Genomic DNA, 56,611 nt, shown 5'->3' on the forward strand with positions numbered 1-56,611 from the left:
ACATGGAAGAGCCGCAAGGTTTGGAGTGGACGGGTACTAACCGCCGAGAACTTAACACAACACTACGGCCAGCGAAAGCCGGATAGAACGAGACATTCACGCACGCTATGCGATTCTGAGACAACACACCGTGTGCTCAGGACCAGGCAGGTTCTTCGAGACCGTGTGGTTTCAAGGGTTTGTTTGGTGGTGAGAGCGGAAGTGACACACCCGGTCCCATTCCGAACCCGGTCGTTACGGCTTCCAGCGCCGATGGTACTGCACCCGAGGGGGTGTGGGAGAGCAGGACACCGCCAAACATTATTCATAACGAAAAGGCCCGACACAGTGTGTCGGGCCTTTTCTGTGTCTTCGTTTTGTCGAAAGCCTCCACCTTAGCGGTGGGGGCCATTTGTGTTTTCAGGCCTTTGCGCGACCAGGAGCGATATCGGGAAATTGAGGGCTGGCAGAGTGCGCGGCCGATGATCGCCCTGAGTGAGGTTGAGTGGCGTTTCCGGTTCCGTCGGTGGAACTGTCGCGAAGCCGAGGGACTGTCGTTCCGCTCATGAAGAAGGGGACTCCGCGTTGTCACGCGAAGTCCCCTGGGGTCGTACTTGTTCTGTCGCTTGCGAAATCGAGCCCGGTCTAGACGTACGGGCCTTCGAGGTGCTCTCCGGCGTGCTGGCGGTACCAGAGGCCGCGGTAGCAGCGCCAGGGTTGCGGTCGGAGCTGGGTGGGCGCGAAGATCTGCTCCAGGAGGCGGCGGGCCTCGAGGAAGAAGTCCAGGCGCTCATCGGGTGCGGCCACGTGCTGGGAGTCGTCGACGGGGGTCTCTGCGGGGAGGATCGTCAGCGACGGCCACATGGTGGTCTGCTCGGCGAGCGGGAGGAGCCAGGCGCGCATCTCGTCGAGCGGTTCGCTGCCGACGGTGTAGGTGAACGAGGTGCGGTGGCCGGCTTCGCGTGCGGCCGAGAGGATCTCGGAGAGGCGCTCGGACTGGCGGCTCGCGACCGGCATGACCGGGTCGGCGGCAGCGGCGTCCTCGGGCACGATCGGTTCGGCCGCGACTTCGGCGCTGTCGTCCTTGTACGTCTCGGTCGTGAGGAACAGCAGGATCGGGCCGACCTTCTCGGCGAGTTCATCGAACGCGGCCTTGGTGCGCAGGGCCGGGGTCAGGACGCCGAGGGTCGTGGACTCGGGGAGTCCTTCGGCGGTCATGGCCTCGCGGACCGCGAGGAGGTGCTCGACCACGAGCTGCTCGTCGCGGGCGCCGCCGGCGGAGAGGGTGACCTCGTTGAAGAGGTGCCGTTCGCCGTCGTCGGCCAGGTCGGAGGCCAGGGCCTCGAGCAGATCGCGGTAGCACTTCACCAGGTCGGCGGAGTCGACGTCGGCCTGGAGCAGCAGTGTCGCGGCGGTGCCTTCGGCGCGAAGGTAACCGCGGACCTCTTCTCCCGGTTCGGCTTCGATGATCTCGGCGACCGGGGTGCCGTCGACGCACAGCTCGCTCAGGCCGTGCTGCGGCGAGGAGGGGTCGACGTGGGCGCGGAGGCTGAACGGCGAGGTCGCGCGGTCGGCCGGGAGGACGAGCATGAACTCCTCGTCCTCCGAGTTGAGTCGGAGGCGCATGCCCTCGGTGTTGTTGCCGCGCAGACCGTAGAGGTTGAGCGCGATGAGCAGGAGCTCGCTCCACTCGAGGTCGTGTCGGACGGCGAGGCGCCGCCACCGGTGCACCGTCGAGGAGATCGGGCCGGCTGAGTCAGCTGGTTGTGTCGGCTCTTCCATGACCAGTTCCGATTCTTCCTCTCGTCCCCACCGCGGAAACTCCACCGTACAAGAGACTTGGGCGTACAGGTGGACGCGGTCCACCTCTATGCTAGGTCCGTCGGCGGACAAAAGCACCCGTCGTGAGCACCGGCACGCGGTCCGATGTCGTGGAACCGTGTCTCGCGTCCGGACCTGGTACCCCAACGCCGATACCCCAAGCACTGATCTGGAGTCGCGAATGCGTGATGCCGCCGATGCGACGGGGGCGGTGCCCCCGCGGGCGCAGGGGCAGGTCCTCAAGGCGGTGGCCAGGACCTGGCCGGGCTTCATCTCCGGTGCCGTCGAGGGCCGCGCACACGACCTCATCGAGCAGGACCGGTACGACGCGGCCGCGGAAGTCCTCGAGCGGGGCGTCGAACGGTTCGGTGAGCGCTCGGTCTCGGCCCTGCTGCTGGCCTGGTGCCTGCACATGGCCGGCCGGCAGGCCGACGCCCTGACGTGGGCGGGGCGGGCGGTCGAGGAGGAGCCCGAGAACGCCGACGCGATGTGGCTGCGGGCGAACATCCTGTTCGAGCTGGAGCGGCCGGAGGAGGCGACCGCGTCGCTGTGGGCCGCGATCGAGACGACTTCCGACAACGGCCGGTACTACATGCAGCTCGCGTGGGTCCAGTACCAGGACGCGGAGTTCGCCTCGACCAGGGACCTCGTCGAGAAGGGGCTGGAGCGGGCGCCCGATGACGCGTGGGTGCAGCACATCGCCGGCCGGATCTACGACTACCACCTGCGGCACCGGCGCGCCCAGCGCCACTACGAACGGGCGGTCGAACTCGAGCCCGCGAATGCGGCGGCGCGGCTCGACCTGGCGGAGGTCCTCCAGACGCGCGGGCGGCTCAGCTCAGGGGTGCGGACGGCGTGGGAGACCGCGGGGCGGGATTCGCTCGGCGAGGCCGATGCCGTTGAGGCGCAGCGGACCTATGACATGACGCTGCGGCGGTGGCCGTGGCGGTGGTACGAGTGGGCGCTGCGCGCCGCGGTGGCGCTCACCGTGGTCGACTGGATCCTGCCGGCGTCACCGGTCGCCGCATGGGTGCTCCTCGGGGCGACCGGTGCCCTGTACGCCGCCGGGTGGGTCCGTTCGCTGCTGGTCCTGCCGGGGGCGTGCCGCCGCGACCTGATCGCGAAGGGCCGGCGTGGCGATTTCGCGGGCGCGCTGGTGCGGACCCTGGTCGTGTTCAGCGTCATCGCGCTGGTGCTGTTCGGGGAGCTGAACGCATTGCAGCACTTGGGGGTGCTGGCGCTCCTCGCCATCGGATACGTCGAGTGGTTCCGGCGCGCGTACCGCATCTCGCAGGCGAGCGGGGACACTCGTCACTAGCCGCGCGGCAAGGTAGGCTTCGGGCGGTGCCGGACCTGCGGTTCGGCGCGATCCCGTCCCCCGCCCGGCGCGCTGCCGGCGGTTGCGCAAAGGAGTCACCGTGGTCGACCAGGGTGTGGTCTGTTCCGTCGATCCGCACGTCAGCCGGATCGGCGCCGACGTGCTCGCGAACGGCGGCAACGCCGTCGACGCCGCGATCGCCGCCGGTGCGGCGCTGACGATCGTGGCCCCGCACCTGTGCGGACTCGGCGGCGACCTGTTCGCCCTGGTCCACGTCCCAGGCGAGGACACTCCGGCGTATCTGAACGCTTCGGGCCGGGCCGGATCGGGCGCCGATCCCGAGGCGCTGCGCGCCGAGGGGCACCGGGCGATGCCATTCCGGAACGACATCCGCTCGGCGACCGTGCCCGGCTGCGTCGACGGCTGGTTCGCGCTGCACGAGCGGTTCGGGACCCGGCCGATGGCGGAGCTGCTCGCGCCCGCGATCGAGCTGGCGTCGCAGGGCTGGCCCGCGACCGCGATGCTCGCGAAGGCCGGGACGCTCCTCGACGGCGTCGAGGGCGCCGAAGACCTGGTCGGGCTCGAAGCCGGGGCGACGGTGAAGCGCGAGCGGACCGCCGCAGCGCTGCGGGCCGCCGCCGAGGGCGGCCGCGACGGGTTGTACCTGGGCGACTTCGGGCAAGGGCTCGTCGAGCTCGGACAGGGACTGTTCACCGAGGCCGATCTGGCTGCGGTGCAGGCGCAGTGGGAGGAGCCGCTCAGCGTCGAGGCGTTCGGGCACCGGATCTGGTCCGCGGCGCCGAACTCGCAGGGGTACCTGCTGCTGCTCGCACTGGCGATCGCCGACCGGCTGGACCTGCCCTCGGACCCGGGCGACCCGTTGTGGGCGCACTACCTGGTCGAGGCGTCGCGGCAGGCCGGGTACGACCGGCCGGAGCGGCTGTTCGACGGCGCCGACGTCGCGGACCTGCTGGCCGCGGCCGGGGAGCGCGCGGCCCGGATCCGACCGGACGCGAAGTCGGAGGTGCCGGTGCGGCAGGCCGCGGGCGGCACGACGTACATGGCGGTGCTCGACGGGAACGGCATGGGGGTCTCGTACATCCAGTCGAACGCGGCCGGGTTCGGGACGTGGGTCTTCGAGCCGCGCACGGGGATCGGCCTGCAGAACCGCGGGGTCGGTTTCAGTCTCGAGCCGGGGCATCCGGCCGAGTACGGGCCGGGCAGGCGGCCGCCGCATACGCTGCTGCCGGCGCTGGTGACGCGGGCCGACGGGTCGCTGCGGCTGGTGGCCGGGTCGATGGGCGGGGATTCGCAGCCGCAGATCGTGTCGCAGCTGATCGCGCGGGTGCTGCACGGCGGCGAGTCGGTCGGGGCTGCGGTGGGCGCGCCGCGGTGGCGGCTGTTCCCGGGCGAGACCGGGTTCGGGACCTGGGACGGCGCGTACGCGACCGATGTCGAGCTGGAGGACGGCAGCCCTGAACGCTGGGGCGCGGGGCTGCGGGAGCGCGGGTTCGCGGTCGAGCCGGCCGCGGCGGGGAGCGGCTTCGGGCACGCGCATTTGATCGAGGTCGACGGGGACGGGCACGCGGAGGGCGCGGCCGATCCGCGCGCGGAGACGGGCGCGGTCGCGGTGGCGCCGAACGCGGCGTGACGTGCGCCGCCCGAAGGGCGGGGTGGGCGGGGTAGTAGGAGTGCCATCCCGAGCCCCCACCCGCCCCGGGGAAGATAGGTGCGATCCTCCCGGGCGGGTGTGACAGGAACCCGGGCCCGCGGCCGCGGTGTCCCTCGATGGTGTGAGCCGGTGTGCGGGCGCGGTACGGAGTTGTCGTACCCCGGTTGTAGCGTCGGGGGCGATCGTCATTGGTTCTGGAGAGGACGGGTGCAGTGCCTGAATCGTTGCGGCTGGCTGACGCCCGGCGGATCGCCATCGCCGCGCAGTTGCGGCCGAAGGCCACGCGTTTCAAGACCGTCCTGGAGCGGCTCGGGTGCATCCAGCTCGACACGATCTCGGCCGTGCGGCGCGCGCACGAGCTGACGCTGCTCGCCCGCGGCCTCGACGTCGACGAGGCGGTGCGGAGCCTCGAGCGGCGCAGGACGCCCGTCGCGTTCGAGTACTGGGCGCATGCCATGTCCCTGCTGCCGGTGTCCGCGTGGCCCTACATGGCCCGGCGGCGCAAGGCGTGGCGCGAGCGGTACCACACCCCCGACCTCGCGGCCGCCGAAGCGGACGTCATCGCGCTCCTGCGCGAGCGCGGCGCCATCACCGTGTCCGACTTCCCGAACGGTGCCATGCACCGCGGCAACGGGTCGGTCACCAACATGGGCGACAGCTGGAACTTCCGGACCGACCACAAGCGGGCCGTCGAGCACCTCCTCTGGTACGGCGACGTCGCGTGCACCGATCGGATCGGCGGCTTCAAGCGCGTCTACCAGCTCGCCGAGCGCGCCATACCGTCCGAGCACTTGTGGGACGCCGACGACGAGGAGTGCCTGCGCTACATGGTGTCCACGGCGCTGCGGAACCTCGGCGTGGGCACCACCAAGGACGTCGCCGACTACTTCCGGCTCAAGATCGTCGACACCGAGCGGGTGCTGCGCGAGCTCGGGGTCGAGCAGGTCGCCGTGGAGGGCTGGAAGGCCCGCGCCTGGATCGACCCGCAGGTGAGGCGGACCCGGCTCACCGGTGCCGAGCGGCCGGTCGCGGTGTCGATGTTCGACCAGCTCGTGTGGTTGCGCGAGCGCATGGAGCGCTTGTGGGGCCATGGCTGGAAGATCGAGATCTACGTGCCGGAGCCGCAGCGCACGTTCGGCTACTACTGTCTGCCGGTGTTCGTCGGCAGCGACCTGCCCGGGCGGGTCGCGCTGCGCCGCAGCAACGGTGATCTCGTGGTGGAGGCCGCGCAGTGGGACGACGCCCGGGCCGACCGGGAGTATCTGCACGCGGCTGTTGAGCGGGCCGCGTCGTGGGTCGGCGCCGAGGTGCGGTGGAAGGCCGAGGTCCGCGGGTTCGACACCGCGGTGGCCGAGGTCTGATCGGACGCGAAGGGAGCGTCACCGAGGGGGGCGCTTCGGCTGCCGTTTGCGCCGTCGCTCATGAACTCGGTATGCGGCTCGGACCATGCCCGCCAGCTGCCGGGCGTTGCAGTGCCGACCCCGTGCGGAGGTGGCCGGGCCGGTCGGTTGCGGGTGATGTCGCCGGACGGGCCGGGGCCCGGCCGTTTCGACGACGGCCGGTCCCCGGTTCAGTGCGGTACTAGCTGGTGACGAGGGTCAGGCCCCATGCGGAGAGGGCCGGGCCGATCGGCTGGAAGTAGGTGACACCGCCGGTCCGGCAGTTGCCGGAGCCGCCCGAGGTCATGCCCTGGGCGCTGTTGCCGGTGATGAACGAGCCGCCGGAGTCGCCGGGCTCGGCGCAGACGTTCGTGCGGGTCATGCCGTAGACGGCGCCTTCGGCGTAGCGGACGGTCTGGTTGAAGGCCTGGACGGTCCCGCAGTGCCAGCCGGTGGTCGAACCGGAGCGGCAGATGGAGGAGCCGACGGCGGCCTGGTTGGCGTTGGCGACGTCGCGGGCGCCGGAGTACATGTTCACGTCGTCGTACAGGGGCTCGCTGGAGCCCACGGCGACCCAGGCGCGGTCGGAACCGGGGAAGACCGAGTTGCGGAAGGTGCCGGGGGCGGCTTCGCCGCTGGTCACCTGGTCGCCGGCGGAGCCGCAGTGGCCCGCGGTCACGAAGCCGGGGGTCGAGCCCTGGCGGACCGAGAAGCCGACGGAGCAGCGCCACGAGTTCTCGACGATGTAGGCGTCGCCGCCGCGCACGAAGAACAGTTCGGGCGCTTCGGCGGTGGCCGCGGTGACCATGTCGGGGTCGAGGCCCGCCGCGTCGATCGCTTCGGCTGCAACGGATTCGTCGGCCGCTTCGATCACGAGGGTGTTCTTCTCGAGGTCGACGTAGTGGCCGTAGAGGCCGTCGATCGCGAGGGCGTCGAGGGCCGAGCCGGCCGCTTCGAGTTCGCCGAGGCCGTGGTCGACGAGGACGGGGGTGGCCCCTTCGGCGCGCAGCTCGGTGAACTCGGTCCGGTCGGTGGTGGCGACGAGGATCTCGTCGGCGGACTCGTCGACCCACAGGCCGCCGTAGGAGGCGTCGAGGGAGTCCGGGACCTCTTCGAGGAGGTCGGCGGCGACCGCTTCGACCGCGAGGCGGTCGTACGCCTCGGATTCGGTGAGCCCGAAGGTGTCGGAGAGCTCGGCGATGAGGCCGGGGGAGACGTTGCCGAGGAGGTCGGCGCGGGCGTCGGCGGCCTTGGCGTCGAGGATCTCGGCGGAGGCGGGTGCCGCGCCGGCGGCGAGGGAGAGAGCGGTGGCTATGGCGCCGGCAGCCGTGACTGCAAGCACGCGTTGGCGTTTCATGTGATGTATGCCTTTCGGGTGGGGCATCGACGGCCGGCGGGGTTCGCGGCCGTCATGGCAGGCCGGGTGCGACCGCTGGTTGCGGTCCTCACCCGAGGTGATGGGTGAGCCATGCCATACAAGGAGGTTAGAGGTAAATGCCGCAAAGTTAAAGATGGAAGTAATTCAGTGAATATCGTTCTAAGTGGTATGAGGTTTCAGGAATGCTACCCAACCTCTGAATTCACAGATTCAACCCAAAAGGGGCGGCGTCCGGATCGGACGCCGCCCTGCTTTCGTTGTGCCCCTTACTTGAACGCCTCCGCGTTCTCGGTCGCCCACTGCGCGAACGTCCGCGCGGGGCGGCCGGTGATGCGCTCGACCGTGTCGGCGACGGTCCTGCCCTCCGGGGGCGTGTTGCCGAGCGCCTCGATCAGGAACGCGATGAGGCCCTCGTGCATGCCCTCGCTCGTCCACTTCTCACGGGCCTCTTCGACGGTGAGCTCGACGAACTCGATCTCGCGGCCGACGGCCTCGCCGATGAGGCGGACCTTGTCGTGCATGGTCAGGACCTCGGGGCCGGTGATGACGAGGGTCTGCTCGTCCTGGCCGCCGTCGAGGAGCACGCGGGCGGCCACGGCGCCGATGTCGGCGGGGTGGACCATCGCGCTGAGGCGGTCGCCGAAGGGCTCGCGGATGCGGCTCTCGGCCTTGATCGGCGCGGACCACCACATGAGCGCGTTCGACATGAACTCGACCGGGTGGAGGTAGGTCGTCTCGATCGGGCTGGCGGAGAGGGCCTGCTCGAGGGGGCCCGTGGCGATGCCGCCGAGGACGGTGGCGCGGCGGACGCCGGCCTCCGCGGCGAGGGCGACGATAGCGGCCGGGTCGGGGATCGCGCCGTACTGCTCGCCGGCGAAGTTGATGAAGTGGACGGCGTCGACGTCCTTGAACGCTTCGGTGAGCGTCTCCGGCGCGGCCAGGTCGCCGACCGCGATTTTGACGCCCTCGGGAAGGTCGGCCTCGGGGTTGCGGGTCAGGGCGCGGACCTCGGCGGTCGGGTCGAAGGCGGTGATCTGCTCGACGACGTTGCGGCCGACGGTTCCGGTGGCGCCGGTGATCAGGATGCGCATGGGTACTCCTTGAAATTTTACGGAACGGAATCAGTTGTTCCGATCTTAGCAGAGCGGAATGATCCATTCCAATAGGCGGGCGAGATTTTCTGAGAATGCAGAGACCCCGCTGCTCAGGGGAGGTGCCGACGGGTCTCCAGCTCCGGATTCCGGCCCGCCGGGCTGGCACGGTCGCGGAGAGGCGGCGGACTGGGCAGGGCCTCCGGGGCGAGTCGGCGCGGATTGGCCTGGCCGGATCCGGCCCCCGGGGTCGGGCGTGTCGGTTCACAGGCGCCCCCGGTTTCAAAGGTGCCCGGTGGGGGCGACATTCCATTGGGACGCGGCGGCGGATTGGCGGCGAGCCGGTGGGCGGTGCGCGTCGACGCGCGCGTGCTCGGCCTGAACGTGAACGTCCATCCCCAGTCCCCACCCACCCACCCACTCGGGGAGAAGACAGGTGCGAGGTTCGCGCGCGGGTCCGACAGTCCCCGGTGTCAACCCCGGGCCGGCGGCCGAGGTTCAGCCATTCGAGTGGACTCGAGAAGTTCGAGTGCGCCGGAGGCGGTGCACGGTCAGGACTCGCGGGGGTCGCCTGCGGTGACCAGGCCGGTCTCGTAGGCGCAGATGACGGCCTGGGCGCGGTCGCGGAGGTTGAGCTTCGCGAAGACCTTGCCCACGTGCGTCTTCACGGTCTGCTCCGAGACGAACAGGGCCGCCGCGATCTCGGGATTCGACAGGCCGCGCGCGATGAGGCGCAGGACCTCCTCCTCGCGCGGCGTGAGCGCGTCCAGACGCGACGAGCGGCGCAGGGCCGGCCGGGACTTGAAGCACTCCTCGATGAGCCGCCGCGTCACCGACGGCGCGAGGAGCGCGTCCCCCGCCGCGACCACCCGGACCGCCGCGATCAGGTCGCCGGGCGGGGCGTCCTTGAGAAGGAACCCGCTGGCGCCCATGCGGAGCGCCTCGTAGACGTAGTCGTCGATGTCGAACGTCGTGAGCATCAGCACCCGCGGCCGCCGCTCCGCCGGCGCGGACAGGATCCGCTTCGACGCCTCAAGTCCGTCCATAGTGGGCATGCGAACGTCCATGAGCACCACGTCCGGACGCAGCCGGGTCGTCTCGGTGACCGCGGCGACCCCGTCCGGGGCGTCGCCGACGACGTCGATGTCCTCCTGCGCGTTCAGGAGCGCCGCGAACCCGGCACGGACCATGGCCTGGTCGTCGGCGATGAGCACCTTGATCGTCACGCGGACTCCTCTGCGGTCGAACGGATCGGCAGCACCGCGCGGACGCGGAAACCGCCCTCGGGCGTCGGCCCGGTCTCGAGGTCCCCGCCGTCGAGGGCGACGCGCTCCCGCATGCCGACCAGACCCAGTCCCGAACCGTCACGGCTCGACGCGGCCGGGCCGCCGGGCGGCGGCCCGTTCACCACCGTAACCACCACCGACCCCTCCTCGGCGGCGACCGACGCGTCCACATGCGCGCCCGGCGCATGCCGGACCACATTGCTCAACGCCTCCTGGACCACCCGGAACACCGTGAGCGCCACCGTCTCCGGCAGCTCCGCGGGCAGGTCGCCGACCACCAGGTCCACGGGCGTCCCGGCCCGGACCACCGACTCGGCCAACCCCTGCAGCGCCTCGGGCCCCGGCTGCGGCTCGCGCGCACCCGCCTCGTCCTCGCTCCGCAGCACCCCGAGCAGCCGCCGCATCTCCGCCAGCGACTCGCGCGCCTGGTCGCTGATCGACCGGAACTCCGCCCGCGCGTCCTCGCCCAACCCCGCGAGCCGGTACTCCGCCGTCGAGGACTGGACCGCGATCACCGACATGTGGTGCGCGACGATGTCGTGCAGCTCCCGCGCGATCCTGGTCCGCTCCTCCAGGAGCCGGCGGCGCTGGCGCTCGTCCTCGGCGACCCGCTCCTCCTCGGCGACGCGGGCGCGGCCCTGCCGCCAGATGCGGACCGTCAACCCGACGAGGAGCGCGAACGCCCCGAGCAGCGTCCCGAGCAGCAGGTTCTCGGTGCCGGGGTTGTCGTTCGCGAAAGCGTTGTACGAGATCGGGATCCGCCCGGAGTTCACACCCCACACCACCCAGCTCCCGATCGCCGCGTAGCCGAGCCAGGCGAGGGCGCCGAGCCAGATCGGGCGGTCGCGGCCGAGCGCGAAGAACACCACGAGCAGCGCGAACAGGCTCGGGACGGTCAGCGGCCAAGGCTCCCAGCCGTCCACGTCACCGAACGAGACGGTGGCCGCGAGCACCCCCATGACCACCAGCCACGCCGCGAACGGCCGGAACCGCGCCAGCAGCACCGCCCCGCCCGTGGCCGCGGCGAACAGGAACGGCGAACCCACCTCGTAGTTCGTGCGCAGGATCTGGTTCTGAATCCCATAGAGCGCCAGCGCGAACGGCACCGACCCTGGGCCGACGAGCGCGAGCACCGACCGGAACCGCCAGCGCCACGTGCCGGAGCCGACCGGTCCGACCGGGATCAGGTAGCTGATCACCCGGCGGACGGCTGGCGCTCTCGGTGCGGTCTCGGCGGTCACGGGACTACCGTATGCCGCTCGGGACCTGCGCGTCCTCACTCCCGGGTACGGCATCGAAGGGGCCGTCTCACCCCTGGGTATGAGGCCGGATTCCACGCCTCGGCTTGAGGGAAGTGGACTTCCCGGAACCTACCGTTCGCCGCATGTTTCGAGACTTCTTCCGAAGCCGCGCAGCCGAAGTGACCGCCATGTCGGGGGTCGCCGCCTCCCAGGCCGGCTTCGCGGTGATGCATCTGACCCAGTCCGACGTGGTCGACCCGGTCGCGATCCCGGTGTCGAGCTACGCCGTCACCTGGCCCGGGGTCGTCCTGTTCCCGGCGTCCGTCCTGGCGCTCGCGGCGGCGTGCGCGGTCCTGGCCGGGCGCGGCGTGGGGCTGGCCCGCGAGGGCTTCATCCGGTTCCTGCTCGGCGCCACCGCGGTCATGCTGTTCTGTGCCGCGGTGTTCCGCACCGGGACGCCCGAGTCGGGCCTCACCTGGTGGGCGCAGATCCACCGCTACACGGCCGGCGCGGCATTCGTGCTGCTCACCGTGGTCGCCGCGCTGTGCGCGGTGCGGATGCGGCAGGCCGGCGCGCCCGCGTGGGTGCGGCACGGCACCTGGTGGGCGACCGCACTGTCGGCGCTGACGTTCCTGACCACGACCGTGAACACGTTCCTGCCGGGCTTCCTCGACGGCGGCGACTGGCGCGGCATCCCGCAACGGGTCCTCCTGGTGGTCCTGTCGATGCTGCTGTGGTTCCTGGTGGCGAACTCGATCCGCGCCGCGGTCCGGGCGCCCGCGGCCCCGCCCGCCCCGGCCATGGATCCCGCTCCGGTTCCCGAGCCGGTGCGCGCGTTCGCGGCGGTCCGGTCGTGAACGGCGCCGAGCGGCCCCGAACCGGCCGGCTCCGGGCCCGCCTCGCGCGGGCCCGGATGGCCCTGGGCGGCTGCCGCGAGCTGCGCCGGGCCCGGGAAGCGTTCTCGTTCTTCAGCGCCCCTGAGGATTCGCGGCCCGGCCCGTACTTCGGCAGCTGGCTATAGTCGCGGGTATGGACGCATCCTCGCCCCGACCGCCACTCTCGATCGCGCTCGCCCAACCGGACCTGCGCCCAGGGGACGTCGAGGCCAACGCCGCCGCGCACGCGGAGGCGATCCGCGCCGCCGGGGCCCGGCTCGTGGTCTTCCCCGAACTGTCGCTGTCGTCGTACGCGATGAGCGCGCCGACGGTGTCCCTCGACGACCCCGCGCTGGCGGTGGTCGTGGACGCGTGCGCCGAGACCGGGTCGGTGGCGCTCGCGGGCGCGCCGCTCGTGGAGGACGGGCGCGAGCGCATCTCGATGGTGCGGTTCGACGGGGAGGGCTTCGCGCCGGTGTACCGCAAGATGTTCCCGGGCGAGTCCGAGCAGGGCCGCTTCGCGGCGGGGGACTGCGTGGTCGTGCTGGAGCTCGACGGGTGGCGGCTGGGATTGGCGATCTGCCGGGACAGCAAGCTGGACGCGCACATCGAGGCGACCGCCGCGCTCGGCATCGACGCGTACGTCGGCGGGAACCTGCACGACGCGGAAGGCGCGGCGCGCCGCGACGCGCGGATGCCGAAGCTCGCTGCCGAGTACGGGATCTGGGTCGCGATGAGCTGCTTCGCCGGTCCGGGCAGCGACTACCCGGACGCTTCGGGCGGCTCGGCGGTGTGGGCGCCGGACGGCTCCCTCGCGGCCCAGGCCGACGACCGGCCGGGCCGGATCGTGCGAGCGACGCTGAGCTGACCGTTCATCCGGAACGGCTGCGCGTTTGCGGGCCGCAGGCGGCTCCGACCCCCGACTCCCCGATGCGGCGCGTCGCGGCATGTCGGTCGGCCCGGCGATGTGCCATATGTCGACCTGCGACCGGAACGTGTCGTCGATCCGACACGGCGCCCCGGTCCGGCTCGCGATACTCGGTGGGTGCCGCGTCCCCAAGGGAGTCACCCATGTCCTCCGTCGATGAGTTCAGCGCCGCCGTAGGCAACGCCGCTTCGACCGCCGAATCCGTGATCGCCGCGATCAACGCCGCCAAAGCCAACGGCGACGAGCTCGTCGGCGCGATCGAGAACGCCGGCGCCGAAGGCTCGGCCGCCCGGGCGCGGGCGATCGGAGCACGACTCGAATCCGAAGCCGCCGCGATCGCCCTGCAACTCAAAGACGTCCTGGACGAGATCCGCGAACAGGCCCACGGACTGCGCGAGGCGTTAACCGGCGCCCTGCGCGGATCCGGCGTCCACCGGCCGGTCTCGGGCGCCGCGAACCTGCCGCCGCCGCGATTCGACGCCCGCCGCGTCCACGGCTCGATGCCCGGCTTCGAGCGCAGACGCGGGCACCAGCCGCGCACGCACGCGGTCCTCCATTCCGGTGACGGCACCCGCCTGGAGTTCACCAGCGGAGACGACGAGTCCACGCCCCGCATCCGCGAGCACATGTGGCAGCACACCGGGCCGGTGAGGCCGCCGAACGGGTTCTGGTCCGAGTCGCACGCCGAACTGAAGGCGGCGCTCGCCATGAGCGACAAGGACATCAAGCGTGCAGACCTCGTCATCAACAACCCCGGCGGGCCGTGCGAAGGCCGTCTGGGCTGCGACGGACTCCTGGCAAAGTACCTCCAGCCCGGCTCCTCGCTCACGGTCCACTGGCGAAACGCGAACGGATCGATGAGCTCGAAAACGTATACCGGAACGCTACGATGACGCCGAGGAGGCAGATGTGAGCGTGCGCGCGTACTACAAACCGGGGCATTCCGACACCCCGGTGATCGCCTCGACCGCCGAGGAGCTCGATCGCGTCATCGACGATCTGCTGAAGCAGCCGTACGAGTTCAGCATGGCCAACCTCTACATCGCCGAACGCGAGAGCGAGAACCCGGTCGTCGAACTCTCCATCGGCGTCGACCCCGACCGCGGCGTCGGCGGCCTCCAGTACCTCCACGGGAGCGACGGCCGATGGTTCTCCAAGGGCCGGTTGAGCACCTATGACGAGGTCGTCTACTGCTACTACGGGAACGGCTGCACCTACCCGCGCGACTCGGAGCTGCCCCTCGACGCGATCCGCGCCGCCGCCGCCCAATTCCTGCACACCGGGGGCGCCCGACCCGACTCGGTCACCTGGCAGCCGGCCTGAACCGGGCGCCGAAGACGACGCGTCGGAGGCCGGCCGACCCCCCGGATCGGCCGGCCCGCGGTCAGTGCACCCAAGGCAGGTCCCGACACCCGCGGCTCGCGCCCGGCTTCGCGACCGCCGAGGTCACTGCTCGCCGCAGAGGGCGTGCTCGATGAGATCGTTCGTGCGGAGGTTCTGGCCCACGGCCGACTCGAACGAGTCCCGCAGCTGCGCCGAACTGAACACCGTCACACTGTGCTCGCCGTCCGCGGTCGTGGCGGCGCGCGTCATCGCGCCGATGACGTCGCCGCCGGCGACCCACAGCCCCTCGCCGCAGTCGTCGAAGCCGAGCCGGAAGACGCCCAGACCGTAGGAGACGCCGCCCGGCCAGATCAGCTCGTAGCCCTCGCCGGTCACGGGGACTGTCTGCTGCATCCCGCTCATCTCCGCGGGTTCGAGGAGACCGCCGCCGATGAGCGCCCGCATGAAGCGGTCGACGTCAGCGGTGGTGGAGACCAGGCCGCCGGAGGCGTCGTGGTCGATGTACTCGGTGACGTTCACCAGGTCGCCGCCCGGTTTGAACCGGTGGTAGAGCTCGGCGTGCGGCTCGGGCATCTGCGAGGCGAAGCCGGCCCAGAACGTGTCGTCCAGGTCCAGCGGGCGGACGATCCGGTCGTGCACGGCCTTGGCCCAGTGGTGTCCGGTGGCCTCCTCGATGATCATGCCGAGCAGGATGTAGCCGGGGTTCGAGTACGACCAGCCCTCGCCGGGCTCGTCGAACACCGGACCGGTCGCGAGCGCGGCCTCGACGGTCTCCATCGGGTCGGCGATGTCGAAGCGGGTCTGCTGGAAGTACTCCTCGGTGCCCAGCTCGGGCGGGTCGGCGTAGTCGGGCAGGCCGCTGGTGTGCTGGAGCAGGTGGCGGATCGTGATCTCGCCGCCGTCGATGCCTTCGGCTTGAACGACGCCGGGGAGCCAGTCCTCGGCGGTGTCGTCGAGGGAGAGCACGCCTTCCCCGGCGAGCTGGAGGACGACCGTCGCGACGAAGGTCTTGGTGACGCTGCCGATCCGCATCAGGCCCTCGTCGTCCACGGGCGCTCCGGTGTCGATGTCCGCCACGCCGCTGGTGACGGCTCGCGTGCCGCCGTCGTCGCCGGTGACGCGGGCCTGCACGCCGGTCACGCCGAACGCCACGATGGCGTCGGCGTCGGCTTGGAGCCGATCCCGGGCCGGACCCTCCTCGGCCGTGCTCGGCCACGCGAGGACCATCGAGGCCGCGGCGGCGGCCGCCGCTGTGACGGCGGCTCCCGTGACGGTGAGTCGTCTGCGCTGCATAGTGTTTCCTCTTCGCGGTGGTTTCCTCGACGGCGGTTCGATCGCCGTCCTGTACCGCCATGTTCGACGCGCGGGACCGTCCACCGCTTCGGCCGACGAACGGAACACCGGAGCCGCGACCTCGGTCGAACGACCGACCGATGGGCGAAGCGTCTGGTCGATCCGTTCGAATCGGGGCCTTCCTCGGTACTTCGGGTGGCGCGCGATGAGCCGGTGTGCTTCCGCCTCGAAGACCGAACGGGCCGCGTTCGAAGGCCGGGCGGATGCGTGAGCGGACCGCATCGGATGTTGCCGTCGCATTGCCGTTTCCGCTTACGCCTGCGCAACGCGTCCCGCGATGTACTGGCACTGCCGGGCAGAACCCCTCCCGGCGTGCGTGAAAGGACGGACCGTTATGGACGCATTCAAGTCAGCGGCGATGTGGGCGGCAGTCGTCGTCACCGCATCGTGCGGCGTGGTGCTGCTCGGCGGCGGCAAGGTGACGTCAGGAACGCTGCTCGTTGCTACGGCGTTCTTCCTCGCGCTCCCGGTCAGGCAACACCGGATCCCCCGATGGGTGAGCGTCGGACTGGTCTGTGTCGTACTCGCGCTGGTGGTCTGGAACATCTCCACCACCGAACTTCCGCCTCCTTCGAACGCAATGGTGGCGGGCTGCGCCGACGAGGTCGCTTTTACGTACACCCCAAGCGGTTTCAAGTTCCTGGACCAAGTGACCTACATCTTCAGCCAGTTCCTTGCTCAAGCGGCGCCGTCCTGAGCGCACCTTGGGATGGGGGCCGCCTTGTACGTGAAGCTCCGGTGAACCCCTCGCGGCACGAGTCCGGGTTAGGCTGTCCGCACTCCTTCCCTCACCACCGGAGAGCCCTGCCCGCCATGCCTCGCTCGATGCCCCCTGCCGTGCCTCCTTCGAGGTCTCCTCGCTCAGCGCCCTGGCGCTTCACGCTCCGCGAGGCGGGCGCGTTCGTGTTCTGGCTGTACATGTCCTGCGCTGCGCAGTTGCCGGTACTCGGACTGGCCGGGTGGGTCCAGAGCGAAGGGCCCTATTTGGGCGAGTTGATCCCGTCCAGCGTGTGCAAAGGCGAGCGGATCCTGTTCCGGCTCAAGGAGACCGGGTAGTGCGGCTCGCTGGGCGGGAGTGGCGGGTCGTGGTTGATGAGGTTCGGTTCGGGGCCGAGCGGTTGCGGGTGATTCGGCCGCAGCGGCCGGTCGGGCACATGTCGCTGCACGAGGGGCGGCTCGGGGCGCACATGTCGGTGGACAGGCGAGGTGCCGCCGACCTGGCGAGTGCGTGGTGGCTGGCGGCGCGGTCGCCGCGGAGTCTCGTCTACCTGCCGCTGCGGTCGAGTGCATCGATGTGCGGGGCCGAGTACGGGGGGCTGCGGTTGGATCTGGTGATGCTCCACCACAGTCTGGGCTTCCGGGCATCGCAGTGGAAGTCGGTGCGGGGGCGGTTGCGGTCGGGGCGAATGCACAAGGTGACGATGCCCGACAGGCCGTTCCGGGAGGTCGACGACGACGAGCACTGGACCCGGTGGCACCGGGAGTTCCGCGACCACCTCGCATGGACGATCGCCGCCGACACCCTGCTGCTGACCGGGAGCCGGCTCGCGTTCGAGATGGAAGGCGATCAGGTGCGCGCCCTAGCGGAGGACTGCCCGGCGCATCTCGCCGATCGGCCCGACACGCACTGCTGCGCGGAGATCGAGATCGGTCGCTTCAGCAGACCCAGAACGCGGTGGCAGCTTCACGTCGAAGCATGCAACCGCCACTGGTGACCATCGCCGTCATCCACAGAGCCCAGCCTGCAAAACGGCCATACCGCCCCGAGTTATCCATAGGCGCAGAACTTTCTGTGGCGGCGCTGCAACCCGACGTGTTGTAGTTGGTAGCAAAAACAGCCCTCATCAACCGAGCTTCATTTGGGTTCTCGCAGGAGGGCGGCACAGTGGGATCGATCGAGCCGCCACACAAGGCCGCGAGCGAGTGCACTCGCTCGCGGCGCCTGCGAGAACCATCGGGGCGAGCGTCGAGCGGAGGCCGCCGGCGTTCGCCCCGAACACCCCTCACCGGGTGCCGGGCCCGCGACCTTCTGCGCGGGCCCGGCTCACGGTCGCCAGTACGCCATCGCGTGGAAGCGGTCTTTCGGGATGCCGAGTTCCTTGCGGGCCAAGGCCGTCAGGGCCCGGGTGGTGCGGGCGTCGCAGGTTATCCACAGGTATGTGGACGGGCTGACCAGCGCGGGGAGGTCTGCGCGGACCGCGGTTTCGAGCGCGGTGCCGTCGCCGCGCGGGACGAGGTGGAGGTCGTGGCCGTCGCGGGTGCGGAAGGGGAGGGTGTCGTCGTTGGCGGTCTCGAACCAGATCGTGGCGGGGGTGTCGGGGAAGGCGTCCAGGAGGGAGTTGATCGCCGGGAGCGAGGCGGCGTCGCCGACGAGGAGGAGGCGATCCGGGGCCGGGTCGGGGCGGGTGAAGGCGGTGCCGTAGACCGTGGCGGCAATGGTGTCGCCGGGCCGGGCCTGCTCGGACCAGTTGCTGGCGGTGCCGTTGTGGAGGGCGAACTCGATGTCGAAGGTCCCGGCGGCGGGGTCGGGGTCGACGAGGGTGTAGCCGCGCTGGTGGGGTTTGCCGTCGTGCTCGAACCACAGGCGGACCCACATGGTCGGGTGCACGCCGACTTCTGCGAGGAGCCCGCCGTCGGTGAACGAGACGCGGCGGTAGTGCGGCGCGACCTGCTCGGCCCCTGTGACCGTGAGCTTGAAGTCCTTGGCGCGCAGCAGTTTCAGTACTGCGCCTTCCCAGCCGTGGCCCATTCGCGGTCCTCTCGTCGTGCCAAGATCAACGTCTTGAGTGTTAGGTTAGACTAACCTAATTATGAGCTTCACTTGCTATCGGGATGCCTGGGGGATCCCGCATCTGCGGGCGCCCGACGCCTTGTCGCTGTCGTTCGCCCAGGGCTGGAACGCCGCCACCGATCGGGCCTGGCAGCTCGAGAACCTGCGGCGCAGGGCCACCGGCACCGCCGCCGCGCTGCACGGTGACGAGTGGCTGCCCTGGGACCGGCTGATCCGGCAGGTCCGCGTCACCGACACCGCCGTGTCGGTCTTCGAGGCGCTCGACCTCGAGACTCGGGAGTGGGTCGCGGCTTTTGTCGACGGCGTCAACGCCGGGTCGCCGATCGCGGTCTGGGAGCCCTGGACCCCCTTGGCGGTCTGGCATGCCGAGCACCTGACGTTCGGGTCGGGATTCCCCGCGAAGCTCTGGCGCCGACTGGTCCGGGAGACGCTGGGAGAGGACGCGGTCGCCCGGTTCGCCATGGACGGGCCCGAGCCGGTCGGGTCGAACGGGTGGCTCGTCTCCGGCGAGATGACCGCGTCCGGGGCCGCGATCGTGGCCGGGGATCCGCACCGGTTCATCCAGCTTCCCGGCTCCTACCAGCAGATCCGGCTCGCGTGCGACGAGTTCGACGTCGTGGGCCTGGCCATTCCCGGCGTCCCCGGCATCGCCCACTTCGGACACGCCGGTGGTGTCGCGTGGGGCATCACGAACGCCATGGCCGACACGCAGGACCTCTTCCGGGAGCAGCTCCGCCGGAAGCCCGACGGCACGGTCGAGGCGTTCGGGCCGGGCGGGTGGGAACCGGTCGCGACCCGGACGGAGACCATCGCCGTCGCCGGAGGCGCCGAGGAGACCGTCGAGATCCTCGAGACCGCGCGAGGGCCCGTGATCGCGGACGGACCCGACGGGGCCCTGAGTCTGCGCGGGCCGGTGAACGCCGAGCCGGACCTCGGATTCGCCGCGCTCCCGAAGCTGCTGCGGGCCAAGACCGTCGCCGACATCGATGCCGCCCTTGACGACTGGGTGCTCCCCGTCAACGTGGTGATGGCCGCCGACACGGCCGGCGGGCTCCTGCACCGCGTCGCCGGGCGGGTGCCCGAGCGCGACGGCGAGAACCTGAAGTACCCCGTCTTCGCCTGGGACGAGCGATACGCCTGGCGCGGCTGGAAATCCATGCCGCGCAAGGCGGTCGACCGGGTCGCGACCATGGCCAACGACCGCGGGATCGCCTCCGGGCTCGGCGTCGAGTTCTGCCCGCCGGACCGGGCCGACCGGATCCGCGCCCTGCTCGAAGAGCGGTCCGACTGGGCCGCAGCCGATATGGCCCGCATCCACACCGACACGTGGCTGCCGACGGCCGGCGTGCTCCTCGATCTGCTCCCCGGCCTCGACCTGGGCCCCGAGGCCGCGGCCCTCCGAGAGCGGCTGCTCGCATGGGACCGGCACATGGACGCCTCCAGCACCGAGGCCGCCGCGTTCGCCGCCGTCAGGCGCGCGTTCATCCGCGGCCTCGCCGAACTGCCGGTGTTCGGCCCGCTCACAGAACCGTCCGGCCATCCCGCGTTCTTCACTCCCTGGCTGGCCCTCCTGCCGCGCATCGGGTACGCACTCCGGCACGTCCTCGACGGCACTCCCCTTGAGGGCACTCCCCATCGCGACACCGCCCTTGACGGCACACCCCGTGACGGCGCCTCACTCGACCGCACGCCGATTGACGGCGACTCCCTGCGCGCCCCCGCTGACAGCGACTCCCTCGACGGCACTTCTCTGAACGGCACCATTCCCGATCGCCGCCTGGTCGATGCGGCCGACCGCGATGCCCTGCTGGCAGCGGCCCTCGAGCAGGCGGCCCGGCAGGAGCCGGTCGCCTGGGGCGAGGTGCACCGGTTGGCCGCGTGGCACGACCCCTCGCCCGGCGACGAGCCGGTCGGGCCGCTCGCGGGCATGTGCGGCGACGGCGAATGCGTGCTCTCCACCTCCGGCGCGCCCGGCGCGAGCGAGGACTTCCTGCGCGGGCCCGCGGCCAGATGGGTGTGGGACCTCGCCGACCGGGAGCAGAGCCGCTGGATCGTCCCCTTCGGAGCGGCCGGGGAGCCGGGCCCGCACCAGTGCGACCAGTTCCCGCTGTGGCAGCGCGGCGAACTCGTCAAAGTAGTCACGGATTGGCAAGAGCTGCAAGAGGAGTACCGCATGATCGACCGCCCCGCCGTCTTCGAGCAGAAGGTCGACGGCTTCGGACACGTCGCGATCGTCCCGGTGAGGCCCGCCGAGGACCTCGACCTCATCTACGGCTGGGTCACCGAGGACCGCGCCAAGTTCTGGGGGATGACCGGGCATTCGAAGGAGTACGTGCTCGAGATCTACGAGTACCTCGACTCGCTCGAGACCCACCACGCGTTCCTGGTCCTGCGCGACCGGGAGCCGATCGCGCTCTTCCAGACCTACGAGCCGGACGCCGACCCGGTCGGGGAGTGCTACGAGGTCGAGCCCGGCGACATCGGCGCCCACCTGCTCGTGGCCTCCGCGAACGGCAAGGCCCAGACCGGGTTCACCGGCGCCCTGATGGGCGTGCTCGCGCTGTACCTGTTCGACGACCCGGCCCACCGCAGGGTCGTCGTCGAACCTGACGTCGGGAACGCGCAGGCCGCGGCCCGCCTGCAGCGCAGCGGGTTCACGCTCGGACCCGAGATCGAGCTCAGGGAGAAGCGGGCGCGCCTGGCGTTCCTGCGCCGCGAGGACGCGCCCTGCGGGAAGTGAGGTGGGGACCTTCAACGCCGGCACCAAGACCCGCAGGACACCGCCGCAGGCCCCGGACGCCGAGAGCCGCACCGCAGTCCGCGTCGACCTCGGTCGCGGCTCCGGGCCCTGGGCCCGCCGACGCCGGGCCGAGAGCGGGCTGCCGGGCGCGGTCGATCAGGTCGGGTCAATCCGCGGTCGTCGAGACGGCGACGTCCGGTCGTGACGGCGCCTCGCCGAGTCCGGGGCGCGGATCGCGTTCCGCTTTGAACGGCCCTTCCAATGCGGCCCATTGGAGGAGCATCACGGTCTTGGCGTCGGCGATCTCGCCGGTGCGGATCATCTTGAGCGCCTCGGTGAACGGCAGTTCGACCACGGCGATGTCCTCGCCTTCCGCGGCGACGCCGGCGCGGGCGGCGAGTGCCTTCGACCCGTCGTACGGCGCCGCGAAGCAGTGCACGCGCTCGGTGACCGAGCCGGGGCTCATGTACGCGGCGAACACCAGGTGCGGTTCGCCGATGTCGAGCCCGGTCTCCTCGGCGGCCTCGCGCCGGATCGCCGCTTCCGGGGCGTCGCCGTCGAGGAGGCCGGCGGGGACCTCGAGGAGCATGCCGTCGGGGTGCTCGTTCACGTACGCGGGCAGGCGGAACTGCCTGGTGAGGACGACCGTGCCGCGCTCGGCGTCGTAGAGCAGCACGGCCGCGCCGTCGCCGCGGTCGTAGGTCTCGCGCTGCTCGCGGGTCCAGGTCCCGTCGGCGTGCCGGTAGTCGAACGTCGTCTTGCGCAGGACGTACCAGTCGCTGGAGAGCAGTTCGACGTCGACGATGCGCACGTCCGGGTTGCCGGTCAGGTCGCGGCCCTGCCGGTCGAGCCCGGTGCGGCCGCGCCGGTCCGGGGTGTCGAGCCCTGCGGTCATCCCTGCCTCCAGTTTCGATAATGTGCGAGTTTGTTCGAATGTGATGGTATCGCGTGGCGTGTTCCCGGAGTGCCCGCGAGCGTTTACTGGTGGCGCGCGCCATGCTAGGCTCCGACACATACCGACCAGACGGTTTGGAGATCGCATGCAGAGGTTCGAGGGCAGCGTCGCCCTGATCACCGGCGCCAGCAGGGGCATCGGCTTCGCCATCGCCCGGCGCCTCGTCAGCGAAGGGGCGAACGTGGTCGTCACCGGCCGCGACAAGAAGGCGCTCGACGAGGCCGTCACCGAGCTCGGCGAGGACCGCGCCTCCGGCGTCGCGGGGAAGGCCGACGACCGCGAGCACCAGGCGGCCGCCGTCGCGCACGCCGTCGAGCGGTTCGGCGGGCTCGACCACCTCGTCAACAACGCCGGCATCAACCCCGCGTACGGCCCCCTCGCCGGCATCGACCTCGACGCGGCCCGCAAGATCCTCGAGGTCAACGTGATCGCCGCGCTCGCGTGGACCCGCGAGGCCCTCGCCGCCGGCCGGCTCAAGTCGGTCGTCAACATGGCCTCGATCGCCGGGACCGCCGCCAGCCCCGGCATCGGGTTCTACGGGATCTCCAAGGCCGCCTTGATCAACCAGACCGAGCAGCTCGCCGAGGAACTCGCGCCCGCGGTGCGGGTCAACGCGCTGGCCCCGGCGGTCGTCAAGTCCCGCTTCTCGAAGGCGCTCTACGAGGGCCGCGAGACCGAGGCCGCGGCCGCGTACCCGCTTGCGCGCCTGGGGGAGCCCGACGACGTGGCCGGGCCGGCCGCGTTCCTGCTCTCCGACGACGCCGCCTGGGTCACCGGTCAGACGATCCTCGTGGACGGCGGCGCCGGCGCCCGCCGCACCTGGTGAAGGATGGGAGCCATGAAGACCAAGAACGTCGCCGACGAGGTGCTCCGCGCCGCCCTCGAACTGTTCGCCGAGCAGGGGTACGCCAACACCAGCGTCCAGCAGATCGTGCAGGCCGCCGGCGTCACCAAGGGCGCGATGTACCACTACTTCACCTCGAAGGACGACCTGCTCTTCGCGATCTACGAGCGGATGCTGTCGCTGCAGAAGCGCCGCCTCGACGAGATCATGGCCGCCGGCGGCGACACCGAGTCGGTGCTGCGGGCGGTCTGCGAGGACGTGGTCGTCACCTCGATCGACTTCCTGCCCGAAGGCACCGTGTTCTTCCGCAGCCAGCACATGCTCACCCCGGAGCGGCAGGCGGAGGTCAAGCGCCGCAGGCGCGAGTACCACGACAAGTTCGCCGAGCTGATCGTCCGCGGGCAGGAGGAGAAGCTGTTCCGCGATGACGTGCCCGTGTCCGTCCTCATCGCCCACTTCTTCTCCGACATCCACTACCTGCCGCACTGGTACTCGCACGAAGGTCCCGAGAACGAGGCCGAGCTGGCCGCGCAGATCACCGAGCTGTTCCTGCGGAGCCTGAGGAGGAACGGTGGCTGACACCATGCGCGCGTGGCGCGTCACGGCATACGGCGAGCCGGCGGAGGTGATGTCGCTCGACGAGGTGCCCGTGCCCGAGCCGGGACCCGGCGAGGTGCTCATCCGCAACCGGGCCGTGGCGGTGAACTTCCCGGACGTGCTGCTCGCCCGCGGGACCTACCAGGAGCGGCCGCCGCTGCCGTTCACGCCCGGCATCGAACTGTGCGGCGAGGTCGTCGCGCTCGGCGCCGGCGTCGACCGGATCCCATTGGGGCGGCGGGTGGTCGCGACCGCGATCGGCGTCATGGCCGAGTACGCGGCCGTCCCGGCCGCATCCGTCCACGATGCACCCGACGCATTGGACGACGCGGCCGCCTCGGCGTTCCTCATCGCATACCAGACCGCCTGGTTCGGGCTCCACCAGCGGGCCGCGCTCCAGGACGGCGAGACGCTCCTCGTCCACGCCGCCGCGGGCGGGGTCGGCACGGCCGCATGCCAGCTCGGCGCGGCCGCCGGCGCGACCGTGGTCGGCGTCGTCGGCAGCGAGGCGAAGGTCCCGGTGGCCGAGGCCGCCGGCGCCGCGCGCGTGCTGCTGCGCGGCGACGAGTGGATCGGCGCGGTCAAAGCCGCCGGAGGAGCGGACGTCGTCTTCGACCCGGTGGGCGGCGACGCGTTCGAAGGCGCCGCGAAGGTGATCAACTTCGAGGGCCGCATCATCGTGGTCGGCTTCGCCTCGGGCGAGATCCAGCGGGTGCGCGCCGACCTCGCCCTGGTCAAGAACTACAGCGTCCTCGGCCTCCACTGGGCCCTGTACCAGCGCAAGCGGCCCGACCTCGTGGCCGAGGCGCACGCCGCGCTGACCCGGCTCGCGGACGCGGGCGCCGTACGCCCGGTCGTCGCGGAGACCGTGCCCTTCGCGGATGCGTCGCAGGCGGTCCAGCGACTCGCCGGCGGCGGCACCGTCGGGAGGCTGGTCGTGGCGGTGGGGGAGTGACCGGCCTGGCCGGGCGCGTCGCCATCGTGACCGGCGGCGCGCGCGGCATCGGCGAGGCGTACGTGCGCGCCCTGCACGCCGAAGGCGCGCACGTGGTCGTCGCCGACGTCCTTGCGGAGCAGGGGAAGGCGCTGGCCGACGAACTGAACGCCGCCGCTTCCGGTGCTGTGCCGCCTCACCGCCCCGGCGCTGCGGGCGGCGGTGCGATCGGGGCGCCGACCGGTCGCGGCCCGGCCGGCGGGCGTGCCCGCTTCTGCGAGCTCGACGTCACCGACGAGGCCGCCTGGGATCGGGTGGTCGCCGAGACGCTGGAGGCGTTCGGCGCAGTCGACGTGCTGGTCAACAATGCGGGGATCGCGAACGCCGCGCCGATCGAGCACTTCACGCTCGCGAAGTGGAACGCGGTCGTGGCCGTGAACCTCACCGGGACCTTCCTCGGCTGCCGTGCCGTCGTCCCGGCGATGAAGGCCGCCGGGCGCGGATCGATCGTGAACGTGTCCTCAGTGGAAGGACTGCGCGGCAGCGAGCGCCTCCACGGCTACACCGCGACGAAGTTCGGCGTCCGAGGGCTCACGAAGTCCCTCGCCGTCGAGCTCGGACCCGACGGCATCCGGGTCAACTCGATCCACCCCGGCTTCATCGCGACCGACATGACCACCCGCATCGACCCGTCCCGGCTCCAGATCCCGCTCGGCCGCCCCGGCGCGCCCGCGGACCTCGCCGGAGCCGTCGTCTTCCTCGCCGGGGACGCCTCGGCCTACCTCACCGGGACCGAGATCGTGGTCGACGGCGGGATGACCGTCGGCATACCCCACTCCTGAGCAGCCGCAACACAGGCAACATATCGAAATGGATTCACTGTCCTCAGCACATACCGTCCGGTCGGTATCTGCGGTATGGTGGCTCTACTCCGACACGAAGAGGTGCGAGTACGACGATGAACACCCCTCCCCCTCCCCGACTCTCGGTCAGCGGCCTGGAAGTCGCCTTCGGCGGCCTCACCGCCCTGAACGGCGTCTCCTTCGACGTCGCCGACGGCGAGACCGTCGCCCTCATCGGCCCCAACGGCGCCGGCAAGACCACCGTCTTCAACGCCGTCTGCGGACTCGTCAAGCCCCGCAGCGGCACCGTCCGCATCGCCGGCCGGCCCGCCCCCGCCCGGGCCACCGGCCTCCTCAAAGCCGGCGTCGCCCGGACCCTCCAAGGGCTCGGGCTCTTCGCGCACATGACCGTCCTCGAGAACGTGCTCGTCCCGCTCACCGCCCTCCGCCACCCCGACCCGGCGGCCAAGGCCCGCAGCACCCTCGACGCGCTCGACCTCGCGGACCTCGCCGGCCGGCCCGCCGGGACCCTGCCCTACCCCGAGCGCAAACGCGTCGCCCTCGCCCGCGCCCTCGCCACCGACCCGAGACTGCTCCTCCTCGACGAACCCGCCGGCGGCCTCGGCGCCGCCGACATCGACGCGCTCGCCGAGACGGTGCGCCGCATCGCCGACGCCGGCTGCGCCGTCCTCCTCGTGGAGCACCACGTCGACTTCGTCATGGACGTCGCCGACCGGATCGTGGTGCTCGACTTCGGCGAGGTCATCGCCGCCGGCACCCCCGACGCGGTGCGGCGCGACCCGGCCGTCGAAGCCGCCTACCTCGGACTCGAGGCGGTCGGCGCGGAGGCGGCGACCGCGCCCGCACCGCAGGACGCGGAAGGCGGCACCGCATGAGCGCCTTCGCCTTCCAGGACCTGACCGTCGGCTACGGCGACGGCGCCCCCGTGATCGACGGGCTCGGTCTCGACGTGGCCGAAGGCGCGGTCGTCGCGCTCCTCGGCGCGAACGGCGCCGGGAAGACCACGCTGCTGCGGGCCCTCGCCGGACTCGAACGCGTCCGCGGCGGCCGCATCCTCCTCGGCGGCCGCGACCTCACCGGCATGTCCGCCGAAGACCGCGTCCGGTGCGGGCTGTCGCTCGTGCCCGAAGGACGCAGCGTCGTCGTCGAACTCACCGTCGACGAGAACCTGCGCCTGGGCGGCCTGTGGCGGCACAAGCCGAAGGCCCGCAAGGCCGCCGTCGAAGCGATGTACGACCTGTTCCCGGCCCTCGACCGGCGCCGCCGCGCGGCCGGCCACACCCTCTCGGGCGGGGAGCGCCAGATGCTCGCGCTGGCCCGGGCGCTCCTCGCCCGCCCCGAGGTGCTGCTCCTGGACGAGCCCTCGCTCGGCTTGGCGCCCAAGGCGACCGCCCAGCTCCTCGGCGTGCTCCGGGAGACCGCCGCGCGCACCGGCCTCACGGTGCTCCTCGCCGAGCAGAACGTCACCGGCGCCCTGTCGGTGGCCCAGCGCGGCGTCGTGCTCTCCCTCGGCGCGGTCGTCGCCGACCGCCCCGCGGCAGAACTCGCCGCCGACCCCGCCCTCCGCCACGCCTACCTGGGGTTCTGATGGATCGACACCAAGACTTCCGCCCGCCCGTCCGCAACCGGCGCGGTACGGGGGCGCGCCTGCGCTTCCGCATCGCCTGCACGCCTGACCCGCTGCGGACCGGCGCGGCGGTGCCCGCCGCACGCGCTCACGGGCCGGAGCCGCTGTCGCGTCCGCTCGCCGCGTGCGATCCGGTTGCGCCGCCGCCGGTTTCACCCTCGCATGCTGCGACTGTCGGCGCTCGACGCGGTTCGAGAGCGCCGATGCGCCGCCGCGCGGCACTGAGCGGACTGAAGGCGACGTCGTGGCCGCTCGTCGCGGGCGTTTCAGTTCAGCCCCAGATGCCGCCGCCGCCGCGCCCCGCACCCGCCCGCGCCCGGCGCAGCCCGGCAGCGCTCATGCGCGGCTTCCATACAGCCGCAACGGTGCTCGGCCGAGGCTCGGAGGGGTGCTGATGGACCGGTTCGTGTTCCTCTTCGCCGCCGGGCTCGCCCGCGGGGCCGTGCTCGCGCTGTTCGCGCTGTCGCTCGTGATCGTCTGGCGCACCGCCAGAGTCGTGAACTTCGCGCAGGCCGCGATGGCCGCCGCCGCCGTCTACGCGGCGTTCGCGGTCACCGCCGCGACCGGCTCCTACTGGGCCGGGCTGCTCACCGGGCTCGCCGCCGGGGCGCTGCTCGGTGCGGCCGCCGAGCGCGGGCTCATGCGGCGCCTGCCGGCGCACGCGCCGCTGCCGGGGATCATCGTCGCGATCGGGCTCGTCATGGTCCTCCAGGCCGGGCTCGCGATCGCGTTCGGCCCCGAGCACCGGCCGATGCGCCCGCCGTTCTCGGAGCGGCCCTTCATCATCGGCGGCGTCCCGGTGCTCTCCCCGAACGACCTGTTCACGCTCGCGGCCGCCGCCGCGGTCATGGCCGCGCTCGCGCTGCTGTTCAACCGGACCTCGCTCGGCCTCCAGCTCCGGGCCGCCGCGTTCGCCCCCGAGACCGCCCGGCTCCTCGGGGTCCGCGTGCCGCGCATGGTCACCCTCGGCTGGGCCCTGTCCGTCGCCGCCGCGTCCCTCGCCGCGCTGCTCCTGGTGCCCACCGAACTCGGGCTCAACCCGCACGCGGTCGACCTCCTGTTCGTGAACGCGTTCGCCGTCGCCGTCATCGGCGGCCTCGACTCGCCCGCCGGGGCGCTCCTCGCCGGGATCGGCGTCGGCCTCCTGGTCAGCCTCGTCACCGGGTACGTGTCGGCGTCGGCGGCCCCGCTCGCGGTGCTCGCGCTCATGACCCTCGTCCTGCTGGTCCGCCCCGGCGGCCTGCTCGCCCCGAAGGAGGCCAGGACCGCATGAGCACCCCCTTGCGCGCCTTGATCATCACCGTCCTCGCGATCGGCGGGACGTTCGGGCTCGACCCGTTCCGCAACTACCAGCTCGCCACCGCCGCCGCGTGCTTCGCGGCCGTCGCCGGGCTCACCGTCCTGGTCGGACTGACCGGGCAGCTCTCGCTCGGCCACGCCGTCCTCATGGCCGCCGGCGGGTACGGCTTCGCGTACGCCGCCTCGGCGGTCGAGGGGCCGTGGCCGCTCGCGCTGGCCGCGGGGCTCGCCGCCGCGGCGGCCGTCTCGGGGCTGCTGGGTCTGCTGCTCGGTGCGGCCGCGGCCCGGCTGCGCGGCCCGTACCTCGCGGGGCTCACCCTCGCGCTCGTCATCGCCCTGCCGGCGGCGGTGAACACGCTGCCGCTCGGCGGCGACCAGGGCGCCCGCGCCCCGTTTTTCCCGGTGCCCGAGGCGCTGTCGGCGCTCATCGCGGTCGAGCAGTGGCACGCGTGGCTCGCGATCGCCGTCGCCGCGGTCGCGGTGACCCCGCTCGTGATGCTCCGCGCCGGGCGGGCCGGGCTGCGGATGCGCGCGGTCCTGGACGACGAGACCGCCTCCCGTCTGTCCGGTGTAGACCCTGGCGTGGTGAAGGCCGGCGCGTTCGCCGCCAGCGCCGTCCCGGCCGGGCTCGGCGGTGCGGTCCTGGCCATCGCGACCCAGCAGGTGACGCCCGGCGGGTACGGTCTGGCGTTCTCGCTGCTCCTCGTGGTCGCGGCCGTCGCCGGCGGGCTCGGCAGCATCGGCGGCGCGGCGATCGGGTCCGTCCTGGTGACCGTGCTGCCGTGGTTCATCGATGAGCTCGTGGCCGCTGCGCCCGCCGAGTTCGGGCAGCGCCTCGACGGGAATCTGGCCGTGCTGCTGTTCGGCGCCGGCCTCATCGCCTTGACCACCGCCTGGCCGGGCGGCGCCGCGCGACTGCTCGACCGGCTCCGCGCCGCCCGGCCCCTCCGCTTCGCTACCCCTTCAACGACCACAGAGAGGTGATCGGAATGCGAACTCCCAGACCGTTCAAGAGCGGGACCTTCAAGAACGCGCCCTTCAAGAGCGCGGCCGCGATGGCCGCGGCGGCGGCCCTCGGCCTCGCCGCGTGCAGCACCCCCGGTGGCGGCGGCGAGTCCGTCCCGGGCGTCACCGACGACACCGTCACGATCGGCACGCACCAGCCGCTGACCGGCCCGGCCGCGGCCGGGTACTCGACGATCTCGGCCGCGACGGCCGCGTACTTCGAGTACGTGAACGCCAACGGCGGCATCAACGGCCGCGAGATCGAGTACGTCGTCAAGGACGACGCGTACGACCCGGCCGCGACCCAGACCGTCGTGCGCGAACTGGTGACCGAGGAGAACGTGTTCGCGATCGTCAACGGCCTCGGCACCCCGACCCACTCGTCGGTCCTCGACTACCTCGACCAGCAGGGCGTGCCGGACCTGTTCGTGTCCTCGGGGTCGCTGACGTGGAACCAGCCGAACGTCTACGACAACACGTTCGCGTTCAACGCCGACTACGCGACCGAGGGCGCGGCCCTCGCGCAGTACGCGGTCGACCAGGACGCGGACGCGGTGATCTGCGTCCTCGGCCAGGACGACGACTACGGCGAGGGCATCATCGAGGGCGTCGAGACCGTGGTGGGCTCCAACGAGATCGCCGAGGTGCAGCGCTACTCGGTGTCCGCGGAGGACCTGACCGCGCAGATCGGCGCGATGAGCGCCGCCGGGTGCGAGGTGAACGTCCTCGGCACCATCAACGGCTTCACCGCGATGGCGGTGGGCACCGCGGCCCAGATGGAGTGGTTCCCGAAGTGGTACGTCTCGTCGTCGGGCGCGGACTACCCGACGCTCGCGGGCTACCTCGGCGAGGACCTCGCCCCGGCGCTGCTGCAGGGCATGGTGAGCGTCAACTACCTGCCGTTCAGTCCCGACGGCGAATGGGTCGCCCTGTTCGAGGAGATCAACGCCGAGTACAACGACGGCGCCCCGTTCACCGGGAACACGGTGTTCGGCATGAGCGTCGGCTACCTGTTCGCGGAGGCCCTCGCCAAGGCCGGCGACGACCCGACCCGCGAGTCGCTCGTGGAGGCGGTCGAGTCCGGTGAGCTGGTGGGCAACGGGATCGTGCCGCTGTCGTTCAGCGAGGACGACCACGCGGCCTACCGGGCCGTCGGGGTCACGGTCGTGGACGGGGGCGTCCAGGACTACGTCGGCACCACCTATGAAGTGTCCGCGGGCCAGGTGGCCGCGGTCGAACCGAGCCCCGTTCCGCTGGAGAACGAGGGCATCCCGGGCGCCTAGCCCGCATCACCGAGGAGAAGGAGACCGATGACCGACGTGGACGTGCCGGGGCTGGACGCGGCCGGGCTCGCCCGATGGCTGGCCCGGGAGCACCCCGACCTGGCCGGGGAGGGCCCGCTGCGGGCCGCGCTCATCGACGGCGGCCGCTCGAACCTGACGTACCGCATCGACGGCGCGAAGGCGCCGCTGGTGCTGCGCCGGCCGCCGCTGGGGCACGCCCTGCCGACCGCGCACGACATGCGGCGCGAGCACCGGGTGATCTCGGCGCTCAAGGGCACCGTACCAGTCCCGGCCACAGTGGACGTCGTGGACGACACGGAGGCCGGGGAGGTCACCGGCACCGTCTTCTTCGTCATGGAGCACGTCGACGGCCAGGTCCTGGACCACCCGGACCGCAACGCGGACTGGACGCCCGCCGGACTCCACCGCCTCGGCATCGAGGTCGCCGAGATCCTCGCCGACCTGCACGCCGCCGAGCCCGAACCGCTCGGGCTCGGCGGCTTCGGCCGGCCCGACGGGTACCTCGCCCGGCAGATGCGGACCTGGCGGCGCCAGCTCGACGCGTCCCGGTCCCGCGAGACCCCGGCCCTCGACGCGCTCGGCGGGCGCCTCGCCGCCGCCGTCCCCGCCTCGGGCCGGTCGGGGATCGTCCACGGCGACTACCGGCTCGACAACATGCTCGTCGCCGGGCCGCCCGCCGCGCCGCGCGTCGCCGCGGTCCTCGACTGGGAGATGGCCACCCTCGGCGACCCGCTCGTGGACCTCGGGATGCTCGGCATGTACTGGCACATCAGGGAACTGCCCGGCGGCGAGCGGGCGGCCGGACCGATCGTCCCCGGCGCCGGCTACCCCGGGTTCGACGAGGTCGCCGACGCCTACGCCCACCGCGCCGGGACGCCCGTCCCGGACCTGCGCTGGTACCGGGCCTTCGCCTGCTACAAGCTCGCCGTCATCCTCGAAGGCGTCCACTACCGGTACACCAGGGGGCAGACCGTCGGCGAGGGATTCGATGCGATCGGCGCGCTCGTCGCGCCCCTGGCCGAGGAGGGCCTGTGGATTTCCGACCGGACGAGATGACCCGCGCATTCGCCGACGAGGCCCGCGCGTTCCTCGACGAGCACGTGCTCCCCGCCGAGCCCGTCCTCGCCAAGCAGATCGCCGACACCCCCGGCGACTGGCGGGTGCGGCCCGTCGTGCGCGACCTCCAGGAGACCGCCCGCGACCGCGGCCTGTGGAACCTGTTCCTGCCGCCCGGCCCCCACGGGCTCGGCGGCGGCCTCTCCAACCTGCGGTACGCGCCCGTCGCCGAACTCACCGGCCGCAGCCCCCGGCTCGCCCCGGCCGCCATGAACTGCGCCGCCCCCGACACCGGCAACATGGAGCTCCTCGCCCACTTCGGCACCCCCGAGCAGCAGGAGACCTGGCTCGAACCGCTCCTGGACGCCCGCATCCGCTCCGCGTTCTGCATGACCGAGCCCGGCACCGCCTCCTCCGACGCCTCCCAGATCGGCACCCGCATCCACAAGGACGGGAGCGAATGGGTCGTCAACGGCACCAAGTGGTTCGCCACCGGCGCGATGAACCCCGACTGCACGCTCCTGATCGTCATGGGCAAGACCGACCCGAACGGGCCCCGCCACCGGCAGCAGTCCATGGTCCTCGTCCCGCGCGAGACGCCCGGCGTCACCGTCGTCCGGCCGCTCACCGTGCTCGGCTACGACGACCGCGACCACGGCGGCCACGCCGAGATCCGCTTCGACGACGTCCGCGTCCCCGCCGCGAACCTCCTCGGCGGCGCCGGCGACGGCTTCGCCATCGCGCAGGCCCGCCTCGGACCCGGCCGCATCCACCACTGCATGCGCGCCCTCGGCATGGCCGAACGCGCGCTCGACCTCGTCCGCGTCAGAGCCGCCGAGCGCGTCGCCTTCGGCGGGCCGCTCGCCCGCCAGGGCGTCGTCCGCGCCTGGGCCGCCGACGCCCGCGTCGAGATCGAGGCCCTGCGGCTCCTCGTCCTCAAGACCGCCTGGCTCATGGACACCGCCGGGAACCGCGCGGCCATGAAGGAGATCCAGGCGATCAAGGTCGCCGTCCCCCGCGCGGTCCAGCGCATCCTCGACCACGCCATCCAGCTGTTCGGCGCCGCGGGCCTCACCGAGGACCACCCGCTCGCCGAGATGTTCGCCGCCGCCCGGGCCCTGCGCCTCGCCGACGGCCCCGACGAAGTGCATGTCGCCGCCCTCGGCAAAGCCGAACTGGCGGTACCGTCATCCGAATTGGAAGGAGTCGTGCAATGACGCACCGCCCCGGCTCGACCGACCCCGCGATCGACGGCCCCGGCCACGGGACCCTCTCCATCGCGGCCATCCTCGCCGACACCGCCCGCCGCACACCGGACGCCCCGGCCCTGCACTTCATGGGCCGCACCACCGCCTACGGCGAACTGTGGGACCAGACCCGCGCCTACGCCGGGGCGCTCGCCGCCCGCGGCATCGGCCGCGGCTCGCGCGTCGCCATGATCGTCCCCAACGTCCCCGACTTCCCCCGCGTCTACTACGCGGCGCTGGCCCTCGGCGCCGTGGTCGTCCCGATCCACCTGCTGTTCAAGGCCGACGAGATCGCGTTCGTCCTCGAGGACTCCGGCGCCGACCTGCTCGTGGCGGCCGCGCCGCTCCTGGCCGAGGCCGCCCCGGCCGCGGCCCGGACGGGCACCCCCCTCACGACGGTCCTCGCGCCCGAGGGCCTGGAGGTAGGCGGCGCGCCCGTGCCGAGGCTCGAAGCCGAAGCGGCGCAGGCCGAACCGATCGAGCGGTACGCGTCGGTGAACCCGCTCGACGCCGCCACGGTCCTGTACACCTCGGGCACCACCGGGACCCCGAAAGGCGCGGTCGGCTCGCACCTGGCGATGATCGAGCAGGTCCACGTCTCGCTCATCGACTCGTTCCCGCTGCTGCGCGAGGACGTGGTGTACGGCGGGCTGCCGTTCTTCCACTCCTTCGGGCAGATGGCGGTGCTCAACATCGCGTTCCGGCGCGGGGCGTCGATCATCCTGCTGCCGAAGTTCGACCCCGACGAGGCGCTGGCGCTCCTCGTCCGGCACGGCGGGACCGTGTTCACCGCGGTGCCCACGAACTACGCCGGCATGGTCGAGGCCGCGAAGCGCACCGCCGAGCGGCCGCCGCTGCGGTACGCCGTCTCCGGCGGCGCGGCCCTGCCGGTGGCGCTCCTGGAGGCGTTCGAGGAGGCGTACGGCGCGCAGGTCCACGAAGGGTACGGGCTCACCGAGACCGCGCCGTCGTGCACGTTCAACATGGTCGGCGAGCCGATCCGGCCCGGGACCGTCGGCACCCCGATCTGGGGCGTCGACGTCGCCGTGGCCGACCCCGACGTCGAGGACCGGATCGTCCTCCTGGGAACCGACGTGCTCGGCGAGATCGTGGTGCGCGGCCACAACCTCATGAAGGGCTACCTCGGCCGGCCCGACGCCACCGCCGAGGCCGTCGTGGACGGCTGGTTCCGCACCGGCGACCTCGGGACCGTCGGCGCCGACGGCGTGGTCCGCATCGTCGACCGCAAGAAGGACATGATCATCCGCAACGGCTACAACGTGTACCCGACCGAGGTCGAGGCCGTCCTCGCCCGCCACCCGCACGTCTCCATCGCCGCCGTGTTCGGCGTCCCCCACGACACGCACGGCCAGGAGGTCCACGCCGCGGTGGTCCCGGCCCAGGGAGCGAGCGTCGACGCGGCCGAAGTCGTCGCGTACATGAAGGAGAAGGTCGCCGCGTTCAAGTACCCTCGGGTCGTGCACGTGGTCGACGAGCTCCCGCTCGGGGCGAGCGGGAAGGTCCTCAAGCGCGAACTGGTGAAGCAGTTCGCGCCCTAGACGGCCTCGCCGATCCGCAGCTCCGCCTCGACGGCGGCGCGGACCGGCGCGGGCACCGGCACCGGGCGGCGCCCGGCGCGGTCCACGAACACGTGCGTGAACCGCCCCAGCGCGAGCGGCGCGGCCCGGCCGGGCCCGCCCTCGCGCAGGATCGCCAGGTCCCACGTGATCGAGGTGGTCCCGAGGCGGGCCACCGCGATGTCCACTTCCAGGACCTCCGGGAACGAGGCGGGCGCCAGGAACTCGCACGACGAGGCCCGGGCCAGCCCGATCACGTCCCCGGCCGGGTCCAGGCCGGCGCGGCGCATCATCCAGGTGTTCACCGCCGAGTCCATCGCCTCGTAGTACACGGTGTTGTTCATATGGCCGTACTGGTCGTTGTCGTTCCAGCGCAGCGGGAACGGATGGCGGTTCGTCACGGTCGTCTCTCCTTCGACGGCAGGGGGTCCCATGCATCCTAATCACAAACCGACCGGTCGGTCCAACCGGCTGGAGTCCGACTTCTACTCGTTCCAAGACCTGCTCACCCCCGTCGAGCAGGACGCCGCACTCCGCATCCGCGACTTCATGGAACGCGAGGTCCGGCCCATCGCCGACGACTACTGGGAACGCGCCGAGTTCCCCTACCACCTCATCCCCGGCATCGCCGAGACCGGCGTCATCGGCACCATGTGGCCCGAATCCGCGCGCTTCCCCAACAGCGCCCTCTTCCGCGGCTGGGCCGCCCTCGAACTCGCCCGCGTCGACGCCTCCTTCGCCACCTTCGTCGGCGTCACCTCCGGCCTCGCCATGGGCGCCATCGGCGTCGGCGGCACCGACGCCCAGCGCGCCGAATGGCTCCCGCCCATGGGCCGCGGCGAGATCATCGGCGCGTTCGGCCTCACCGAGCCCCTCGCCGGCTCCGACACCGCCCGCGGCCTGCGCACCACCGCCGCCCGCACCGGCGACACCTGGGTCCTCAACGGCGCCAAACGCTGGATCGGCAACGCCACCTTCGCCGACGTCACCGTCATCCTCGCCAAGGACACCGCCGACGACCAGGTCAAAGCCTTCCTCGTCCGCAAGGACGCGCCCGGGTTCACCGCCACCAAGATGGAACGCAAGCAGTCCCTGCGCGGCGTCCAGAACGCCGACATCACCCTCGAGGACGTCGAAGTCCCCGAGACCGACCGCCTCCAGCGCATCGACTCGTTCAAAGACCTCGCCGGCGTCCTCGGCCCCACCCGCGTCGGCGTCGCCTGGGAGGCCATGGGCATCGCCGCCGGCGCCTACGAGGCCGCCCTCCGGTACGCCGGCGAACGCGAGCAGTTCGGCAGGCCCATCGCCAAGTTCCAGCTCGTCCAGCAGAAACTCGCCGACTCCGTCGCCGACCTCACCGCCGGCATCGCCGTCTGCGTCCGCGCCTCCCAACTCGAAGAGGCCGGCACCCGCGGCGACGCCCAGGCCTCCATGGCCAAGGCGTTCTGCACCGCCCGCATGCGAGCGGTCGTCGCCCGCTGCCGCGAGATCCTCGGCGGCAACGGCATCCTCCTCGACCGCGGCGTCGCCCGCTTCTTCGCCGACGCCGAGGCCGTCTACTCGTACGAAGGCACCCGCGACATGAACACCCTGATCGTCGGCCGGGCGATCACCGGACACCAGGCATTCGTGTGAAAGGAACCGACATGACCGAGGCCTACGTCATCGCCACCGCGCGCTCCCCGATCGGCCGCGCCCGCAAGGGGTCCCTCAAGGACGCCCGCGCCGACGACCTCGCCGCCCAGATGATCCGCGCCGCCGTCGACAAGGTCCCCGGGCTCGACCCCGACCGCATCGACGACCTCCTCCTCGGCTGCGGCATGCCCGGCGGCCGGCAGGGCATGAACATGGCGCGCATCGTCGCCGTCATGCTCGGCTGGGACACCGTCCCCGGCGCCACCGTCACCCGCTACTGCTCCTCCAGCCTCCAGACCACCCGCATGGCCTTCCACGCCATCAAGGCCGGCGAAGGCGACCTGTTCGTCTCCGCCGGCGTCGAATCGGTCTCCGGCATGGACATCGGCTCCAGCGACGCCATCCCCGGCGCCGACCTCGAGAACCCCGTCTTCGCCGACGCCGTCTCCCGCACCTCGAAACGCGCCGGCGGCGCCGACCCCGGCTGGACCGACCCGCGCGAGGACGGCCTCCTGCCCGACCCGTACATCGCCATGGGCCAGACCGCCGAGAACGTCGCCGCCCTGCGCGGCATCACCCGCGACGAGCAGGACGCCTACGCCGCCCGCAGCCAGCAGCGCGCCGAACGCGCCATCGCCGAAGGCTTCTGGGCCAAGGACATCACGCCCGTCACCCTCGCGGACGGCACCATCGTCACCGCCGACGACGGCCCCCGCCCCGGCACCACCGCCGCGGCGCTCGCCGGCCTCGACCCCGTGTTCCGTCCGAACGGGACGGTCACCGCCGGGAACGCGTGCCCCCTCAACGACGGCGCCGCCGCCGTCGTCGTCGCCTCCGACCGCCTCGTCGCCGAACTCGGCCTGGACCCGATCGCGAGGATCGTCTCGACCGGCGTCAGCGGGCTCTCCCCGGAGATCATGGGCCTCGGCCCGGTCGAGGCGTCCCGGCGCGCACTCGCGCTGGCGGGCATGGAGATCGGCGACATGGACCTGGTGGAGATCAACGAGGCGTTCGCGGCCCAGGTGATCCCGTCCGCGCGGGACCTCGGGGTCGACGAGGACCGGTTGAACGTCAAGGGCGGCGCGATCGCGGTCGGGCACCCGTTCGGGATGACCGGGGCGCGGATCACGTCGACGCTGCTGAACGCCTTGGAGGACACCGGCGGGCGGTACGGCCTGGAGGCGATGTGCGTCGGCGGCGGGCAGGGCATGGCGATGGTGCTCGAACGGCTCTGATCCTGGGGCGGCGCCGATCGAGCGGGGACTGATCCCCCGAGGGCACTGCTCCGCAGGCGGCATCGATCCGTGGGGCGCCGTTCCGCGGGCGGCAACCGCTCCTGCGCACGGCCTCGTTCCGAGGGGGCAGTGTTCCGCGATGCGGCGTTGACTCGCGGGCGGTGCGGTGTTGATCCGCGAGGCGCTGTTCCCGCGGGCGGCGTGGACTCGCACGGTGCCGGTGCGCGGACGGCGCTGATCCTCGGACCGCGCCGACCGTGAACGGCGCCGATCCGACGACGGCTTGATTCCACACGAAAGCGGCGCGGACCCAGAAGGTCCGCGCCGCTTCGGTGTTCCTACTCGGGGACGTAGAGGGTGATGGTCCGGGCGACGAGCGCGGGCTTCGCGCCGCCTTCGATCTCCACGGTCACGTCGTATCCGGCGCGCACGCCGCGGGCGGTCTCCTCGACCGACGCGAGTTCGACGGCCGCCCGGACGCGGGCGCCGGCGGGGACGGGCTGGAGGAACCGGAGCCGGTCGAGCCCGTAGTTGACGGACATGGCGAGCCCGCCGATCGCGATGAGCCCCTCCAGGAGCCGGGGGAGGAGCGACAGGGTGAGGTAGCCGTGGGCGATCGGCCCGCCGAAGGGACCGGCGGCGGCGCGCTCGGGGTCGGTGTGGATCCACTGGTGGTCGCCGGTGGCGTCGGCGAACGCGTCGATGCGGTCCTGGTCGACCGCGAACCAGTCGCCGGTCGCCCTGGCGCCCAGGGCGTCCCCGAGGTCCGCGGGGGAGGCGGCGGTGATCGGGCCGGTCATGCCTTCGGCCCTCCCGCGACGTACAGGACCTGGCCGGAGACGAACCCCGCGTCCTCGGAGCAGAAGTAGGCGACCGCGGCGGCGACGTCCTCGGGCTTGCCGACGCGGCCGACCGGGGTCTCCTTGGCGGCGTGGGCGAGGAAGTCCTCGAAGGGGACACCGATGCGCTCGGCGGTGGCCCGCGTCATGTCGGTCTCGATGAACCCGGGCGCGACGGCGTTCGCGGTGATCCCGAACTTGCCGAGTTCGATCGCGAGGGTCTTGGTGAGCCCCTGCATGCCGGCCTTCGCGGCGGCGTAGTTGGCCTGGCCGCGGTTGCCGAGCGCGGAAGTGCTGGAGAGGTTGACGATCCGGCCCCAGCCCGCGTCCACCATGGACGACTGGACGGCGCGGCTCATGAGGAAGGCGCCGCGCAGGTGGACGGCGAGGACCGCGTCCCAGTCGTCGGCGCTCATCTTGAACAGCAGGTTGTCGCGGAGGATCCCGGCGTTGTTGACGAGGATCTGGGGCGGGCCGAGCTCGGCGGTCACGCGCTCGACGGCGGCCGCGGCGGCGGCCTCGTCGGCGACGTCGGCGCCGACGCCGATCGCCTTGCCGCCCTGGGCGTTGATGGCGTCGGCGGTGGCGCGGGCCTGCTCCTCGGCGAGGTCGAGGACGGCGACGGCGTGCCCGTCCGCGGCGAGGCGGCGGGCCGTGGCGGCCCCGATGCCGCGCGCGGCGCCGGTGACGATGGCGGTCCTTGCGGTCATTGGCTGGGTTCCCTTCGAAGGTCAGAACACGATGAGCTGGCGCAGTGCCTCGCCGGCGGCGAGGCGGTCGAGGGCGGCCGGGAGGCCGTCGAGGCCGATCCTGTCGGAGACGAGCCGGTCGAGCGGGAGCCGCCCGGCGCGCCAGAGTCCGGCGTAGCGGGGGACGTCGTCGCCGGGGACGGCAGAACCGAGGTAGGAGCCGACGACCGTGCGGGCCTCGGCGGTCAGCAGCAGCGGCGACACCGCGGCGCGCGCGTCGGGGTGCGGCAGGCCGACGGTGACGGTGGTGCCGCCGGGCGCGGTGAGCGCGAACGCGGTCTCGAACGCCCCGGCCGACCCGGCCGCCTCGACCACCACGGGGGCGCGGAGGCCGGCGGCCTCGCCGGGAGTGCGGGCCTCGGCGCCGAGCGAACGCGCGAGGTCGAGCTTAGCCGGGACGGTGTCGACGCCGACCACCTTGTGGCCCAGCGCCTGCGCGACGAGGAGTGCGGCCATGCCGACGCCGCCGAGACCGACGACGGCCACCGTCTCGCCCTCGTTCGGCCTGCCCGCGTTGACGACCGCGCCGCCGCCGGTGAGCACCGCGCATCCGAGGAGCGCGGCGATCTCGGGCGGCACGTCGTCCTCGACCGGCACCACCGAGCGCTCGGAGACCACCGCGTGCGTCGCGAACGCGCTGACGCCGAGGTGGTGGGCGACCGGCGTACCGCCGCGGCTGATCCTGACGGCGCCGCCGACGAGGGTCCCGGCGGCGTTCGCGGCGCTGCCGACCTCGCAGGGGAGCCGCCCGTGCGTCCCGCACGCCGCGCATTCCCCGCAGCGCGGCAGGAACGTCAGGACCACGCGGCGCCCGACTGCGGTCGCGGTGCCGGGCCCGGCCGCTTCGACGATGCCGGCGGCCTCGTGGCCCAGGAGCATCGGGACCGGCCGGACCCGGCTGCCGTCGACGACCGAGAGGTCCGAGTGGCACAGCCCCGCGGCCTCGACGCGGACGAGCAGCTCGCCCGGGCCGGGCCCGTCAAGGTCCAAGGGCCCCACGGTGATCGGCCTCGACTCGGCGTACGGCGCGGGCGCCCCGCACCGCTCGAGTACGGCTCCGGTGATCTCCACGCCGACCTCCTCGTCGTCAGGTTCCGCTCAGCATACCGACTGGACGGTTTGCGGTGCTACCCCGGCGCGCGGCAGTTTGAACTCGAGCGGGGAGGTCGCGGTCCGCGCGTCGCCCGAGCCGGATGCGTGTCGATCCCGGGCGGTCGCGTCTCGAACCCTGGCGGCCGCGTTTCGAGACGGCCGGCCCGACCCGCCTCGGTGGATATTCGACCCGACCGGCCCGGGCTCCGGCAGAACCGCACCGCGAACCTCGCCTGCGGCTGTTGGGACACCAGCGGCGCAGTCGCTGTGGGAATTCGCACAATAAGATGCACTGAGTGCATCGTTGCATCTAGTGTAAGCGACATGCCCGCCACCACCGGACCCGTCGACCGCCGCGCGGCCCTCAAAGCCAAGAGCCGCCAAGCGATCCTCGACGCCGCCGCGAGCCTCATGGAGCGGCGGCGCACCACCGACTTCTCCGTCGACGAACTCGCCGCCGCCGCCGACGTCTCCCGGCGCACCGTCTTCAACCACTTCGCCGGACTCGAAGACGTCATCACCGAAGTCGCCGGGCAGATGCTCACCGACGTCGTCGACCGCATGTCCGCCCAGGCCGCCGACACTGAGCGCGAACCCGACACCGTCCTCGCCGACCTCGTCGCCACCTCCTCCGGCGAGCAGCTCGTCCCGGTCGTCGTCGAACTCTTCGACATCCTCGGCGGCGGCGACGGCCCCCAGCCGGGCAACCGCGAAGCCTTCCTCATGCAGCGCGCGTTCAACCTCTTCACCGAACGCATGACCGCCGCCATGACCCGCCGCCACCCCGAGACCGACCCCCTCGCCGTCCGGCTCCTCGTCGCCGCCTTCTGCGGCGGCCTCCTCGGATTCGTCCACCTCTGGATCGAGGAGACCGGCGCCGTCGACACCCCCGACTCCCGACGGGCCTGGGACCGGCTCGTCGCCAGCGTCACCGAAGTCCTGCGAGAACCGGGCGCCTGAGCGCCGAACACCCGAAGCACATCCGAGACCGCCGACCAGACCGCCGATCCAGGAGACCGACCATGGCCGAATTCCTCTACCGCGTCGGGCGCTGGTGCGCCCGCCGCGCCAAGACCGTCATCGCCGCATGGGCAATCGTCCTCGCGGCCGCCGCCACCGCGTACGTCCTCTTCGGAGGCGCCTTCGCCACCACCCTCTCCATCCCCGGCACCCCCACCGAAGAGGTCACCGACCACCTCGCCGAGGCCCTCCCCGAAGCCTCCGGCGGCACCGGCAGCATCGTCCTCGCCACCGACGACGGCGCGCCCTTCACCGACGAGCAGAAGAGCGCCGTCTCCGCCCTGATCGCCGAAGCGGCCGACGTCGACGGCGTCGCCGCCGTCGTCGACCCCTTCGCCACCGAAGCCCAGCGCGCCGAACAGCAGGCCCAGATCGACGAAGGCCGCACCCAGGTCGCCGCCGGGCTCGCGCAGGCCGACCAGGGCCGCACCGAGATCCAGGCCGCCCGCGACGACCTCGCCGCGTCCCAGGCCGAACTCGACGCCGCCCGCGAACAGGCCGGCGACTCCGCCGAACTCGACGCCCAGCAGGCCGCACTCGACGCCGCCGCAGCCGAACTCGACGCCCAGGAAGCCGAGATCGAAGCCGGCGCAGCCGAACTCGAAGCCCAGGCGCTCACCCTCGAACAAGGCGCCACCCTCCTCGAACTCGCCGCCGACGCCGGCGTCGTCTCCTCCGACGGCAGCGCCGCCATCGTCACCGTCTCCTTCACCGAGACCCAGATGGAGGTCACCCCCGAGACCAAGGAAGCCGTCACCGCCGTCTTCGAGGACTCCCCAGTGGACGGCGTCGAGGTCGACTACTCCTCCGAGATGCAGGACGCCGTCCCCGCCATCGCGGGGGTCAGCGAAGTCATCGGCCTCGTCGTCGCCGGCATCGTCCTCGTCCTCATGCTCGGCACCTTCCTCGGCGCCGTCCTGCCTCTCGCCACCGCCCTCGTCGCGGTCGGCATCGGCGCCCTCGCCAGCATGTCCCTGTCCGGCTCCGTCGAGATGACCTCGGTGACCCCGATCCTCGGCCTCATGCTCGGCCTCGCCGTCGGCATCGACTACTCCCTCTTCATCGTCAACCGCCACCGCCGCCAGCTCAAGGACGGCTACGACGTCGACGAATCGATCGCGCTCGCGACCGGCACCTCCGGCAACGCGGTCGTCTTCGCCGGCGCCACCGTCCTGATCGCCCTGGTGGCGTTGAACATCACCGGCATCCCGTTCCTCGGCCTCATGGGCTCGATCGGCGCGTTCTGCATCGCGGTCGCGGTACTCGTCGCCATCACGTTCATCCCCGCGCTGCTGCGCCTCGCCGGCCTGCGGATCCTCTCCAAGCGCGAGCGGGCCGCCCGCGAGACGCACGATGCGGCCGAGCGCAAGCCCGACGCGAAGCCGATGCACACCGGCCGCGCCGTCCTACGCGTCCTCGTCGGCCTCGGCGCCCTCGTGGCCGTCGCCCTCCCCGCGATGGACCTGCGCCTCAACCTCCCCGACGGCTCCTCCGAACAGCACGACACCACTCAGTACCAGGCGTACGCGACCATCGCCGAGCGCTTCGGCGAAGGCCAGAACGGCTCACTCCTCGTCGTCGCGGACCTCGCCGAGGCCCCCGACGAGGCCGGCTCGCTCGCCGCTCAGGTCGCGGTCGCCGAAGCCGTCGCCGGCGAAGACGACGTCGTCGCCGTGGCGCCCATCGGCACCTCGGAGGACGGCAGGACCATGGCGTTCCAGGTCATCCCCGAGGAAGGCCCCACCAGCGAGTCCACACAGGAACTCGTCCACGACCTGCGCGGCCTCACCGTCGACGGCGTCGAGGACATCGGCGTCGCCGGCTCGGCCAGCGGCAACATCGACATCTCCGAGATCCTCGCCGACGCGCTCCCCGTCTACCTCGCCGTCGTCGTGGGCCTGTCGCTGATCATCCTCATCCTGGTGTTCCGCTCGATCCTCGTGCCGGTGCTCGCGACGCTCGGGTTCATCCTCAGCTACTTCGCGGCCCTCGGCGGCGTCGTCGCGATCTACCAGTGGGGCTGGCTCGCCGACGTCTTCGGCGTCGACACGCCCGGACCGATCCTGAACTTCCTGCCGACGCTCCTGGTCGGCATCCTGTTCGGCCTCGCCATGGACTACATGCTGTTCATCGGCTCGGGCATGCGCGAGGCGTACGCGCACGGCGCCCCCGCGCGCCAGTCCGTGGTCCTCGGCGTCCGCGCCGGCCGCTCGGTGGTCACGGCCGCCGCGATCATCATGATGGCGGTCTTCGGCGGGTTCGTGTTCTCCCACTCGACGATGATCCGGCCCATCGGCTTCGCGCTCGCCTTCGGCGTGCTCGTGGACGCGTTCCTGGTCCGGATGCTCATCATCCCCGCGCTCATGCACCTGGTGGGGGACAAGGCGTGGTGGCTGCCGAAGTGGCTCGACCGCATCCTCCCCGACGTCGACGTCGAGGGCGCCGCCCTCGAACGGCGACACCCGCACGTGGAGCAGCGGCCCGAGAAGGTCGAAGCCTAATCGGGAAGGGCCCCTTCGCCTCCGGGCGAGGGGGCCTTCCAGTTCGGGTCCCGTCCGAGCACCGCGAGTATCCGGTCCATCGGCCCGGAGTCCGCCGCGGCCATCACGGCGGGGGCGAACGGCGCATAGGGCCCGGTCCTGGCGGGGCCGGTGAGCGGCACCTCGAACGCCAGCGTTTCGGCGGCGGTCAGGACCTCGACGCTGAACACGGGAGGCCGCCCGATGGAGACCCCGACGTCCCACGAGTGCACCACGTAGTCGATGAAGTGGAACCCCAATGCGGTCCCCCCTGGCACCTTCAGCTCCTGGTCGGCCCCGGCGAGCAGGGACCAGTCCCTGCCCAGCGCGCCATCGGCGGCGAACGCCTCCACCACCTCGGCTGCGGATTCCGCGAACGCCTGCGGAGTGGAGGGGACCTCCGCCCAGGTCCGCAGCTCGAACGCATCGCCCCGGGCAGCGGCGGCGAACCCGTGGTTCTGCGCCGTCATGTGGGCGAGCAGCCGGCCGAGGTCCCAGCCGGCGCAGGGCGTGGGCAGGTCGAAGCGCTCGATCTGGTCGACCAGGTCCACGGCGGTGGCCATGGCCGTGCGGTGGAAGGCGAGGAGTCCGTTCATGATCGGGATCATAGGCTCCCCGCGCCCGGCCCGATAAGATGCCGGTCGGCCTCCGCCCCGGCGGGCGGGACGCCGAGTCCTTAAGGAGTCCAAGATAAGTTCCGAGACCGACCGCCTGGTCGCGTTCAGCACCCAGCTTCGCAGTGTCCACCAACGCCTCCGCCAGGCCCTCGACCTGGCCCGCCGCTCGATCGACGGCGAGTTCGAGGAGGTGGGACAAGACCTCCTCGTCTACTGCCGCGGCTTCTGCGCCGCCCTGAGCGGCCACCACCAGAGCGAGGACCGCGGCCTCTTCCCGGAGATCACCGCGGCCCACCCCGAGCTCGCACCGGTGGTCGCGAACCTCGTCCGCGACCACAACATGCTCGAACACCTCCTCGGCGGCTTCGCGGCCGCCATCGACGCGGGCGCCGACGACGAGACCCTCCACCGCCACCTCGACGGTATCGGCGCGGTCATGGAGACCCACTTCGGCTACGAGGAGCGCCAACTCCTCACCGTCCTCGACACACTGGCCCTCGAAGGGGACCCTAGAACGCTTCTGGGGGACCTCGCCTAGACGGCGAACGAGTGTCTAAGCCGACCCCAGAACGCTCCTGGGAACCCTTCGCCTAGCCGGCGAGCGGGTGTCCGGATGCGCGAGCGGCCCGCGCGGCTGCGTGCGCGGCTTGGTCGCTTCTCTCAGGCGGGTCTCCATTCGGCGTGTGGTGCATGCGGGTCGGTCGATGGTGAATGTGGTTTCGCTCAGCGGGTCTTGGTTCTTGCGGGCGGCCGGCCTCGTCAGGTCGGCCGCCCGCGCATGCTCCGCGCGGAGCGTTCGGACCGGCGGGGACCGCCGCGCGGGCGGCTTCCCGCGCGCGGTCTCGGTATGGCGACGTTCGCGAATCCCCTTCTGTCGCCGCCATCCCGCCGGTCCGGCTGATGACGTTTTTGCTATCCACTACAACAGGCACGGGCAGTCAGTGTCGAACGCGAAGAACCTACTTGTGGATAACGCCGGGGGAGTCGGCATTTCCGCAGGTGGAAAGGGTGTGGATAACCGGGCCGTCAGCCGTAGGTGGTGGCCAGGGCCGCCCAGATGATGGGGTTGTCCTCGGGGCGGCCTTCGGATTCCCATCGGGCGGCTTTAATTCGCTGCCAGGCGTTGAGGGCCGCGACGGGGTCGGGGGCGTCGTGGGCGGCGTTCACTGCGGTGACGGCTTCGGGGAGGAGCGGAGGTGTGGGGGTCGGGGCGAAGCGGCGGAGGCCCTCGTCGGTGGGGAGGGTCCAGCGGGTCGCGGTGACGTAGCGGGCACCGGTGTGGAGGGCGGCGGCGACCAGGCCGATCGGTTCGGCGAAGCGGGTTTCGCCGCCGCTTTCGCAGGCGATGAGCGCGACGCGGTCGGGCATCGACCAGCCGGCGGTCGAGCCGGGGCGGTGGCCCAGGAGGATGTCGGCCGCGGTGAGGGGGCGGTGGCCGTTCACGACCGCGGCGCGGCCGGTGGTGTCGGCGCCGCAGCTCAGGTGGAGACGGGCGTCCAGGCCGTGCCGCGCAGTCGTCACGTGGCCGACGTAGAGGAAGCGCGCGGCGTCCTCGAGGAGGGGCCGCAGCCGGTCGCGGTCGAGGTCGCTCCGGCGGAACGCCGGACCGGACGGGATGAGCCGGTCGCCGAGGGCCGTGGTCATCGCGGCCAGCGGGGAGTCGTCGCCCACCGGGCCCAGGACCGAGCCGAGGTCACGGCCGGCCCCGGGGATCTTCGGATCGAGGACCGCGACGACCTTGCCGCTCGGGTTCCACTCGGACCTGCGGCGCTCGGGCGCGTTGCGCACCGTGGCGGGCGGGAGGATCGAGAGGTCGGCGTTCGTGACGAAGCGCTCGCCCTCGTCGACTCGCAAAGCCTCCCAAGGGACCTGGGCGGTGGAGAGCGACGGCTGGACGCGGACGTGGGGGCGCAGGCCCTGTTCGAGGAACGCGTTCATCTCGGTCGCGAGCTGGTAGGGGATCAGCGCCCGCGCCAGCGCGGACGCGAGCCCGGCCTCGCGTTCGCGGTCGGTGAGCGGTCCATTGAGCGAGCGCCGGAGGGCCTGGTCGGCGGTTTCGCCGGGCAGCGGTGTCGGCAGCGCCTGGGCGAGCGCCTCCAGGGCCGGCAGCACCCAGCCCGCCTCGACCATGATGTTCTGGATCGCCCCGAGGTCGTGCTCCCAGCGCCACGAGTAGTAGAGCCCGTCGCCGTCGATGAGTTTGAGCTGCACGGTAGGCCGGTTCACCACGTGTCGATCACCTCGTCTGAGCGGATGGGGAGCCCGTAGCGCCGTTCGGTCTCCTGGATCCACGGCTCCAGTCGGGATTCGCGCCAGGGGTTGACGCGCAGTCGCGGGGGCAGTGCGAAGCGCGTCGCCGGGAAGTCGCCCGAGGTGCCCGTGACGAGTGCGGACGCGGTGAACGACAGCAGTTCGCCCTCGCTCGGCACCGGCGGTGGCGCGGGTGGTTCGGCGAACGGGTTGTAGTCGACCGCCGCGGGCGCGTGCAGTGACACCGTGGCGCTCATGTGCTCGAGGATCTCCGAGATCAGCGAGCCGTCGCCGAGGACGGTGGCGAGGGTCAGCGCGTGCGCCATGGCCGGGACGGCGACCGTCGCCGCCCACTGCTCGCGGGCGCGGCCCGGGGTGAAGCCGTGGCGGACCGCGTCGGTGAAGAGGGCCGCGGGGAGTGCCAGGTCGAATGCGAACTTGACGAACCGGTACTGCTCCTCGGGGTCGGCGGTGCGTTCGGCGCGTCTCTCGAATGCGAAGGCGCGGAGCTGGTCGATGCGCGTCAGGTGGTAGAGCGCTCCGGCCGCCTCGTAGACCCGCCACGCTTCGATGTACGCGTCCTCGGCCGCGTCGAACTCGCCGTCGGCGGCGAGGAGGCCGCCTTGTACCGCAAGGGCTTCGGCGAGCATCACGGCGTGCCCGGCCTCGCGCAGGGCGGTGATCGCGGGGCCGATGAGTTCGCGGGCGAGTTCCGGGTCGCCGGCTTCGAAGGCGGCCTGGGCGCGGGTGCAGCGCAGTTCGGCGGCCCGGAGCGGCTGCTCGGCCGCGTTGAGCGCCTGTTCGGCGGCGGCGAGCAGCCGCTGCCCTTCGGTGATGTCGCCGGACCGGAGCGCGACGCGGCCCTGGTTGGCGATCGCGAGCGCCGCGAACGGCGCGTCGCCGGCCGCGGTGTGGATCTGCTCGGCCAGCCGCAGGTGGGCCATGGCCGCGTCGAGTTCGTTGCGGGACTGCAGGATCATCGCGAGGTTGGTGTGCGGGTGCCCGGTGAGGCGCGGGTCGCGGGCCGCGGCGAGTTCGAGGGTGCGGCGCACGACGGCCTCGGCCTCGTCCCAGCGTTCCAGGTTGATGAGGACGACGCTGCGGGAGTTGCTGATCGTGACCTGGAGGTAGGTCTCGTCGTCGCTGTCTTCGCCGGTGATCGCCTGCGCTGCATCGAGGTCGGCGAGGGCTGCTTCGAGGCGGCCGAGGAGCTGAAGCGTCTGGGACCGGTTGATGAGCAGTGAGGCGCGGACTGCGACCGTGCCGTACCTGTCGCCTGCTTCCGCTTCGGCCGCAAGGCAGGCGGCGAGCGCCTGCTCGGCGAGGTGCAGTGCCTCGCCCGGTTCGCCGCGGCCTTCGGCGATCGCCGCGAGGTTGCCGAGGACGCGGGCGCGGCAGTCGAGTCCGGCGGCGTCGACGTCGTCGACGTGCGTCATCGCGGCCGCCGCTTCGAGCATCGGCTTCGCTTCGCGGTTTCGGCCTTGTAGGGCGAGTTTCGCGGCGTTGTTGTTCAGCTCCCTGGCGGCGGCCCAGCGCGGGCCGCTGGTCTCCTTGCCCCACAGGCCGAGGAAGTGCTCGTTCATCGCAGTCCGGCCGCGGTCTCGGTGAGGGTCGCGTCGGGCGCGGTGAGGCGCCTGCGCGCGAACTCGATGATGTCGGCGCGGAGCCGCGCCTGGTCGGGGTCCGTTGCGGCCGGGTACCCGGGCGCGTGGATCCGCATCCGGAGGCCGCGGGCGAGGCGCGTCGCGACGTCGGGCGGTGCGAGGGCTTCGCCGGTGAACGCGTTGGCGCCGCGGTCGAACCGGAGCGGGATCTCGACGGTGTCGAGGACGGCGGTGAGCTCGGCCGGCCGCGCGCCGGGTGCCGCCGGGGCGGACACGGTGAGGACCCATTCGGCGGCGCGCTGCGCGAGCTGCCAGGTGGACTCGCCCGCCGCGTCGAGGAGCCCCTGTGGCACCGGGCTCCAGTCGACGGGTGTGCCGCCGCTCGCGATGACGAGGTCGCCGGTAGTGCCGCCGGCCGCGAGCGCCCAGTCGTCGCGGGCGGTGCGGGCCGCGCTGCGGAGTTCGATGCCGAAGGACTCGGCGAGATCGGTCAGCGTCGCTTCGAGTTCCGTCATGGCGCGGCCGATGTCCGGGTCGCTCCCGTACGCCGCCACTGCGGCGAGGTCGACTCCGGTGAGCGCCCGCTCCACGGCGTCCTCGTCGTCGAGGAGGTGTTCGAGTGCGGCGGTGCGCCAGGCGGTCTCGGCGCGGAGGATCCCTTCGGGGAGGGCCGGGACGGCTGCGGCGTGGGACGCGGGCCACCAGGCCGCCGCCCAGGTCAGGTGGGCGAGGTCGCGGGCGGCGTCGAGCACCGGCGAGGTCCGGTCGGCGGCGACCGAGCCATGTCCATTGAGGATCGCGTCTGCCGCGTCGGGGCCGTAGACCTCCCACAGCCAGTCGGCGGCGAGCACCGGGTCCCAGACGTCTGCGGCCGGGTGGGCCCGCGGATCCAGGACGTCCCAGAAGAGCAGCGCCCCGCGGGCTTCGACGAGCGCGGTCCGCTCGGGATGCGGCGGGCGGGCGCCGACCCGGATCGCTGACGCGGTCCGTTCGACCGCGTACTCGGTCATGACCGCTCCTCTTCGCGTTCAAGGGAACGCTTCAACCGGTCGCGCTGGTCCATGACGACCGAGCGGAGCGCCCCGTCGAGGAGGTCCCACACTTCGTCGGCCGCGGTCGCCTCGCCGCGCAGTTCGCGGCCGTGTAGGCGCACCCACAGGCGGCGCAGGTACGCGCGGCGGGTCCCGCGGACCTCCTCGCCGATCGGGTCCGGCAGGCGCAGTACACGGTGGACGTACGATTCGCGCCGCCACCGGTTCAGGAGGCGCGCGTTGGCGTCCGAGGCGGCCGGAGGCTGGTCGCCGGTGCCGAGTCCGGCGCTCGCGTCGCGGCCCAGGACCATGGCGACGCGGCTCGGCTCCTCCGCGAGCTGCCACGGCGCGGCGGAGCGGTGGATCTCGCCGGTCACGAGGGATGGGACGTCGGCCATCGACTCGCGGTGGAACCAGGTGGTGAGGGCCGCGAACAGACGTTCCAGGATGGAACGGTCGAAGGGCTTGGGCAGGGCGCGTTTCGAGGCGCGCTCACCGAGTTCGGGGACGGCGGGGCGGTCGCGCTCGGTGAGGCCGTAGCCGCGCGCGATGCCGGGCAGGTCGAGCCGGGCGGCTTCGGCGGTACCGGTGCCGTCGTCCGCCAGCGCCTTCCACAGGCGCGGGTCGGGGGCGGTCGCGCAGTCGTCGAGGAACGCGGCGATCCCCGGGTGAGCGTCCGTTTCCGGGGGAGCGGGCTGGCTGGCTGCCTCCTGCGCCGGAGGTCGGCGTGCGTCCGACACCGGAAGTAGGTGTGGCGCTTTCTCTTCGGGTGCCGTTGGTGCGACTCGTGCCGAGATCGGGTGTGGCGCTTCGCCCTCATGTGCGGCGGGGGTGTCTTGCACGGGGAGCCGATGCGGCGCTTCCGCTTCAAGTACCGCCAGCGTGTCCGGCAACAGTGGCCGCTGCGTCGCTCCTCCTTCGTGCGTCGCTGGGGTGTCTCGTGCCGGGAATCGTTGCGGTGCCTCCGCTTCGAGTGTCGGCAATGCGTCCGGCACTGGGTCCCGACCAGCCCATGCCTCCCGCAGCAGTCCCGCGAGTTCGGCGGTTCTGGCCGGATCGGTCAGGAAGCGGCGCAGCCGGTCCACGGTGACGTCGCCGCGTTCGGCGTGGACGTCGGCGACGGCGGCGGCCGCGATGTCGGCGGCCCCGGGGAGCGCGGCCGGGTCGCCGTGGAGGTGCGCGAGTTCGTAGCAGCGCTGGAAGTACAGGTCCTGCGGGTGGCCTTCGGTGATCCCGGCGCGGCGGCGGGCGCGCTTGAGGAGCTGGAACCAGGCCGCGGTCGCCGCGAGGACCGGACCCGCGTCGAGGATCGCCTGGCGGAGGGCGTCGACGTGCTCGATCGCGACGACGCCGCCGGAGAACCGCGGGTTCTGGGTCGGGCGCAGCACGAGCGGGTCCAAGAGGAGCTTCACGGTCCGCGCGAGCGGGCGGCCCGAGGCGTTGCTCAAGGGCGCCACGGCATCGCCGAGCTGGGACCAGGCGTCGGCGACGAGCATGCCCCGCGGGACGGCCGCCGAGGCCGCGAGGCCATGGACCATGCCGCGAAGTGTAGTCGAGCCGTACGAATCCCGGTGAAACCTGTGATCGGTAGGGGCCCGCACAGGGCGACGCTGACGGCGTCGCGCGATCGCGTGACCGGGCCCGCGCCACTGAACCGACACCGCCGAGCTCGCGCCATTCGATCACGCCACTGAACCGACACGGCCGAACTCGCGCCACTGGACCCGCGCCGGTGAACCCGCGCCACCGGACTCGCCCTACTGAACTCGCTCTATCGAACCCGCGCCACCGGACCGAACCGCCGAACCAGCGCCACCGCCCCCGCACACCGAACCAGGAGGCCCCGATGTTCCAAGACTTCCGCGCGGCCAACCCGCTCTCGCCTCATGCTCCGCCCGTGCGCTCCCCGTACGGCACCCCCGAGCATCCGCTCACGCCGAAGCGGCGGCGCCCGCGCGGGCTGGGCCTGTTCTCGATGATCGTCCTGCCGTCCGTGGCGATCGGTGCGACGGCGATCATCGGCGAGCACCTGACCGGCCCCGGCGCCGACGTCATGCTCCGCACCGGCATCGCGTTCTCCGCCGACGGCCTCGCGCTCGTCCCGTACGACCGCACCGGCGCGACCGGCCTCATCGCCGAGGCCACGACCGACAGGTTCGCGGTCCGACTCGCCGCCGTCGACCTCGCCTCGGGCGAGACCCGCTGGGACGTGCAGCTCGCGGACGAGCGCGAATGGGACGCGGCCGCCGTCGCCGCCGGCGCCGCGTACGCCTACATCGCGACGCAGGACGGCCTCCAGGTCCGCGACCTCGACGACGGCGCCCTCGTCACCGACGCCGTGCCCGGCCTCGAACGGGTCGGTTCCGGCACGGCCGCATACGGTCTCGACCCCGCCGCCGGAGTGGTCGCCCTCGACGTCGACGGCGGGTTCCACACGATCGCGCTCGACGCGCTCGAAGCGGCCCCCGCCGATCCCGCGGTCGCCCAGGCGTGGACCGGCCGGCTCGCGCCCGAAGGCGCCTTCCCCGGACTCGGCGGCATGACCTCCACCGAGGCGTCCATCGGGGGCGACCGGACGCTGCGGATCGAGCCGACCGCCGAGGACGCCCTCGGCGGCGGCCTCGCGGTCGTCTCGGGCGGCGACCGGCGCGCGCTCGGCACCCGCGTCTACTACGAGGCCGGCATCGTCCTCGACCAGACGGCGGCCTCCACGACCTGGGAGATCGATGTGGACGAACTCATCGACGGCGTCCTGGAGGACCCGACCGCCGCTATCGACCTGATGGTCCCCGCCGGGACGGCCGCGGGCGCCGCCACCGGCCATGCCCTGATCGAGCACCGGCCCGAACCCGGCGGCGACGGCTTCGCCCTCACCGTCGTCGACCTCGAGACCGGTCTCGCAACTGCCTCCCTCACCACCGCCGACCACTTGGGCCGCAGCATGACCGCGCCCACCGGCCACACCGTCGTCCTCGTCGCCCCCGACGAGGGCGTCTTCCACTCGGACCTCGTGGTCGTCGCCCCCGACGGGTCGATCGACCGCGTCACCTTCGGCGCCGTCGACCTCCTCGGCGACCCCGACCTCGACCTCGACCTCGACCTCGACCTCGGCCTCGACCCCGAGCCCGATCTCGACTGAAACCTGTGACCGGTAGCCGCCGGTCCGACCAGAGACTGAACCCGCACCGACCGCACACTCCGAGAAGGGAACCCCCGATGCTCAAGTTCATCAACCTCACCGTCCTGTTCGCCGGCCTCGCCTGCACGGTCATGTACGTGCTCACCGGCCTCGCCGGGCCCGCCCCCGACTCGTGGGCGAACGGCTGGATGGCCGGCCCGATCATCCTCATGGCCGTCCTGCCCTTCACCGCCACGATGGGCCGGCTCGCCGGGCCGCTGCGCGAGCTGCGCGGCATGGTGCCCAAGGGCTTCGAAGGCGCGCCGCTCGCCATCGGCACCGTCGTCCAGGTCTCCCGCACCGGGCTGTCCGTGAACGACCAGCCGCAGCTCGAGATCCTCTTCGACGTCGACACCATGGACGGCCAGTCGTTCCGCGCCGTCGCCAGGAGCCTCGTCGACCTCACCGAGCTCGCGGCCGTCGTCCCCGGCGCGATGCTCCCGGTCCGGTACCGGCCGGGCAGCACCGACGGGCGCGTCGTCATCGCCGTCGACGCCCCGCAGGCCGAGATGCAGGCCGCGTTCGACCGGGTGCGCCTCGCGAAGGGCCTGGTCACGCCCCGGCAGCTCCAGATCGCCGAGCAGGGCCTCGAAGGCCGCGCCGTGATCCTCGCGCTCGCCCCGACCGGCGAGATCCAGGGCGACCGGGCCGTCATGGACCTCGACCTGCGCATCACCCGCGCCGACGGCACCGTGTTCGACCTCAAGCAGCGCAAGCCGATGGACGCCAGCGCGGTCCCGCAGGTCCAGCCCGGCATGGTCGTCAAGGTCAAGTACCTCCCGCACGACGAATCGGAGGTCGTCATCCAGACCCTCGTCAACCCCTGAACCGCCGCCCGCCCGCACCGGGCCCGCCCATTGCGGGTCCGGTGCGACACCAGCGGGGCCAGAGGCGAAACCGACCGGGCCCGCCCGCGCGGGTCCGGTGCAACAACGGCAGGGTCGGAGACGAAACCCGACCGGGCCGGCCACGCGGGTCCGGTGGCCCCGGGCCAGAGGCGAAGCCGACCGGCCCGCATGCGCGAGTCCGGTGCGACACCGGCCCAAGGTCGAAGACGAAACCCGACCGGGCCCGCCTGCGCAGGTCCGGTACGGACCGAAACGCCCCGGTACCTGCACCGCAGGCTCCTGACCGGTACGGCCGCAGGGCCGTCCGTGTCAGCCCCGACGGGTATCCTCGCGGGGAGTCCCACGCCCCATCGTGGACACACCCGCCCCCCATAGCCCGAACCGCGGCACCGGCCCCCGGGTCCGCGGGCCGGGCCCAGCCCCGACCGAGTGAGTAGGACCCGTGCACGCTCCCGTTTGGCTCGCCGTCGACCTCGGCACCACCCACACCGTCGCCGTGATCGGCCGCGGCGGCCAGGAACCGCGCTCGCTGCTCTTCGACGGCTCGCCGCTCCTCGCCTCCGGCGTCTTCCTCGACGCCGACGGCACCCTCCACACCGGACGCGACGCGCAGCGGCTCGCCGCCGCCGACCCCGGCCGGTTCGAGCCGCACCCCAAGCGGCGCATCGACGACGGCACCGTCCTCCTCGGCGACCGCGAACTCCCCGTCGAGGAGCTCCTCGCCACCGGGCTGCGCCGCGTCGCCGAAGAGGCCGCCGCCTCCGGCATGCGCCCCACCGACACCGTGCTCACCTACCCCGCCGACTGGGGCCCGGTTCGCCGCGCCCGGCTCGAGGCCGCCGCCGACCTGGCCGGGATGGGCCGGGTGCGGCTCCTGCCCGAGCCGATCGCGGCCGCCGCCTACTGCGCCGACGTCCTCGGCCAGGAGATCCCGCGCGGCGGCACCGTCGCGATCTTCGACTTCGGCGGCGGCACCTTCGATGTCGCCGTGGTCCGCCGCGACGAGGAGGGCCGCCTGCGCACGCTCGCGTTCGGCGGCCTCGACGACCTCGGCGGCCTCGACATCGACATGGCGCTCGCCGCCCACCTCGGCCGGGTCGTCGCCGGCCGCGACCCCGACCTGTGGAAGCGGCTCAGCGAACCCGAGACCACCGCCGACCTGCGCGACCGGCTCGCGTTCTGGGGCGAGGTCCGCGCCGCCAAGGAGATGCTGTCGCGCACCTCCACCGCGCCGGTCGGCCTGCCCGGCCACAACCCCATGGGGCTGCACCTCACCCGCGACGAGCTGACGAGCCTCGCGGACCCGCTCGTCGCCCGCGCGGTCGACGAGACCCGCCGCACCGTCGAACGCGCCGGGGTCGAACCCGCCGCGCTCAGCGCGCTCCTCCTCGTCGGCGGCTCCAGCCGCATGCCCCTGGTCGCGACCCGACTCCACGCCCGTCTCGGCGTCGCCCCGTCCGTGCCCGAGCAGCCCGAACTCCCGGTCGCCTTCGGCGCCTTGCATCACGCCGCGACCGAGCCCGAGGCCCCGCCCGCGACCACCCCGGTCGCGCAGACCGGGTACGCGCCCTACCCGGTCCAGAGCCCCACCGGGAGCCTCCCGCCGCAGCAGGGGGCGCCGTCGCCGGTCACCGCGCAGCCGAGCCCGCAGCCGGTGCCGTCGCAACCCACCCCGGCCGGGCCCTTCCCGCCGACCGTCACGCCCCACACCCCGTACCAGCCGAACGTCTACACCGGACCGCTCCCGGTCGGCGGTCCCGCGCCGAAGCGCGGGGTGGCGCTCTCGGTGGCCGCCTCGATCCTGGTGACGATCGTGGTCCTCGTCGCGGTCGCCTTGAACCGCATCGACTTCGGGTCCCTCTTCGGCGGCGGTGGCGTGCTCGAGGGCCTCGAGGGACTCGACGGTCTCGGCGACGTCGCCGGGGACGGCGCGACCGACGGCACCGGCCTGGAGGTCGCCTACGAGCAGGCGCTCGCGGGCGGTGCCGCGTCGGTGGCCGCGAGCGACGGCATCGCCGTCATTGCCGAGACCGCCATGGGCAAGACCAAGGCCGCCGCGTTCGACGCCGCCGGCGCGAACCTGTGGACCCAGGAGTACGACCTCGAACCGGCCGAACTGCACCTCCAGATCGTCGGGAACGTGCTCCTCATCGACGCGCTCGACTCCGCCACCGACGAAGGGCAGGACATGCGCGCCGCCGCGTCGCTCGACACCGGCGAGTTCCTGTGGAAGCAGCCGTGGATCGACCGCAGCGACGTCGCCTTCTACGGCACCGACCTCCTCGTCGAGCAGCGCACCGGCTTCGACGACAACGCCGCCATCCGCATCGACCTCCAGACCGGCGACGAGGTGTGGAAGAAGCAAGGCCCGGAGGACCTGTTCATCATCGACGAGTTCCGCATCCGCGCCGAGGCCGTCTGGAACGACGGCGCCGAGTACGCCGGCGCCGTCCCCCCGAACTCGTACTCCCTCTACGACAACCTCGCCGTCGCGAACCGCGTCGTCGACCTCGACCCGGACGAGGGCACCGCCGTGGTCCGCGACGCCGCCGACGGGGCCTCGCTCACCGACGGCGACCTCCCGATCGACTCCTACCTGTGGACCGCGTTCGACGGCCTCGCCATCGGGAAGGTCGCCGAGGCCGCCTCCCCGGGCCGCGCGGTCCTCGCCGGGTACTCCCTCGACGACCTCGGCGAGGTCTGGAACGTGCCCTTCGACGCCGGGTACGCGATCATCAACGTCAAACCGTGCGGGCCGCAGCTCGTGTGCGCCGCGGTCGAGAACAGCGGCGCCGAGGTGTACAAGACCGTCGCCTACGACTCCCGGACCGGCGAACTGCGATGGGAACTCGACTCCACCGACTGGTCCACTGAGGACAACTGGTACTCGACCCCGGACGCGCTGGTCCACGGCGACCAGACCTTCGACGTGGTGGACACCGCCCGCATCGTCGGCTTCGACGGGACCGTCACCGGCGACGCGGAGCAGTTCACCTCGGTCGACGCGGTCCGCGACGGCCGTGCCGCGGCCGTGCAGGTGAGCTCCAGCCTCACCAGCACCGACTGGGAGGTGTTCGTCCTCGACCCGGCCACCGGCGACCGCACGCCCGCCCAGAGCACCGGCGTGGACCTGCCCGAGCACATCGCGATCGCCGGCGACCTCGTCGCCGTCCACACCGGCGACGGGAGGGCCCTGATCCTCACCGCCACCGGTCTCGCCTGACCCGCTCAGCCGGACCCGTTCAGCCGGCCCCGCTCGAACTGCCAGCTCGGACTCGGTCCCCGCCCGAACCCGACCCGCTTGGCCGGCCCCGCTCGGTCCCGGCCCGCTCAGACCCGAGTCTCACCCGGTCAGCGCTGACCGGATCGTTCCGGTCACGGCCGGGATCGTGCCTGTCGCCGGAGGCCGCCCGGCGACAGGATTGGGTGATGCAGCGAGCCCTGATCGTCATCGACGTCCAAGAGTCCTTCCGGCAGCGGCCCAACTGGG

48 protein-coding genes and 1 rRNA gene (1 of these 49 cut by a window edge) are annotated in these 56,611 nt (G+C 72.3%); 32 read left to right on the forward strand and 17 right to left on the reverse strand.

Annotated features, from left to right (window positions below):
- Positions 1 to 182 precede the first annotated feature (182 nt).
- Positions 183 to 299: ribosomal RNA gene (gene rrf, locus GFD30_RS14020) — 5S ribosomal RNA — on the forward strand.
- 325 nt (positions 300 to 624) lie between these two features.
- Here rrf and GFD30_RS14025 read toward each other — a convergent pair.
- Positions 625 to 1,761, reverse strand: a complete 1,137-nt coding sequence (locus GFD30_RS14025; protein ID WP_194201971.1) for a hypothetical protein — start codon at positions 1,759 to 1,761, stop codon at positions 625 to 627.
- Between the two features lie 220 nt (positions 1,762 to 1,981).
- Here GFD30_RS14025 and GFD30_RS14030 point away from each other — a divergent pair, with 220 nt between their 5' ends.
- The 3 genes from GFD30_RS14030 (at position 1,982) to GFD30_RS14040 (ending at position 6,151) form a co-directional block, all read left to right on the forward strand.
- Positions 1,982 to 3,118, forward strand: coding sequence for a tetratricopeptide repeat protein (locus GFD30_RS14030; protein WP_194201972.1), 1,137 nt, complete (start codon positions 1,982 to 1,984; stop codon positions 3,116 to 3,118).
- 100 nt (positions 3,119 to 3,218) lie between these two features.
- On the forward strand, positions 3,219 to 4,769 hold the full coding sequence (locus GFD30_RS14035) for a gamma-glutamyltransferase family protein (protein ID WP_322633237.1): 1,551 nt from the start codon (positions 3,219 to 3,221) through the stop codon (positions 4,767 to 4,769).
- 233 nt (positions 4,770 to 5,002) lie between these two features.
- Positions 5,003 to 6,151, forward strand: a complete 1,149-nt coding sequence (locus tag GFD30_RS14040) for a DNA glycosylase AlkZ-like family protein (RefSeq protein ID WP_194201973.1) — start codon at positions 5,003 to 5,005, stop codon at positions 6,149 to 6,151.
- Positions 6,152 to 6,371: 220 nt separating this feature from the next.
- On the opposite strand, the gene GFD30_RS14045 is transcribed toward GFD30_RS14040, so the two are convergent.
- The 4 genes from GFD30_RS14045 to GFD30_RS14060 form a co-directional block, all read right to left on the reverse strand.
- Entirely contained in the window at positions 6,372 to 7,526 is a 1,155-nt protein-coding gene (locus GFD30_RS14045) for a S1 family peptidase (RefSeq protein ID WP_153025836.1), read from the reverse strand.
- A gap of 287 nt (positions 7,527 to 7,813) precedes the next feature.
- Positions 7,814 to 8,638: an NmrA family NAD(P)-binding protein gene (locus GFD30_RS14050; protein ID WP_153025837.1), complete on the reverse strand. Its 825-nt coding sequence runs from the start codon at positions 8,636 to 8,638 to the stop codon at positions 7,814 to 7,816.
- Positions 8,639 to 9,189: 551 nt separating this feature from the next.
- Positions 9,190 to 9,864 (reverse strand): response regulator transcription factor, encoded by a 675-nt coding sequence (locus tag GFD30_RS14055; protein ID WP_322633238.1) that lies wholly within the window; start codon positions 9,862 to 9,864, stop codon positions 9,190 to 9,192.
- Positions 9,861 to 11,165 (reverse strand): sensor histidine kinase, encoded by a 1,305-nt coding sequence (locus GFD30_RS14060; protein ID WP_194201974.1) that lies wholly within the window; start codon positions 11,163 to 11,165, stop codon positions 9,861 to 9,863. Before GFD30_RS14060 ends, GFD30_RS14055 begins: the two co-directional genes overlap by 4 nt.
- 143 nt (positions 11,166 to 11,308) lie before the next feature.
- Between GFD30_RS14060 and GFD30_RS14065 the strand changes: the two genes are divergently transcribed.
- The 4 genes from GFD30_RS14065 (at position 11,309) to GFD30_RS14080 (ending at position 14,291) form a co-directional block, all read left to right on the forward strand.
- Positions 11,309 to 12,022, forward strand: coding sequence for a DUF998 domain-containing protein (locus tag GFD30_RS14065; protein WP_153025839.1), 714 nt, complete (start codon positions 11,309 to 11,311; stop codon positions 12,020 to 12,022).
- 172 nt (positions 12,023 to 12,194) lie between these two features.
- Complete coding sequence (locus GFD30_RS14070; protein WP_153025840.1) at positions 12,195 to 12,908, forward strand: carbon-nitrogen hydrolase family protein; 714 nt, start codon at positions 12,195 to 12,197, stop codon at positions 12,906 to 12,908.
- A gap of 203 nt (positions 12,909 to 13,111) precedes the next feature.
- The gene (locus GFD30_RS14075) at positions 13,112 to 13,861 is read left to right on the forward strand and encodes a DddA-like double-stranded DNA deaminase toxin (protein WP_153025841.1); all 750 of its coding nucleotides are present in this window, start codon (positions 13,112 to 13,114) and stop codon (positions 13,859 to 13,861) included.
- Positions 13,862 to 13,877: 16 nt separating this feature from the next.
- Positions 13,878 to 14,291 carry an Imm1 family immunity protein gene (locus tag GFD30_RS14080; protein WP_153025842.1) on the forward strand — a complete coding sequence of 138 codons (414 nt, stop codon included), beginning with the start codon at positions 13,878 to 13,880 and terminating at the stop codon, positions 14,289 to 14,291.
- Between the two features lie 123 nt (positions 14,292 to 14,414).
- Here GFD30_RS14080 and GFD30_RS14085 read toward each other — a convergent pair whose 3' ends face one another.
- Positions 14,415 to 15,605, reverse strand: coding sequence for a serine hydrolase domain-containing protein (locus GFD30_RS14085; protein WP_194201975.1), 1,191 nt, complete (start codon positions 15,603 to 15,605; stop codon positions 14,415 to 14,417).
- Between the two features lie 394 nt (positions 15,606 to 15,999).
- Between GFD30_RS14085 and GFD30_RS14090 the strand changes: the two genes are divergently transcribed.
- Positions 16,000 to 16,362 carry a hypothetical protein gene (locus tag GFD30_RS14090; RefSeq protein WP_153025844.1) on the forward strand — a complete coding sequence of 121 codons (363 nt, stop codon included), beginning with the start codon at positions 16,000 to 16,002 and terminating at the stop codon, positions 16,360 to 16,362.
- 358 nt (positions 16,363 to 16,720) lie between these two features.
- Positions 16,721 to 17,380: a hypothetical protein gene (locus GFD30_RS14095; protein ID WP_227996289.1), complete on the forward strand. Its 660-nt coding sequence runs from the start codon at positions 16,721 to 16,723 to the stop codon at positions 17,378 to 17,380.
- A gap of 329 nt (positions 17,381 to 17,709) precedes the next feature.
- On the opposite strand, the gene GFD30_RS14100 is transcribed toward GFD30_RS14095, so the two are convergent.
- The gene (locus GFD30_RS14100) at positions 17,710 to 18,414 is read right to left on the reverse strand and encodes a siderophore-interacting protein (RefSeq protein ID WP_153025845.1); all 705 of its coding nucleotides are present in this window, start codon (positions 18,412 to 18,414) and stop codon (positions 17,710 to 17,712) included.
- 61 nt (positions 18,415 to 18,475) lie between these two features.
- Here GFD30_RS14100 and GFD30_RS14105 point away from each other — a divergent pair, with 61 nt between their 5' ends.
- Complete coding sequence (locus tag GFD30_RS14105; protein WP_153025846.1) at positions 18,476 to 21,196, forward strand: GNAT family N-acetyltransferase; 2,721 nt, start codon at positions 18,476 to 18,478, stop codon at positions 21,194 to 21,196.
- Positions 21,197 to 21,362: 166 nt separating this feature from the next.
- On the opposite strand, the gene GFD30_RS14110 is transcribed toward GFD30_RS14105, so the two are convergent.
- Entirely contained in the window at positions 21,363 to 22,091 is a 729-nt protein-coding gene (locus GFD30_RS14110; RefSeq protein ID WP_153025847.1) for an NUDIX domain-containing protein, read from the reverse strand.
- A gap of 145 nt (positions 22,092 to 22,236) precedes the next feature.
- On the opposite strand from GFD30_RS14110, the gene GFD30_RS14115 reads away from it, so the two are divergent.
- The 12 genes from GFD30_RS14115 (at position 22,237) to GFD30_RS14170 (ending at position 34,486) form a co-directional block, all read left to right on the forward strand.
- Positions 22,237 to 22,977, forward strand: coding sequence for an SDR family oxidoreductase (locus tag GFD30_RS14115; RefSeq protein ID WP_153025848.1), 741 nt, complete (start codon positions 22,237 to 22,239; stop codon positions 22,975 to 22,977).
- Positions 22,978 to 22,989: 12 nt separating this feature from the next.
- Positions 22,990 to 23,574, forward strand: a complete 585-nt coding sequence (locus tag GFD30_RS14120) for a TetR/AcrR family transcriptional regulator (RefSeq protein ID WP_153025849.1) — start codon at positions 22,990 to 22,992, stop codon at positions 23,572 to 23,574.
- 4 nt (positions 23,575 to 23,578) lie between these two features.
- On the forward strand, positions 23,579 to 24,547 hold the full coding sequence (locus tag GFD30_RS27015) for an NADPH:quinone oxidoreductase family protein (RefSeq protein WP_407649054.1): 969 nt from the start codon (positions 23,579 to 23,581) through the stop codon (positions 24,545 to 24,547).
- The gene (locus GFD30_RS27020; RefSeq protein ID WP_322633239.1) at positions 24,544 to 25,368 is read left to right on the forward strand and encodes an SDR family NAD(P)-dependent oxidoreductase; all 825 of its coding nucleotides are present in this window, start codon (positions 24,544 to 24,546) and stop codon (positions 25,366 to 25,368) included. The genes GFD30_RS27015 and GFD30_RS27020 overlap by 4 nt, the downstream gene beginning before the upstream one ends.
- A 116-nt stretch (positions 25,369 to 25,484) precedes the next feature.
- Positions 25,485 to 26,264 (forward strand): ABC transporter ATP-binding protein, encoded by a 780-nt coding sequence (locus GFD30_RS14135; protein WP_153025851.1) that lies wholly within the window; start codon positions 25,485 to 25,487, stop codon positions 26,262 to 26,264.
- Complete coding sequence (locus GFD30_RS14140) at positions 26,261 to 26,977, forward strand: ABC transporter ATP-binding protein (RefSeq protein ID WP_153025852.1); 717 nt, start codon at positions 26,261 to 26,263, stop codon at positions 26,975 to 26,977. The genes GFD30_RS14135 and GFD30_RS14140 overlap by 4 nt, the downstream gene beginning before the upstream one ends.
- 433 nt (positions 26,978 to 27,410) lie before the next feature.
- On the forward strand, positions 27,411 to 28,289 hold the full coding sequence (locus tag GFD30_RS14145; protein WP_153025853.1) for a branched-chain amino acid ABC transporter permease: 879 nt from the start codon (positions 27,411 to 27,413) through the stop codon (positions 28,287 to 28,289).
- Positions 28,286 to 29,299: a branched-chain amino acid ABC transporter permease gene (locus GFD30_RS14150; protein ID WP_153025854.1), complete on the forward strand. Its 1,014-nt coding sequence runs from the start codon at positions 28,286 to 28,288 to the stop codon at positions 29,297 to 29,299. The genes GFD30_RS14145 and GFD30_RS14150 overlap by 4 nt, the downstream gene beginning before the upstream one ends.
- 5 nt (positions 29,300 to 29,304) lie before the next feature.
- The gene (locus tag GFD30_RS14155) at positions 29,305 to 30,603 is read left to right on the forward strand and encodes an ABC transporter substrate-binding protein (protein ID WP_153025855.1); all 1,299 of its coding nucleotides are present in this window, start codon (positions 29,305 to 29,307) and stop codon (positions 30,601 to 30,603) included.
- Between the two features lie 27 nt (positions 30,604 to 30,630).
- Positions 30,631 to 31,680 (forward strand): phosphotransferase family protein, encoded by a 1,050-nt coding sequence (locus GFD30_RS14160; protein WP_153025856.1) that lies wholly within the window; start codon positions 30,631 to 30,633, stop codon positions 31,678 to 31,680.
- Entirely contained in the window at positions 31,656 to 32,897 is a 1,242-nt protein-coding gene (locus GFD30_RS14165; RefSeq protein WP_322633240.1) for an acyl-CoA dehydrogenase family protein, read from the forward strand. The genes GFD30_RS14160 and GFD30_RS14165 overlap by 25 nt, the downstream gene beginning before the upstream one ends.
- Entirely contained in the window at positions 32,894 to 34,486 is a 1,593-nt protein-coding gene (locus GFD30_RS14170) for an AMP-binding protein (protein WP_153025857.1), read from the forward strand. The genes GFD30_RS14165 and GFD30_RS14170 overlap by 4 nt, the downstream gene beginning before the upstream one ends.
- On the opposite strand, the gene GFD30_RS14175 is transcribed toward GFD30_RS14170, so the two are convergent.
- Positions 34,483 to 34,905: an acyl-CoA thioesterase gene (locus tag GFD30_RS14175; RefSeq protein ID WP_322633241.1), complete on the reverse strand. Its 423-nt coding sequence runs from the start codon at positions 34,903 to 34,905 to the stop codon at positions 34,483 to 34,485. The two genes, GFD30_RS14170 and GFD30_RS14175, sit on opposite strands and share 4 nt — an antisense overlap.
- A 31-nt stretch (positions 34,906 to 34,936) precedes the next feature.
- Here GFD30_RS14175 and GFD30_RS14180 point away from each other — a divergent pair, with 31 nt between their 5' ends.
- Positions 34,937 to 36,139 (forward strand): acyl-CoA dehydrogenase family protein, encoded by a 1,203-nt coding sequence (locus GFD30_RS14180; protein WP_153025859.1) that lies wholly within the window; start codon positions 34,937 to 34,939, stop codon positions 36,137 to 36,139.
- 11 nt (positions 36,140 to 36,150) lie between these two features.
- Positions 36,151 to 37,374 (forward strand): acetyl-CoA C-acetyltransferase, encoded by a 1,224-nt coding sequence (locus tag GFD30_RS14185; protein WP_153025860.1) that lies wholly within the window; start codon positions 36,151 to 36,153, stop codon positions 37,372 to 37,374.
- A 338-nt stretch (positions 37,375 to 37,712) separates the two neighbouring features.
- Here the strand turns inward: GFD30_RS14185 and GFD30_RS14190 are convergent, their stop codons facing one another.
- The 3 genes from GFD30_RS14190 to GFD30_RS14200 are packed head-to-tail and all read right to left on the reverse strand — an operon-like array spanning position 37,713 to position 40,033.
- Entirely contained in the window at positions 37,713 to 38,174 is a 462-nt protein-coding gene (locus GFD30_RS14190) for a MaoC family dehydratase (RefSeq protein WP_153025861.1), read from the reverse strand.
- Positions 38,171 to 38,923: a 3-oxoacyl-ACP reductase FabG gene (gene fabG / locus GFD30_RS14195; protein ID WP_153025862.1), complete on the reverse strand. Its 753-nt coding sequence runs from the start codon at positions 38,921 to 38,923 to the stop codon at positions 38,171 to 38,173. The genes GFD30_RS14190 and fabG overlap by 4 nt, the downstream gene beginning before the upstream one ends.
- Before the next feature lie 21 nt (positions 38,924 to 38,944).
- Positions 38,945 to 40,033 (reverse strand): alcohol dehydrogenase catalytic domain-containing protein, encoded by a 1,089-nt coding sequence (locus GFD30_RS14200; protein ID WP_322633242.1) that lies wholly within the window; start codon positions 40,031 to 40,033, stop codon positions 38,945 to 38,947.
- A 345-nt stretch (positions 40,034 to 40,378) separates the two neighbouring features.
- Here GFD30_RS14200 and GFD30_RS14205 point away from each other — a divergent pair, with 345 nt between their 5' ends.
- The gene (locus GFD30_RS14205) at positions 40,379 to 41,014 is read left to right on the forward strand and encodes a TetR/AcrR family transcriptional regulator (protein ID WP_153025863.1); all 636 of its coding nucleotides are present in this window, start codon (positions 40,379 to 40,381) and stop codon (positions 41,012 to 41,014) included.
- A 62-nt stretch (positions 41,015 to 41,076) separates the two neighbouring features.
- Positions 41,077 to 43,575 carry an MMPL family transporter gene (locus GFD30_RS14210; protein ID WP_153025864.1) on the forward strand — a complete coding sequence of 833 codons (2,499 nt, stop codon included), beginning with the start codon at positions 41,077 to 41,079 and terminating at the stop codon, positions 43,573 to 43,575.
- Here GFD30_RS14210 and GFD30_RS14215 read toward each other — a convergent pair.
- Positions 43,572 to 44,189: a TIGR03086 family metal-binding protein gene (locus GFD30_RS14215; RefSeq protein WP_153025865.1), complete on the reverse strand. Its 618-nt coding sequence runs from the start codon at positions 44,187 to 44,189 to the stop codon at positions 43,572 to 43,574. The genes GFD30_RS14210 and GFD30_RS14215 overlap by 4 nt on opposite strands.
- 115 nt (positions 44,190 to 44,304) lie before the next feature.
- Here GFD30_RS14215 and GFD30_RS14220 point away from each other — a divergent pair, with 115 nt between their 5' ends.
- Entirely contained in the window at positions 44,305 to 44,748 is a 444-nt protein-coding gene (locus GFD30_RS14220; RefSeq protein WP_153025866.1) for a hemerythrin domain-containing protein, read from the forward strand.
- 488 nt (positions 44,749 to 45,236) lie between these two features.
- Here the strand turns inward: GFD30_RS14220 and GFD30_RS14225 are convergent, their stop codons facing one another.
- From GFD30_RS14225 to GFD30_RS14240, 4 genes are read right to left on the reverse strand one after another with little or no spacing between them, the layout of a single operon-like run.
- Positions 45,237 to 46,439 carry a CHAT domain-containing protein gene (locus GFD30_RS14225; RefSeq protein WP_153025867.1) on the reverse strand — a complete coding sequence of 401 codons (1,203 nt, stop codon included), beginning with the start codon at positions 46,437 to 46,439 and terminating at the stop codon, positions 45,237 to 45,239.
- The gene (locus GFD30_RS14230; protein ID WP_153025868.1) at positions 46,433 to 48,043 is read right to left on the reverse strand and encodes a tetratricopeptide repeat protein; all 1,611 of its coding nucleotides are present in this window, start codon (positions 48,041 to 48,043) and stop codon (positions 46,433 to 46,435) included. Before GFD30_RS14230 ends, GFD30_RS14225 begins: the two co-directional genes overlap by 7 nt.
- Positions 48,040 to 49,074 (reverse strand): hypothetical protein, encoded by a 1,035-nt coding sequence (locus GFD30_RS14235; RefSeq protein ID WP_153025869.1) that lies wholly within the window; start codon positions 49,072 to 49,074, stop codon positions 48,040 to 48,042. Before GFD30_RS14235 ends, GFD30_RS14230 begins: the two co-directional genes overlap by 4 nt.
- Positions 49,071 to 50,633: a hypothetical protein gene (locus GFD30_RS14240; RefSeq protein WP_153025870.1), complete on the reverse strand. Its 1,563-nt coding sequence runs from the start codon at positions 50,631 to 50,633 to the stop codon at positions 49,071 to 49,073. Before GFD30_RS14240 ends, GFD30_RS14235 begins: the two co-directional genes overlap by 4 nt.
- Before the next feature lie 308 nt (positions 50,634 to 50,941).
- Here GFD30_RS14240 and GFD30_RS14245 point away from each other — a divergent pair, with 308 nt between their 5' ends.
- The 4 genes from GFD30_RS14245 to GFD30_RS14260 all read left to right on the forward strand — a co-directional run.
- A complete protein-coding gene (locus GFD30_RS14245; protein WP_153025871.1) occupies positions 50,942 to 52,234 on the forward strand; it encodes a PA2928 family protein in 1,293 nt (430 codons plus the stop codon).
- Between the two features lie 77 nt (positions 52,235 to 52,311).
- A complete protein-coding gene (locus tag GFD30_RS14250) occupies positions 52,312 to 53,100 on the forward strand; it encodes a hypothetical protein (protein WP_153025872.1) in 789 nt (262 codons plus the stop codon).
- Positions 53,101 to 53,563: 463 nt separating this feature from the next.
- A complete protein-coding gene (locus tag GFD30_RS14255; RefSeq protein ID WP_153025873.1) occupies positions 53,564 to 56,344 on the forward strand; it encodes an Hsp70 family protein in 2,781 nt (926 codons plus the stop codon).
- Positions 56,345 to 56,550: 206 nt separating this feature from the next.
- Positions 56,551 to 56,611, forward strand: partial view of a cysteine hydrolase family protein gene (locus tag GFD30_RS14260; protein WP_153025874.1) — the 5' end (the start) only. It continues 524 nt past the right edge of the window; only the first 61 of its 585 coding nucleotides appear in the window; the start codon lies at positions 56,551 to 56,553; its stop codon lies beyond the right edge, outside the window.

The sequence above is a fragment of the Glycomyces albidus genome, assembly GCF_009451885.1.
Classification (GTDB): domain Bacteria; phylum Actinomycetota; class Actinomycetes; order Mycobacteriales; family Micromonosporaceae; genus Glycomyces; species Glycomyces albidus.

What these genes read in the sequence shown, in the direction of transcription:
- GFD30_RS14025 (WP_194201971.1), bottom strand. Translation starts at nt 1,761, where the DNA reads ATGGAAGAGCCGACACAACCAGCTGACTCAGCCGGCCCGATCTCCTCG.
- GFD30_RS14030 (WP_194201972.1), top strand. Translation starts at nt 1,982, where the DNA reads ATGCGTGATGCCGCCGATGCGACGGGGGCGGTGCCCCCGCGGGCGCAG.
- GFD30_RS14045 (WP_153025836.1), bottom strand. Translation starts at nt 7,526, where the DNA reads ATGAAACGCCAACGCGTGCTTGCAGTCACGGCTGCCGGCGCCATAGCC.
- GFD30_RS14050 (WP_153025837.1), bottom strand. Translation starts at nt 8,638, where the DNA reads ATGCGCATCCTGATCACCGGCGCCACCGGAACCGTCGGCCGCAACGTC.
- GFD30_RS14065 (WP_153025839.1), top strand. Translation starts at nt 11,309, where the DNA reads ATGTTTCGAGACTTCTTCCGAAGCCGCGCAGCCGAAGTGACCGCCATG.
- GFD30_RS14070 (WP_153025840.1), top strand. Translation starts at nt 12,195, where the DNA reads ATGGACGCATCCTCGCCCCGACCGCCACTCTCGATCGCGCTCGCCCAA.
- GFD30_RS14075 (WP_153025841.1), top strand. Translation starts at nt 13,112, where the DNA reads ATGTCCTCCGTCGATGAGTTCAGCGCCGCCGTAGGCAACGCCGCTTCG.
- GFD30_RS14085 (WP_194201975.1), bottom strand. Translation starts at nt 15,605, where the DNA reads ATGCAGCGCAGACGACTCACCGTCACGGGAGCCGCCGTCACAGCGGCG.
- GFD30_RS14090 (WP_153025844.1), top strand. Translation starts at nt 16,000, where the DNA reads ATGGACGCATTCAAGTCAGCGGCGATGTGGGCGGCAGTCGTCGTCACC.
- GFD30_RS14100 (WP_153025845.1), bottom strand. Translation starts at nt 18,414, where the DNA reads ATGGGCCACGGCTGGGAAGGCGCAGTACTGAAACTGCTGCGCGCCAAG.
- GFD30_RS14105 (WP_153025846.1), top strand. Translation starts at nt 18,476, where the DNA reads ATGAGCTTCACTTGCTATCGGGATGCCTGGGGGATCCCGCATCTGCGG.
- GFD30_RS14110 (WP_153025847.1), bottom strand. Translation starts at nt 22,091, where the DNA reads ATGACCGCAGGGCTCGACACCCCGGACCGGCGCGGCCGCACCGGGCTC.
- GFD30_RS14115 (WP_153025848.1), top strand. Translation starts at nt 22,237, where the DNA reads ATGCAGAGGTTCGAGGGCAGCGTCGCCCTGATCACCGGCGCCAGCAGG.
- GFD30_RS14120 (WP_153025849.1), top strand. Translation starts at nt 22,990, where the DNA reads ATGAAGACCAAGAACGTCGCCGACGAGGTGCTCCGCGCCGCCCTCGAA.
- GFD30_RS27015 (WP_407649054.1), top strand. Translation starts at nt 23,579, where the DNA reads ATGCGCGCGTGGCGCGTCACGGCATACGGCGAGCCGGCGGAGGTGATG.
- GFD30_RS14135 (WP_153025851.1), top strand. Translation starts at nt 25,485, where the DNA reads ATGAACACCCCTCCCCCTCCCCGACTCTCGGTCAGCGGCCTGGAAGTC.
- GFD30_RS14140 (WP_153025852.1), top strand. Translation starts at nt 26,261, where the DNA reads ATGAGCGCCTTCGCCTTCCAGGACCTGACCGTCGGCTACGGCGACGGC.
- GFD30_RS14145 (WP_153025853.1), top strand. Translation starts at nt 27,411, where the DNA reads ATGGACCGGTTCGTGTTCCTCTTCGCCGCCGGGCTCGCCCGCGGGGCC.
- GFD30_RS14150 (WP_153025854.1), top strand. Translation starts at nt 28,286, where the DNA reads ATGAGCACCCCCTTGCGCGCCTTGATCATCACCGTCCTCGCGATCGGC.
- GFD30_RS14155 (WP_153025855.1), top strand. Translation starts at nt 29,305, where the DNA reads ATGCGAACTCCCAGACCGTTCAAGAGCGGGACCTTCAAGAACGCGCCC.
- GFD30_RS14160 (WP_153025856.1), top strand. Translation starts at nt 30,631, where the DNA reads ATGACCGACGTGGACGTGCCGGGGCTGGACGCGGCCGGGCTCGCCCGA.
- GFD30_RS14170 (WP_153025857.1), top strand. Translation starts at nt 32,894, where the DNA reads ATGACGCACCGCCCCGGCTCGACCGACCCCGCGATCGACGGCCCCGGC.
- GFD30_RS14180 (WP_153025859.1), top strand. Translation starts at nt 34,937, where the DNA reads ATGCATCCTAATCACAAACCGACCGGTCGGTCCAACCGGCTGGAGTCC.
- GFD30_RS14185 (WP_153025860.1), top strand. Translation starts at nt 36,151, where the DNA reads ATGACCGAGGCCTACGTCATCGCCACCGCGCGCTCCCCGATCGGCCGC.
- GFD30_RS14190 (WP_153025861.1), bottom strand. Translation starts at nt 38,174, where the DNA reads ATGACCGGCCCGATCACCGCCGCCTCCCCCGCGGACCTCGGGGACGCC.
- fabG (WP_153025862.1), bottom strand. Translation starts at nt 38,923, where the DNA reads ATGACCGCAAGGACCGCCATCGTCACCGGCGCCGCGCGCGGCATCGGG.
- GFD30_RS14205 (WP_153025863.1), top strand. Translation starts at nt 40,379, where the DNA reads ATGCCCGCCACCACCGGACCCGTCGACCGCCGCGCGGCCCTCAAAGCC.
- GFD30_RS14210 (WP_153025864.1), top strand. Translation starts at nt 41,077, where the DNA reads ATGGCCGAATTCCTCTACCGCGTCGGGCGCTGGTGCGCCCGCCGCGCC.
- GFD30_RS14215 (WP_153025865.1), bottom strand. Translation starts at nt 44,189, where the DNA reads ATGAACGGACTCCTCGCCTTCCACCGCACGGCCATGGCCACCGCCGTG.
- GFD30_RS14230 (WP_153025868.1), bottom strand. Translation starts at nt 48,043, where the DNA reads ATGAACGAGCACTTCCTCGGCCTGTGGGGCAAGGAGACCAGCGGCCCG.
- GFD30_RS14235 (WP_153025869.1), bottom strand. Translation starts at nt 49,074, where the DNA reads ATGACCGAGTACGCGGTCGAACGGACCGCGTCAGCGATCCGGGTCGGC.
- GFD30_RS14240 (WP_153025870.1), bottom strand. Translation starts at nt 50,633, where the DNA reads ATGGTCCATGGCCTCGCGGCCTCGGCGGCCGTCCCGCGGGGCATGCTC.
- GFD30_RS14245 (WP_153025871.1), top strand. Translation starts at nt 50,942, where the DNA reads ATGTTCCAAGACTTCCGCGCGGCCAACCCGCTCTCGCCTCATGCTCCG.
- GFD30_RS14250 (WP_153025872.1), top strand. Translation starts at nt 52,312, where the DNA reads ATGCTCAAGTTCATCAACCTCACCGTCCTGTTCGCCGGCCTCGCCTGC.